The organism is Phycicoccus sp. (genome assembly GCF_035325325.1).
Taxonomy (GTDB): Bacteria; Actinomycetota; Actinomycetes; order Actinomycetales; family Dermatophilaceae; genus Phycicoccus.
The window spans coordinates 1-55,045 of record NZ_DAOLAC010000022.1 but is presented as its reverse complement, the minus strand read 5'-3'; the positions used below and the strand labels follow the sequence as shown (position 1 = coordinate 55,045).

At 74.0% G+C, this 55,045-nt stretch carries 61 protein-coding genes (1 of these 61 cut by a window edge); 32 read left to right on the top strand and 29 right to left on the bottom strand.

Translation table 11 applies throughout. The features are described from left to right. Window positions 1-570: the 3' portion of a TetR/AcrR family transcriptional regulator gene (locus tag PKA89_RS13350; RefSeq protein WP_324420233.1), read on the top strand. Its footprint begins 66 nt before the window's first position; the window shows 570 of its 636 coding nt (coding positions 67-636); its start codon lies off the left edge, out of view; its stop codon occupies window positions 568-570. 143 nt (window positions 571-713) lie between these two features. Further along, on the top strand, window positions 714-1,265 hold the full coding sequence (locus PKA89_RS13345) for a DUF2231 domain-containing protein (protein WP_324420231.1): 552 nt from the start codon (window positions 714-716) through the stop codon (window positions 1,263-1,265). 16 nt (window positions 1,266-1,281) lie between these two features. Here PKA89_RS13345 and PKA89_RS13340 read toward each other — a convergent pair whose 3' ends face one another. Together PKA89_RS13340 and PKA89_RS13335 are read right to left on the bottom strand one after the other, a co-directional pair. Next, window positions 1,282-2,091, bottom strand: coding sequence for an LLM class flavin-dependent oxidoreductase (locus PKA89_RS13340; RefSeq protein WP_324420229.1), 810 nt, complete (start codon window positions 2,089-2,091; stop codon window positions 1,282-1,284). Beyond that, window positions 2,088-2,705, bottom strand: a complete 618-nt coding sequence (locus tag PKA89_RS13335; RefSeq protein ID WP_324420227.1) for a dihydrofolate reductase family protein — start codon at window positions 2,703-2,705, stop codon at window positions 2,088-2,090. Before PKA89_RS13335 ends, PKA89_RS13340 begins: the two co-directional genes overlap by 4 nt. A gap of 90 nt (window positions 2,706-2,795) precedes the next feature. Here PKA89_RS13335 and PKA89_RS13330 point away from each other — a divergent pair, with 90 nt between their 5' ends. Next, window positions 2,796-3,185 carry an OsmC family protein gene (locus PKA89_RS13330; protein ID WP_324420225.1) on the top strand — a complete coding sequence of 130 codons (390 nt, stop codon included), beginning with the start codon at window positions 2,796-2,798 and terminating at the stop codon, window positions 3,183-3,185. Between the two features lie 76 nt (window positions 3,186-3,261). Here PKA89_RS13330 and PKA89_RS13325 read toward each other — a convergent pair whose 3' ends face one another. The 8 genes from PKA89_RS13325 to PKA89_RS13290 all read right to left on the bottom strand — a co-directional run bounded on the left by PKA89_RS13325 (window position 3,262) and on the right by PKA89_RS13290 (window position 11,626). Beyond that, window positions 3,262-3,891: an HAD family phosphatase gene (locus PKA89_RS13325; RefSeq protein ID WP_324420223.1), complete on the bottom strand. Its 630-nt coding sequence runs from the start codon at window positions 3,889-3,891 to the stop codon at window positions 3,262-3,264. Continuing rightward, entirely contained in the window at window positions 3,884-4,252 is a 369-nt protein-coding gene (locus tag PKA89_RS13320; RefSeq protein ID WP_324420221.1) for a hypothetical protein, read from the bottom strand. Before PKA89_RS13320 ends, PKA89_RS13325 begins: the two co-directional genes overlap by 8 nt. After that, window positions 4,249-5,592, bottom strand: a complete 1,344-nt coding sequence (locus tag PKA89_RS13315) for an aromatic ring-hydroxylating dioxygenase subunit alpha (RefSeq protein WP_324420219.1) — start codon at window positions 5,590-5,592, stop codon at window positions 4,249-4,251. The genes PKA89_RS13320 and PKA89_RS13315 overlap by 4 nt, the downstream gene beginning before the upstream one ends. A 43-nt stretch (window positions 5,593-5,635) precedes the next feature. Continuing rightward, window positions 5,636-7,447 carry a PEP-utilizing enzyme gene (locus PKA89_RS13310; RefSeq protein WP_324420217.1) on the bottom strand — a complete coding sequence of 604 codons (1,812 nt, stop codon included), beginning with the start codon at window positions 7,445-7,447 and terminating at the stop codon, window positions 5,636-5,638. Between the two features lie 69 nt (window positions 7,448-7,516). Then, complete coding sequence (locus PKA89_RS13305) at window positions 7,517-8,593, bottom strand: PEP/pyruvate-binding domain-containing protein (RefSeq protein ID WP_324420215.1); 1,077 nt, start codon at window positions 8,591-8,593, stop codon at window positions 7,517-7,519. A gap of 96 nt (window positions 8,594-8,689) precedes the next feature. Further along, entirely contained in the window at window positions 8,690-9,781 is a 1,092-nt protein-coding gene (locus PKA89_RS13300) for a histidine phosphatase family protein (protein WP_324420213.1), read from the bottom strand. Further along, window positions 9,778-10,689, bottom strand: coding sequence for a catechol 2,3-dioxygenase (locus tag PKA89_RS13295; RefSeq protein ID WP_324420211.1), 912 nt, complete (start codon window positions 10,687-10,689; stop codon window positions 9,778-9,780). Before PKA89_RS13295 ends, PKA89_RS13300 begins: the two co-directional genes overlap by 4 nt. Window positions 10,690-10,720: 31 nt before the next feature. Continuing rightward, complete coding sequence (locus tag PKA89_RS13290) at window positions 10,721-11,626, bottom strand: catechol 2,3-dioxygenase (RefSeq protein ID WP_324420210.1); 906 nt, start codon at window positions 11,624-11,626, stop codon at window positions 10,721-10,723. Window positions 11,627-11,800: 174 nt separating this feature from the next. Here PKA89_RS13290 and PKA89_RS13285 point away from each other — a divergent pair, with 174 nt between their 5' ends. The 14 genes from PKA89_RS13285 (at window position 11,801) to PKA89_RS13220 (ending at window position 24,195) form a co-directional block, all read left to right on the top strand. After that, window positions 11,801-12,547 (top strand): hypothetical protein, encoded by a 747-nt coding sequence (locus tag PKA89_RS13285; protein WP_324420208.1) that lies wholly within the window; start codon window positions 11,801-11,803, stop codon window positions 12,545-12,547. Then, entirely contained in the window at window positions 12,540-13,319 is a 780-nt protein-coding gene (locus tag PKA89_RS13280) for an IclR family transcriptional regulator (RefSeq protein ID WP_324420206.1), read from the top strand. The genes PKA89_RS13285 and PKA89_RS13280 overlap by 8 nt, the downstream gene beginning before the upstream one ends. Continuing rightward, entirely contained in the window at window positions 13,309-14,121 is an 813-nt protein-coding gene (locus PKA89_RS13275; RefSeq protein WP_324420204.1) for a fumarylacetoacetate hydrolase family protein, read from the top strand. The genes PKA89_RS13280 and PKA89_RS13275 overlap by 11 nt, the downstream gene beginning before the upstream one ends. An 11-nt stretch (window positions 14,122-14,132) precedes the next feature. Continuing rightward, a complete protein-coding gene (locus tag PKA89_RS13270) occupies window positions 14,133-15,035 on the top strand; it encodes an acetaldehyde dehydrogenase (acetylating) (protein ID WP_324420201.1) in 903 nt (300 codons plus the stop codon). After that, window positions 15,032-16,078, top strand: coding sequence for a 4-hydroxy-2-oxovalerate aldolase (gene dmpG, locus PKA89_RS13265; RefSeq protein ID WP_324420200.1), 1,047 nt, complete (start codon window positions 15,032-15,034; stop codon window positions 16,076-16,078). Before PKA89_RS13270 ends, dmpG begins: the two co-directional genes overlap by 4 nt. Then, window positions 16,075-16,833, top strand: coding sequence for a fumarylacetoacetate hydrolase family protein (locus tag PKA89_RS13260; protein WP_324420198.1), 759 nt, complete (start codon window positions 16,075-16,077; stop codon window positions 16,831-16,833). Before dmpG ends, PKA89_RS13260 begins: the two co-directional genes overlap by 4 nt. Continuing rightward, a complete protein-coding gene (locus PKA89_RS13255) occupies window positions 16,830-17,660 on the top strand; it encodes a fumarylacetoacetate hydrolase family protein (protein WP_324420196.1) in 831 nt (276 codons plus the stop codon). The genes PKA89_RS13260 and PKA89_RS13255 overlap by 4 nt, the downstream gene beginning before the upstream one ends. A gap of 11 nt (window positions 17,661-17,671) precedes the next feature. Next, window positions 17,672-17,863, top strand: coding sequence for a tautomerase family protein (locus tag PKA89_RS13250; RefSeq protein ID WP_324420194.1), 192 nt, complete (start codon window positions 17,672-17,674; stop codon window positions 17,861-17,863). Continuing rightward, complete coding sequence (locus PKA89_RS13245) at window positions 17,860-18,228, top strand: Rieske (2Fe-2S) protein (protein ID WP_324420192.1); 369 nt, start codon at window positions 17,860-17,862, stop codon at window positions 18,226-18,228. Before PKA89_RS13250 ends, PKA89_RS13245 begins: the two co-directional genes overlap by 4 nt. Continuing rightward, entirely contained in the window at window positions 18,225-18,869 is a 645-nt protein-coding gene (locus PKA89_RS13240) for an HAD-IA family hydrolase (RefSeq protein ID WP_324420190.1), read from the top strand. The genes PKA89_RS13245 and PKA89_RS13240 overlap by 4 nt, the downstream gene beginning before the upstream one ends. A gap of 28 nt (window positions 18,870-18,897) precedes the next feature. After that, window positions 18,898-20,055, top strand: a complete 1,158-nt coding sequence (locus tag PKA89_RS13235; protein WP_324420188.1) for a cobalamin-independent methionine synthase II family protein — start codon at window positions 18,898-18,900, stop codon at window positions 20,053-20,055. After that, a complete protein-coding gene (locus PKA89_RS13230; RefSeq protein WP_324420187.1) occupies window positions 20,052-20,834 on the top strand; it encodes an SDR family oxidoreductase in 783 nt (260 codons plus the stop codon). Before PKA89_RS13235 ends, PKA89_RS13230 begins: the two co-directional genes overlap by 4 nt. Window positions 20,835-20,900: 66 nt before the next feature. Next, the gene (locus tag PKA89_RS13225; protein WP_324420185.1) at window positions 20,901-21,554 is read left to right on the top strand and encodes a TetR/AcrR family transcriptional regulator; all 654 of its coding nucleotides are present in this window, start codon (window positions 20,901-20,903) and stop codon (window positions 21,552-21,554) included. Window positions 21,555-21,591: 37 nt separating this feature from the next. Further along, entirely contained in the window at window positions 21,592-24,195 is a 2,604-nt protein-coding gene (locus tag PKA89_RS13220) for an MMPL family transporter (protein WP_324420183.1), read from the top strand. Window positions 24,196-24,405: 210 nt separating this feature from the next. Here the strand turns inward: PKA89_RS13220 and PKA89_RS13215 are convergent, their stop codons facing one another. Next, window positions 24,406-24,642 carry a hypothetical protein gene (locus PKA89_RS13215; RefSeq protein ID WP_324420181.1) on the bottom strand — a complete coding sequence of 79 codons (237 nt, stop codon included), beginning with the start codon at window positions 24,640-24,642 and terminating at the stop codon, window positions 24,406-24,408. 4 nt (window positions 24,643-24,646) lie between these two features. On the opposite strand from PKA89_RS13215, the gene PKA89_RS13210 reads away from it, so the two are divergent. The 4 genes from PKA89_RS13210 to PKA89_RS13195 are packed head-to-tail and all read left to right on the top strand — an operon-like array spanning window position 24,647 to window position 27,483. Next, window positions 24,647-25,618, top strand: coding sequence for an FAD:protein FMN transferase (locus PKA89_RS13210; protein WP_324420179.1), 972 nt, complete (start codon window positions 24,647-24,649; stop codon window positions 25,616-25,618). Continuing rightward, entirely contained in the window at window positions 25,615-26,178 is a 564-nt protein-coding gene (locus PKA89_RS13205) for a ferric reductase-like transmembrane domain-containing protein (RefSeq protein ID WP_324420177.1), read from the top strand. The genes PKA89_RS13210 and PKA89_RS13205 overlap by 4 nt, the downstream gene beginning before the upstream one ends. Next, window positions 26,175-27,272 (top strand): formate dehydrogenase, encoded by a 1,098-nt coding sequence (locus PKA89_RS13200; protein ID WP_324420175.1) that lies wholly within the window; start codon window positions 26,175-26,177, stop codon window positions 27,270-27,272. The genes PKA89_RS13205 and PKA89_RS13200 overlap by 4 nt, the downstream gene beginning before the upstream one ends. Beyond that, entirely contained in the window at window positions 27,256-27,483 is a 228-nt protein-coding gene (locus tag PKA89_RS13195) for a ferredoxin (RefSeq protein ID WP_324420173.1), read from the top strand. Before PKA89_RS13200 ends, PKA89_RS13195 begins: the two co-directional genes overlap by 17 nt. A gap of 27 nt (window positions 27,484-27,510) precedes the next feature. Here the strand turns inward: PKA89_RS13195 and PKA89_RS13190 are convergent, their stop codons facing one another. Then, a complete protein-coding gene (locus tag PKA89_RS13190) occupies window positions 27,511-28,425 on the bottom strand; it encodes a LysR family transcriptional regulator (RefSeq protein WP_324420171.1) in 915 nt (304 codons plus the stop codon). An 80-nt stretch (window positions 28,426-28,505) separates the two neighbouring features. On the opposite strand from PKA89_RS13190, the gene PKA89_RS13185 reads away from it, so the two are divergent. Beyond that, window positions 28,506-28,673, top strand: coding sequence for a hypothetical protein (locus tag PKA89_RS13185; RefSeq protein WP_324420169.1), 168 nt, complete (start codon window positions 28,506-28,508; stop codon window positions 28,671-28,673). A gap of 37 nt (window positions 28,674-28,710) precedes the next feature. On the opposite strand, the gene PKA89_RS13180 is transcribed toward PKA89_RS13185, so the two are convergent. Together PKA89_RS13180 and PKA89_RS13175 are read right to left on the bottom strand one after the other, a co-directional pair. Beyond that, window positions 28,711-29,409 (bottom strand): exonuclease domain-containing protein, encoded by a 699-nt coding sequence (locus PKA89_RS13180; protein ID WP_324420167.1) that lies wholly within the window; start codon window positions 29,407-29,409, stop codon window positions 28,711-28,713. Continuing rightward, on the bottom strand, window positions 29,406-31,277 hold the full coding sequence (locus PKA89_RS13175; RefSeq protein WP_324420165.1) for a putative nucleotidyltransferase substrate binding domain-containing protein: 1,872 nt from the start codon (window positions 31,275-31,277) through the stop codon (window positions 29,406-29,408). The genes PKA89_RS13180 and PKA89_RS13175 overlap by 4 nt, the downstream gene beginning before the upstream one ends. A 105-nt stretch (window positions 31,278-31,382) precedes the next feature. Here PKA89_RS13175 and PKA89_RS13170 point away from each other — a divergent pair, with 105 nt between their 5' ends. Together PKA89_RS13170 and PKA89_RS13165 are read left to right on the top strand one after the other, a co-directional pair. Continuing rightward, the gene (locus PKA89_RS13170) at window positions 31,383-31,577 is read left to right on the top strand and encodes a hypothetical protein (RefSeq protein WP_324420163.1); all 195 of its coding nucleotides are present in this window, start codon (window positions 31,383-31,385) and stop codon (window positions 31,575-31,577) included. Continuing rightward, a complete protein-coding gene (locus PKA89_RS13165; RefSeq protein WP_324420161.1) occupies window positions 31,577-32,806 on the top strand; it encodes a cupin domain-containing protein in 1,230 nt (409 codons plus the stop codon). The genes PKA89_RS13170 and PKA89_RS13165 overlap by 1 nt, the downstream gene beginning before the upstream one ends. On the opposite strand, the gene PKA89_RS13160 is transcribed toward PKA89_RS13165, so the two are convergent. Next, window positions 32,790-33,797: a LacI family DNA-binding transcriptional regulator gene (locus tag PKA89_RS13160; protein WP_324420159.1), complete on the bottom strand. Its 1,008-nt coding sequence runs from the start codon at window positions 33,795-33,797 to the stop codon at window positions 32,790-32,792. The genes PKA89_RS13165 and PKA89_RS13160 overlap by 17 nt on opposite strands. Before the next feature lie 212 nt (window positions 33,798-34,009). Then, window positions 34,010-34,459, bottom strand: a complete 450-nt coding sequence (locus PKA89_RS13155) for a rhodanese-like domain-containing protein (protein ID WP_324420157.1) — start codon at window positions 34,457-34,459, stop codon at window positions 34,010-34,012. Window positions 34,460-34,675: 216 nt separating this feature from the next. Between PKA89_RS13155 and PKA89_RS13150 the strand changes: the two genes are divergently transcribed. Beyond that, window positions 34,676-35,446 (top strand): 3-hydroxybutyrate dehydrogenase, encoded by a 771-nt coding sequence (locus PKA89_RS13150; RefSeq protein WP_324420155.1) that lies wholly within the window; start codon window positions 34,676-34,678, stop codon window positions 35,444-35,446. 38 nt (window positions 35,447-35,484) lie between these two features. Beyond that, window positions 35,485-37,320 (top strand): helix-turn-helix domain-containing protein, encoded by a 1,836-nt coding sequence (locus PKA89_RS13145; protein WP_324420153.1) that lies wholly within the window; start codon window positions 35,485-35,487, stop codon window positions 37,318-37,320. Between the two features lie 106 nt (window positions 37,321-37,426). Here the strand turns inward: PKA89_RS13145 and PKA89_RS13140 are convergent, their stop codons facing one another. Genes PKA89_RS13140 through PKA89_RS13110 form a run of 7 tightly spaced genes read right to left on the bottom strand, consistent with a single transcriptional unit; the run spans window position 37,427 to window position 43,221 of the window. Next, on the bottom strand, window positions 37,427-37,663 hold the full coding sequence (locus tag PKA89_RS13140; RefSeq protein WP_324420151.1) for a hypothetical protein: 237 nt from the start codon (window positions 37,661-37,663) through the stop codon (window positions 37,427-37,429). Window positions 37,664-37,682: 19 nt separating this feature from the next. Beyond that, the gene (locus PKA89_RS13135) at window positions 37,683-38,630 is read right to left on the bottom strand and encodes an alpha/beta fold hydrolase (RefSeq protein ID WP_324420150.1); all 948 of its coding nucleotides are present in this window, start codon (window positions 38,628-38,630) and stop codon (window positions 37,683-37,685) included. Beyond that, window positions 38,627-39,685 carry a branched-chain amino acid ABC transporter permease gene (locus tag PKA89_RS13130; protein WP_324420148.1) on the bottom strand — a complete coding sequence of 353 codons (1,059 nt, stop codon included), beginning with the start codon at window positions 39,683-39,685 and terminating at the stop codon, window positions 38,627-38,629. Before PKA89_RS13130 ends, PKA89_RS13135 begins: the two co-directional genes overlap by 4 nt. 5 nt (window positions 39,686-39,690) lie before the next feature. Beyond that, entirely contained in the window at window positions 39,691-40,575 is an 885-nt protein-coding gene (locus PKA89_RS13125; RefSeq protein WP_324420146.1) for a branched-chain amino acid ABC transporter permease, read from the bottom strand. Beyond that, entirely contained in the window at window positions 40,572-41,285 is a 714-nt protein-coding gene (locus PKA89_RS13120; protein WP_324420144.1) for an ABC transporter ATP-binding protein, read from the bottom strand. The genes PKA89_RS13125 and PKA89_RS13120 overlap by 4 nt, the downstream gene beginning before the upstream one ends. Next, window positions 41,282-42,016 (bottom strand): ABC transporter ATP-binding protein, encoded by a 735-nt coding sequence (locus PKA89_RS13115; protein ID WP_324420142.1) that lies wholly within the window; start codon window positions 42,014-42,016, stop codon window positions 41,282-41,284. Before PKA89_RS13115 ends, PKA89_RS13120 begins: the two co-directional genes overlap by 4 nt. Then, window positions 42,013-43,221, bottom strand: a complete 1,209-nt coding sequence (locus PKA89_RS13110; protein ID WP_324420140.1) for a substrate-binding domain-containing protein — start codon at window positions 43,219-43,221, stop codon at window positions 42,013-42,015. The genes PKA89_RS13115 and PKA89_RS13110 overlap by 4 nt, the downstream gene beginning before the upstream one ends. Before the next feature lie 272 nt (window positions 43,222-43,493). Between PKA89_RS13110 and PKA89_RS13105 the strand changes: the two genes are divergently transcribed. Continuing rightward, a complete protein-coding gene (locus PKA89_RS13105) occupies window positions 43,494-44,870 on the top strand; it encodes a rhodanese-like domain-containing protein (protein ID WP_324420138.1) in 1,377 nt (458 codons plus the stop codon). 83 nt (window positions 44,871-44,953) lie between these two features. Further along, a complete protein-coding gene (locus PKA89_RS13100; protein ID WP_324420136.1) occupies window positions 44,954-45,409 on the top strand; it encodes a GyrI-like domain-containing protein in 456 nt (151 codons plus the stop codon). A gap of 69 nt (window positions 45,410-45,478) precedes the next feature. Here the strand turns inward: PKA89_RS13100 and PKA89_RS13095 are convergent, their stop codons facing one another. Then, window positions 45,479-46,198: an MgtC/SapB family protein gene (locus PKA89_RS13095; protein WP_324420134.1), complete on the bottom strand. Its 720-nt coding sequence runs from the start codon at window positions 46,196-46,198 to the stop codon at window positions 45,479-45,481. A 689-nt stretch (window positions 46,199-46,887) separates the two neighbouring features. Between PKA89_RS13095 and PKA89_RS13090 the strand changes: the two genes are divergently transcribed. After that, on the top strand, window positions 46,888-47,943 hold the full coding sequence (locus PKA89_RS13090) for an alcohol dehydrogenase catalytic domain-containing protein (RefSeq protein WP_324420132.1): 1,056 nt from the start codon (window positions 46,888-46,890) through the stop codon (window positions 47,941-47,943). On the opposite strand, the gene PKA89_RS13085 is transcribed toward PKA89_RS13090, so the two are convergent. From PKA89_RS13085 to PKA89_RS13065, 5 genes are all read right to left on the bottom strand, one after another. After that, the gene (locus PKA89_RS13085; protein WP_324420130.1) at window positions 47,935-48,567 is read right to left on the bottom strand and encodes a rhomboid family intramembrane serine protease; all 633 of its coding nucleotides are present in this window, start codon (window positions 48,565-48,567) and stop codon (window positions 47,935-47,937) included. The two genes, PKA89_RS13090 and PKA89_RS13085, sit on opposite strands and share 9 nt — an antisense overlap. 26 nt (window positions 48,568-48,593) lie before the next feature. After that, the gene (locus PKA89_RS13080; protein WP_324420128.1) at window positions 48,594-49,256 is read right to left on the bottom strand and encodes a PIG-L deacetylase family protein; all 663 of its coding nucleotides are present in this window, start codon (window positions 49,254-49,256) and stop codon (window positions 48,594-48,596) included. 11 nt (window positions 49,257-49,267) lie between these two features. After that, window positions 49,268-50,275: an SLAC1 anion channel family protein gene (locus PKA89_RS13075; RefSeq protein WP_324420126.1), complete on the bottom strand. Its 1,008-nt coding sequence runs from the start codon at window positions 50,273-50,275 to the stop codon at window positions 49,268-49,270. After that, window positions 50,272-51,006, bottom strand: a complete 735-nt coding sequence (locus PKA89_RS13070) for a peroxiredoxin (RefSeq protein WP_324420124.1) — start codon at window positions 51,004-51,006, stop codon at window positions 50,272-50,274. The genes PKA89_RS13075 and PKA89_RS13070 overlap by 4 nt, the downstream gene beginning before the upstream one ends. A 66-nt stretch (window positions 51,007-51,072) precedes the next feature. Next, window positions 51,073-52,392, bottom strand: a complete 1,320-nt coding sequence (locus tag PKA89_RS13065; RefSeq protein WP_324420122.1) for an NAD(P)-binding protein — start codon at window positions 52,390-52,392, stop codon at window positions 51,073-51,075. Between the two features lie 218 nt (window positions 52,393-52,610). On the opposite strand from PKA89_RS13065, the gene PKA89_RS13060 reads away from it, so the two are divergent. From PKA89_RS13060 to PKA89_RS13050, 3 genes are read left to right on the top strand one after another with little or no spacing between them, the layout of a single operon-like run. Further along, window positions 52,611-54,068, top strand: a complete 1,458-nt coding sequence (locus PKA89_RS13060; RefSeq protein ID WP_324420121.1) for an FAD-dependent oxidoreductase — start codon at window positions 52,611-52,613, stop codon at window positions 54,066-54,068. Next, window positions 54,065-54,235 (top strand): hypothetical protein, encoded by a 171-nt coding sequence (locus tag PKA89_RS13055; protein ID WP_324420119.1) that lies wholly within the window; start codon window positions 54,065-54,067, stop codon window positions 54,233-54,235. Before PKA89_RS13060 ends, PKA89_RS13055 begins: the two co-directional genes overlap by 4 nt. A 53-nt stretch (window positions 54,236-54,288) precedes the next feature. Further along, window positions 54,289-54,921 carry a class I SAM-dependent methyltransferase gene (locus PKA89_RS13050; protein ID WP_324420117.1) on the top strand — a complete coding sequence of 211 codons (633 nt, stop codon included), beginning with the start codon at window positions 54,289-54,291 and terminating at the stop codon, window positions 54,919-54,921. Window positions 54,922-55,045: the final 124 nt, after the last annotated feature.

Below are 55,045 nucleotides of genomic sequence, written 5' to 3'. Positions count from 1 at the left end.
GCCGGGCGGCTGGGTGGCGGTGTGGGCAGCATCTACTGGTACGTCTCGAGCAAGGACGAGCTGCTCGACCGCGCCTCGGACCACGTCCTGGCCGGGGTGCTCACGGCCGTGGCCGACGTCGGGGGCGGCGACCCGATCGAGGACCTGCGCACCATCGCGGTCACGCTCTTCGACGCCATCGCCGACCGGCCCTGGCTCGGCGCGTACTTCATGCGCGACACCGAGGTCCAGCCCAACGCGCTGCGGCTCTTCGAGAAGCTCGGGCAGCAGGTGCTGCGACTCGACCTCACCCGGCGCCAGCAGTTCCACGCCGTGTCGGCGGTCGTCGGGTTCGTCGTCGGCACCGCGGCCGACATGGGCCAGGAGCCCCCGCCCGAGGTGCTGTCCGGGGAGGTCGACCGGGCGGAGTACCTCGCCGCTGCCGTCGCGCAGTGGCGGGCCCTCGACCCGGCCGAGTTCCCCTTCGTCCACCGCATCGCGGACGAGTTCGAGGGCCACGACGACGCCGAGCAGTTCCGGGCCGGGCTCGACCTCCTGCTCGCCGGGCTCCGGCTCCAGGCCGGCGGCTGACCGAGCGCCCCTCGAGGACCGGCGACCGCCGCCCGGATCCGGGTCCGGTTGCCGGCGGTGGAGGTTGTGGGGAGGATCGAACGGGTAGCGCACCGGGGACCGACGACGCCCACGCCGGCGCCGCGGCGAGACCGAGGAGGACCATGAGCACGGTCGACACGACACCACCGCCGGTCAGCGCCGTCCTGCGCCTCGAGGAGCTCGACGCCCTCGACGGTGCGGTCGCGGCCCTCGAGCCGGTCGGGTCCTTCTTCTCCGGCGGGGGTCTCGGCCGCGTCCTGCGCGGCGACTGGCTCGGGCACGCCCTGCACCCGGTGCTCACCGACGTCGTCATCGGGACCTGGACCTCGGCCTCGTTGCTGGACGTCGTCGGCGGCGAGGAGTCGCGCGACGCGGCCCGCACGCTCGTCGGCGTCGGACTCGCCGCGGTCGGCCCGACGGCGTGGACCGGATGGGCGGAGTGGGCCGGCGCGGGCCGGCGCGAGCAGCGGGTCGGCGTCGTCCACGCCGTGAGCAACGGGCTGGCCATCGGGTTGTACGCGGCCTCGTACGTGTCCCGTCGCCGCGGGCGGCACTCGGCCGGAGCAAGGCTCGCACTCGCCGGCTTCGCCGTCTCCGGGGCGGCCGCCTACCTCGGCGGGCACCTGGCGGCGGCCCGGGACGTCGGCAGCCACCATCCCGCGTTCGACGACTGAGGGCGAGCGCCGCGTCTCAGGTGCCGGTGAGCTGGGCGACGACCGGCGCCATCCGGTCGGCCGCCCCGGCCCCGACGACGACGTAGGAGTAGCCGATCTCCTCGCGCCGGCGTCGGAGCTCCTCGACGGCCGCGACCGGGTCGGCCGGTAGGACGAGGAGGGAGTCCGCGTCGCGCAGGGCCTGCGGGTCGGTCTCGGTCGCCGAGGCCATGAACGGCGCGACGTCGTCACCGACGACCGGCACGTGCAGTGCGAGCTCGACGTCGCGGACGCGCAGCACCTCCCGGGCCCGGGCGGCCATGCCCTCGCGGGTGTCGCCGAGGCGGGCGGCGAAGGTCAGCGTGTCGGCGACCTCGAGCCCGACGGCGGTCGCCCTCGGGCCGCGGACGGCCATGACGACGGGGGTGTGCACGTCGGTGCCGTCCATCGCGCGCAGCTCGTCGACGGTGTCGCGCACCCGGTCGAGCCGCTCGGCCGGTGACGGCACCGCCATCCCCCGCTCGCGCAGCTCGTCCTCGATGCCCGGCCGTCCGGTGCCGATGCCCATCTCGAACCTCCCCTCGGTGAGCTCGGTGAGGGAGTGGGCCTCCCAGGCGGTGGCCCACGGCGGGCGGAAGGGGCTGGCGTAGACCCAGGTCCCGACGCGGAGGTCGGCGACGGCTGCGGCGTGCGCGAGCAGCGGCGCCGGGGCCGGCTGCCAGAGCGGGACGTCGGGGACGAGGAGGGTCGAGAACCCCTGGCCGGCCAGTCGGCGGGCCTGCTCGGTCCACGAGCGGACGTCGGTGAGCAGCGGGGCCACCACGCCGAACCGGAAGGGCCGCGTCATGAGGCGTCCCCGCCCGTGGCGCGCAGGACCGGGTAGCGCAGGTGGAGGACGCGGTCACCCTGGATGACCGTCGTCGGGTCGCCGAGCAGGTGCTGTGCGTCGACCGAGCCGAAGTACCGCTTCCCCGAGCCGAACACGACGGGAACGATGTCGATGGCCACCTCGTCGACGAGCCCGAGGCGCAGCGCCTCGCCGCCGACCTCGCCCGCGCACACGGCGACCACGCGGTCGCCGGCCCGGCGCTTCGCCTCCTCGACCGCCGCCGTCACGTCGTCGAAGAACGGGACGTCGGCCTCGGGGTGCCATCCCTCGGGCCTGGGCCGGTGCGAGACGACGAGGAGGTGCTCGCCGGCCGGCGGGTCGGCCTCCCACCCGTTGGTCAGGTCGAAGAGGTGCCGGCCCTGGATGGTCGCGCCGATGCGGTTCCAGAAGGAGCTGACGTACTCGTGGGACCGCTCGCTGACGCGGAACGGCCCGTGCGCCTCGCCCTCCCCCTCGGTCTCGATCGGCCGGTCGCCGTTGAAGTACCAGTCGAAGAGCGGCCCCAGCTCGTCGTGCTCGTCGGCGATGAAGCCGTCCAGCGATGCCACTGCGTGCATGATCACGGTTGCCATGCCACGACAGACTGGCACCGACCGCACGACTCATCGGTCGAGCGGACGATCGGTCTTCCGGACCTGCGTGGATCGCGGTTCAATGCGCGGATGGACCTCTCCGCCTTCGGCACCCGGGCGAGCGCCGGGTCACTGCGGGCCGACGACGGCGTCGTGCTCGAGCACACGTGGACCGAGGCCGGGGTCGTGGCCGGTCCCGCGACGAACGGCGCCCAGGTGCTGCACCTCTCGGTCGCGCTCTGCGTCCTCAACGACACCTACCGCGAGGCGGCGCGGCTGGGCATCGACGTGTCCGGCGTGGCCGTCGAGGTCGACGGCGCCTTCGACGACACGTGGCGCTCGACCGGCATCCACTACGAGGTCGAGCTGGACTCGGCTGCCCCGGACCAGGATCGGCAGCACCTGCTCGAGGTCGTCGACGAGGTCGCCGAAGTCCCACGAGCCATCCGCGCCGGCGCCGAGGTCACCCGCCGGGCGTGACCGCTCGGCCGGCACAGCACCGGAAGCCCGCAGGTCGCACCCGAAGGGTTCCGGTGTCATGGGAGGGTTTCCCGCCTCAGGCGGGAAACCCGGGGTCCGTGAGGCCGGCCTCGGCCAGGAGCCGCGACACCGAGCCCGGCACGTCGGTCGGGTCGAAGTGGACGCCGCGCATCCCGGCCGCCACGGCACCGGCGACGTTGCGCGGCTGGTCGTCGAGGAAGACGACCGACGACGCCTCCTCCCGGGCCAGCCCGAGCTCCTTGAGCGCGTGCTCGAAGGCCTCCGGCTGCGGCTTGAGGAACCCGACGTGCGAGAGGTCGATGACGGGGTCGAAGCGCCGGACCACGCTCATCCGCTCGATCCACTCCGGCGGGTGGAAGGCGGCGAGGTCGTTGGTCAGCACCGCCGTCCGCAGCCCGGCCGCCTGCAACGCGTCGAGCAGGGCCACCACCTCCGGCCGTACGACGACCGACTCGTCCTGCTCGTAGAGGGAGCGCATGAACTCGTGCGTCGGGTCGTCGGCGTCCGGGAAGTACCGCGACGCCTGCCGGTGCCAGTACTCGCGCTCGGTGATCTCGCCGGTCATCGACCGCGCCCACAGGGGGTCGGAGGCCACGTCGAACGGACCGCGCCAGTCGTACCCGTGCAGCTCGAACGGCGTCCGGATGACCACCCCACCGAAGTCGAACAGGACCACCTCAGTCATGCGGCGCCTCGTGGCCGATCATCCGCTCGACGCGGGTGATGTCGCCGGACCACCCACACCCGCCGCAGCGCGTGTGGAAGGTGCGCCGCTCGCCCTCCCAGTACTCGACGGCCATCGAGCCCGGGCCGTCGAGCCCTGAGCCGCACGACGGGCAGAAGGCCGGCGCGTCCGTCACGTGCGCGATCCGGTCGGGGTCCCACCAGTGCGTGCCGGTGAGGCGCCGGTCCGCGACCGGCGCCTCGACCTCGACGTGGTTGCTCCACTGCGGGTCGCGGCGGTACCGCGGCGCCGGGACGGTGCTCGCCGCCCGCGGGGCGCCGTCGTGCGAGCGACCCTCGCCGCTGCGGCCGCCACCGGTCACCGCTCGCCCGACGCCGCGAGCCGCTTGCGCCGGGCCACCTCGGCCGCCGAGTTCTCGATCATCTCGTCGGCGCGGGCCATCGACCAGGTCGTGTCGCCGCGCAGCGCCGCCGCCTCGAGGTAGAGCTTCTTCAGGGAGTCCATCGCCGGCGAGTACCGCGACGAGCCGCCGGAGATCCAGGACAGGGCGAACTCGGTGTAGTCGACGCCGAACTTGTCCTTCTCGCAGGGCAGCCCGACCCGATCGTGCTTCTCCCGGGTGAACCCGACCGTGGGGTCCCTGCCCTCGGCGACGAGCGCCATCTGCTCACGGAACATCTTGCGCAGCATGATGACGCCGATGTCGGACTTGCCGAGGTGCTCGGCCGTCCGGTCGTTGATGTCGCCCTGCGTCACCCACGCCATGATGTCCTGGCCCTCGATGTAGTCGACGATGTGCTCGCCGCGCTCGTCGAGCCACTCGAACTCGTAGTCGACCGGGTACACCTGCTCCGGGAAGGTCTCCATCCCCGGCGGCTGGTGGCTGGAGTAGAACGCGACCCAGGTGTGGGTGTCGTCGATCGGCACCCGGATCTGCATCTGCTCGATGCCCGCGCCGCCGACCCGCATGCAGTACGGGAAGACGAGCGGGTGGCCGACGGCCCAGTCGTCGTTGTCCTCCGAGTTGCCCTCCAGCACACGACGCTTGAGGATGCCCCACTCCATCTCGTCGAACGCGACCTTGAGGTGCTTCTTCTGGAACCCGGGCGGGGCGAGGAAACCCTGCTGCTCGCCGAGGAACTTGAAGTAGCGCCCGTGCAGCCACTCGACGTGGTGCGGGTCGACCGAGTTCTCCATGATCTGGAGCCAGTTGCACGGGAGCACCGTCCAGCCGCAGTCCTTGAACCCGGCGTCGACGTAGACGTCGAAGCGCGGCAGCTCGGGCGCCGGCTGGGGCCCGACGTACGCCCAGACCATCCCGCCCATCGCCTCGGCCCTCCCGGCGAAGGCCGTGACTCGTGAGGCGAAGGTGGACTCGGCCGGCTCGGCCGGCTGGTCGAGGCACCGCCCGCCCTCGTCGAAGAGCCAGCCGTGGTACCCGCACCGCAGGCCCTCCTCCTCGACGACGCCGTAGACCATCGAGGCGCGCCGGTGCGGGCAGTGCTCCTGCATGATCCCGTAGCGCCCGCTGGGCTGCTTCCACAGCGCGAAGTTCTCCCCGAGCAGCCGCACCTTCTTGATCGGCCACTCGTCGAGCTCGCGGACGAACGCCACGGGGTACCAGTACCTCCGCAGCAGCTCGCCCATCGGGGTGCCGGGGCCGACCTGGGTCAGCTGCTCGTTGAGCTCCTGCTTGAGCATCGGGGACTCTCCTCGGGTGGGGGTGGTGCGGTGGGCGCCGGCGTCAGAGCCGGGTGACCTTGCCGGTGTTGCCGTCGACGCGGATCAGGTCGCCGTTCGCGATGGCCGTCGTCGCCTGCCCGGTGCCGGTGACGGCGGGGACGCCGTACTCGCGGCAGACGATGGCGGCGTGCGACATGAGGCCGCCGATGTCGGTGACCGTCGCCTTGATCTTCGAGAAGACCGGCGCCCACGACGGCGCGGTGATCGGCGCGACGAGGATCTCGCCCTCCTGGACGTCGCCGATGTCCTCGGCACTGAACACGATGCGGGCCGGGCCCTCGGCGACCCCGGGCGAGGCGGCCATGCCGGTGATCGCACCGCTCTCGTCGTCCGGGCTGAGCCAGAGGTCGATCGAGTCGGTGGTGATGCCCCAGAGCATGATCGTGAACGGCTCGGTGACGACCTTCGGTGGCGGGCCGAGGGCCTTCGGCTGCTTGCTGGCCTCCAGGGCCTGGACGATGCGACGCCGGTCGGCCACCTTCGCCGGCCAGTAGTGCGGCCCGGCCGGCTCCGCGCCGACGGCCCACGCCGAGTAGAGGTCGAACAGGAGGGTGTCCATCTCCTCCCGGCGCACGAAGTAGACGTCGTCGGCCCGGCTGAAGAAGCCCTCCTTGACGAGCATCTCGCCGAGCTCGCGCGACTTCTTCCAGAACACCGACATCGACCAGTGCTCGATGTAGAAGTTGTGGTTCTCGACGTACGGGAACACCGTGCGGGCCAGGCCGAGCTTGCCGTTGAAGGCCTCGCGGTCCTCGTCGGAGGCCAGCAGCTCGGAGTACTCCTCGACGATGCGGTCGCGCTCGGCCCGGATCTCGTCGATGGGTCGCGAGATGTCCTGGCCGGCCTGCAGCTTCGAGACGTACTCGGCGATGAACCCGTACGGCACGGAGCGGTCCTGGCGCCACGTCTTGTCGTAGTAGTAGAAGCCGGTGCCGGAGCTGAAGTTGAACCACGGTTCCTCGACCTCGGTCCACGCGGCGAGCCACTGCCGGCCGGCGTCCGTGTCGAGGGCGGCGTGCACCGCGTCGACGTCGTCCGGGGTGGCGAAGGCATCGGCCACGCCGAGGTCGATCGCCTTCTGGGCGAGCTTCTTCAGCTCCTCGTTGGGCCGGAAGAGGTCGACCTCGATCCCGGCGACCATCTTGGCGATGGCGAGGTCCGGGATGGACGGGAAGGCCTGCTTGCAGAAGCCGAAGAAGTCGAGGTAGGCGGCGTAGCCGAGGTTGAGGAACTCGAAGTGGTACTGCCAGATCTTCTGGGCGAGGTCCTGGAAGCGGTGGTACTGCTCCTGGAGGTCCCAGCCGCTGCCGACGCCCCGGCCGGAGCGCACGACGGTCTCGAGGTCCTCGGTCTCCGGGAGCGGCGAGAAGTCGATGGCCTCGAGCGCCGCGATGTTCTCCTTGACCTTGCCGAGCCAGTTCGCGTAGAGGTCGTCCCAGTTCATGAAGTAGTGCCCGGCACGTTCCATGAACTGCGGTACCCGGGCGCCCACCGTCGCCTCGTCGTCGATCGTGTTCGGCGAGAAGTACGGGTAGCCGTTGTGGATCCGGAAGTCGATGCCGTTGGCCGGCGGCACGAGGTAGTGGCGCGAGTTGTACTGCGAGAGCGAGGCGATGGCGAACATCAGGTGGTCCGCGTCCCAGGGCGACATCGCCCAGCCCCAGTGCATCGAGTCCATGAACCAGAAGCGGCTGTCCTCGTAGTCCTTGCGCCCCTCGGAGAAGAGCACCGAGTAGGGGTACAGCTCCTCCCACCCCTCGGCCCCCGCGGGGGTCTCGAGCTCGAAGGGGCTCGGGAAGCGGTTCTCGGTCATCGGCTGGCTCCTTTGCCGTGCCTGGGTCGCCGTGGTGGCGTCCGGTCCTGCGGGGGTGGTGCGGTCCTGCTACTGCTTGTGGATCGGGGCGATGAGCGTCGAGACGATCGAGGCCATCGGGTCGTAGTGCCCGTGGGCGACGGACTCGCGCGGCTTCTTCGACCACACGGTCTCCGGGCGGGCCTGGAGGAGGATGATGTTCTCGCCGTCGGGCAGCTCGCGGTCGAGGGCCCACTCGACGTCCTGCGGCCTTCCGTAGTGCTTCTCGGCACGGCGGGCCATCATCGCCACCGCGCAGATCTCCTCGTCCGACAGGCACGGGACCTTCCGTCGCTCGTCCTCGACGGGGTAGGGCTCGACGCCGTTCTCGCCGCGCCGGTACTCGACGTGCTTGTCCGAGATGGTCCGCTCGACGACGCACCGGAGCACCTTGTCGACGACGAAGTTGTCCGGCGTGACCTCGCCGGAGACGACGGCCTCGCCGAGGCCCCACGACGCGTCGATGGCCACCTGCGAGCGGTCGCCCGTCGTCGGGTTGAGGGTGAAGGCGACACCCGAGGACCGCGGGTCGACCATCTTCTGCACCCCGACCGACATCGAGACGCCGTGGTCCTCGTACCCCATCGCGCGGCGGTAGGCGATCGCGCGGTCGGTGAAGACCGAGGACCAGCACCGGCGCACGTGCTCGAGGACCGAGTCGGCGCCGCGGACCCACAGGTAGGTGTCCTGCTGGCCGGCGAAGGAAGCGTCCGGCTGGTCCTCCGCGGTCGCGGACGAGCGGATGGCCACCCCCACCGCGTCGCTGCCGCAGCGGGCCGAGAACGCGGCGTACGCGGAGCGGATGGCCTCCTCGACCGGCGCGGGAATCGGGTGCGACTCCATCGCCGAGCGGATCTCGGCCGAGACCGCCCGCAGCTTGTGCGGGTCGTCGGCGTCGGTCGTGCTCAACGCCCCCCGGACGACGGCCGCCAGCTCGGGGTCCCCCCGCAGCAGCTCGTACGCGTCCGTCGTCACCGCGAACCCGGGAGGCACCGGCAGGCCCGCGGCGATCATCGAGCCGAGCGAGGAGTTCTTGCCGCCGAGCCGGGGCCGGTCCTCCTCCCGGAAGTCCTCGAACCACACGACGTAGGGGGATGCGTCAGCCACCCTGGCCTCCTTCGGTCGGTGCGGCACCTCGTCGTGCCGCACCCAGGCGTCCTCCGCGACGACGGGACAGCTCCGGCACATCGGCGGCCTCCACGCTCAGGCCCCGGCGCCGGGCGGGACCCAGCGCTCGTCGAGCTGCCAGGTGGGCAGCGAGGCGATCTGCGGGACGTGGATCTCCTGGACCCGGTTGCGGTACGAGACCATCGCCTCGGTCCCGCCCTCGAAGACCTTCACCCGGACGTGCTCGGTGTTGTACGGCTCGCCGGGGTCGTAGCCGAGGGCGGCGATGGCGAACGCCCGGATCGGGCCGGAGTGCGTCGCGACCATCATCCGCGCGCCGGGGTGCTCCTCGGCGAGCCGCTGGATGCCGGTCCAGAAGCGCCGGACGCACATGACCGGTGGCTCGAAGTGCATCATCGGGATCTGCAACCAGTGCTGGATGGGGTCGCCGCCGCCCTGCTGGGTCCGCCAGAACCGGTCGATCTCGACCAGCCACATCGGACGGTCCCCGAGCGCGGTCCGCTCGAACTCCTCGAGCGTCGTGTAGTACTTGCGGAAGGCGGCGGTGACGTCGCGCAGGCCGTCGGGCGTGGCGACCCCGAAGTTGCGGAACTCCTCCATCGGCTCGGGCTCGAAGACCTTGACGTCCTTCTCGAACATCGCCAGGCCGTCCTGCAGGCCGCGGTCGATGTTCTGCGCGGTCTCGCGGGCCCGGTTGGTGTCGGCGTGCCGGACGACGACGCTCTCGCCCGGGGAGACCCGCTTGGCGATGGTGTGGCCGTAGGTGTGCGCCTGCCAGTTGCCGAGCGGGGTGAGCCCCGACTCGGTCGAGTAGCCCTGGGTCTCGCCGTGCCGGATGAGGTAGACGTCGGCGACGACCCGCTTGCGGGCCTGCGGCGGCGCCGAGATCTCCTTGGTCCGGTTGTCCTCGGACATCGCCCGCTGGACGCCCATCCCCACGCGCTCGTGGAGCGGCGGGAGCGCCTGGGGGCCGCTCCTGGGTTCACCCTGTCGCTCACGGAACCGCCTGAGGTACAACGGGGTCGACTCGGCGTGGTCGTCGCGTTCGGTCGGGTCCGCCGGCCTCGGTGCGACCCTGGCCTGCCGGTCGAGGTAGGTCGCGAGGTACCGCGGCGGGTCGACCCGCTGGGTGTTGGGCAGCCCCGGGCGGGGCGTCTCGTCGCTCATGAGTGCACCGTGAGGAAGTCCTGGTCGACGACGCCCTCGTAGTAGAAGACGGCGCGACCCATCTGGGCCTCGGTCCACGTGACCGGCTCGCGGTCCGGGTCGGCCCAGTAGCCGCCCGTGTAGACCTCGTTGCGGTTGCCCGCCGGGTCGAAGAAGTACAGGCCCCAGCCGCGGGTGGCGCCGTGCCGCGTCGGGCCGGCGTCGATCCGGACCCCGTGGTAGGCGCAGAGGTCTGCCGCGCGGCGCAGGTCGTTCCAGTCGTCGACCCAGTAGGCGACGTGGTGGAACGCGCCGTCCGGGCCGGTGATGAACGCAATGTCGTGCGCCGTGTGCGTCCGCTCGAGGAAGGTCGCGAGCTGGTGGCCGTCGTCGGCGACGATCTGCTCGGTGAGCCGGAACCCGAGCACCTCCGTCCAGAACCGCGTCGTCTCGTCGACGTCCTCGCACATGAGGAAGACGTGGTCCAGCCGCGGCGGGTGCATCCCGGACAGGCCCTGCGGCTCGGGCGGCGGGTTGTGCAGCGGGAGCGCGTTGCCGATCTGCTCCATCGCGTGGACGAGCTCGGTCGTGTGGCCGCTCGGTGCCGTGAAGCGCACCGTCTCACCGGAGCCCGGCCCGAGCTCGCCGGCGGCGAACCGCTTCGTCGCGATGCCGTAGCCCTCGATCGCGGTCGTCAGCCCGTCGAGGTCGGCGGCCTCCTGGACCTTGAACCCGATGACCTCCACGCCGTAGGTCGGCGCGTAGCGGAGGATCAGCGAGTGGTGCTGCTGCTCGTCCCAGCCCTTGAGGTAGACGGCCTGGTCCTCGACGGCGGTCTCGATGAGCCCCATGACCTCGGTGTAGTAGGCCGTCGACAGCTCGAGGTCGGGGCAGCGCACCTCGACGTGGCTGAGTCGCAGGATCCCCATCGATCCGCCTCTCCGGGTTGGTGGTTCGGGCTCAGGTGTGGACGGAGACGAAGCGGTCGTTCACTTCGCCCTCGTAGTAGAAGACGGCCTGGCCGATGTTGTCCTCGGTCCAGGTGATGGTCGGGAAGTCGGGGTCCGGGCGGTAGCCGCCGGTGAAGACCTCGTTCCGGGTGCCCATCGGGTCGAAGAAGTAGATGGTGTTGCCGCGCGTCACGCCGTGCCGCGTCGGGCCGACGTCGATCTGGATCGCGTTGTAGGCGAGGATGTCCGCGCTGCGGCGCACGTGGTCCCAGTCGTCGAGCCAGAAGGCGAAGTGGTGCAGCGCGCCGTTGGTGCCGTTGACGACGGCGAGGTCGTGCGGGGAGTGGCTGCGCTCCATCCAGACGCCGATCTGGTGGCCGTCGCCGCCGACGAGCTGCTCGGTCATCCGGAAGCCGAGGACGTCCATGTAGAACTTCGCCGCCTCGCCGACCTCCTCGGCGTTGATGAGCAGGTGGTCCATCCGGGGCGGGGCGATGCCGAGCAGGTCGACCGGGATCTCCGGGTTGAGCTTGCCGGTGCGGCCGCCGACCTTCTCGACGTCGAAGACGAGCTCCATCTCGTGCCCGGACGGGGTCTCGAACCGGATCGACTCCCCCTGGCCGACCTCCTCGCCGTGGGAGATGCGCTGGACGTGGAAGCCGTAGGTCTCGACCTTGCGCTCCATCTCGGCGAGGTCGTCCTCGTGGTCGACCTTGAAGGCGAAGCGGTCCATCCCGACCCGCGGGTCGTAGCGGACGGCGAGGGAGTGGTGGTCCTCCTCGTCCCAGCACTTGAAGAAGGCCCGGTCGGGGGTCTCCTCGGTGAGGTCCATCCCCATGACGCCGGTGTAGTAGGCCTTGGCGAGGTCGAGGTCCGGCACCGTGATGTCGACGTGGCTGAGCCGGAGGATTCCCATGCCGGAAAGGTCGCACGGCCCGTGCACCGCTGGGAACGCCTGTCCCGCCCTGCGGGAAGGCTGCCCGGAGGCCGTGCGGGGGCCGTCCTCCGCACGTGGCATCCTCGCGGAAGGCTTCCCGCATGGCGGGATGATCCTGTCCCGTCGGGCGGCATGCTGCCTAGGGTCGAGCGCGTGATGACCGAGCCGGACGAGGACGTCCAGCCGCAGCCCGCGGACGGCGCCCGGCGCGCCGAGGGCATGCGCGCGGCGATGGCCGACTACGTCCGCAGCGTGCACCGGGCGTACGCCTCCGGGGCCGCCGGCCAGCCCCCCGCGGTCCGCGGCCGGCTGCGGCTCTACGACCCCGGCCTGACCGTCCTCGCGGCCGGTGCCCGCAACCTCCACGTCGTCGCGACGACCGACCGCCTCGCCCCGCCGAGCGGCCAGGAGGTGGCCCTCGAGGACGAGGTCGAGGGCATCCGCTGGACCCTGCGCTTCTTCGACCCCGTCGTCCTGCCCGAGCTGGGCCTCGTCGACGAGAGCGACGGCCCCGCGTACCTCCCGGTGCGGCGGGTGCTCGGCGTGAGCACCGCGATCTACCACCTCGTCGTCCAGCCGGGCGCCTCGCTGAGCGGGCACCAGGCCTCGCACGCCGGGGCCGGCCTCGCGATGGACCACCTCGCCGACGTCCGCGACTTCGAGTCGATCCGCTCCCGGGCCAGGGGCGCCGAGGCCCTGGTCGACGAGCTCGAGGGCGCCGCGGCGGGCGGCCTGGTCCGGGCCCAGGCGCTGCTCGCCGTCGAGGTCGCGCAGCAGGTGGCCCCGTGGGACGACCGCGTCGCGGTCCTCGCCGCGCAGGTGCGCCCCGACCCCGTCGAGCTGCGCCGCACCCTCCTCGACGTCGTCCGGGGGACCAGCCGGGGGGCCGGCCGTGGGTGAGTCGCTGTCGAGCGTGCGCAACGCGGTGCGGGTCCTCAAGGCCTTCAGCTCGCGCCGCCGCGACTACGGCGTCACCGAGCTGGCCCGCGCCCTCGGGATGACGACCAGCACCGTCCACCGGCTGCTGCGCACCCTCCAGTCCGAGCACCTCGTCGAGCAGGACCCGGAGACCGGGCGCTACCGGCTCGGGCTCGCCGTCTACGACCTCGTCGCAGCCTCCTCGCCCGGCTACGACCTCTCCGAGGCCGTGCTGCCCCCGATGACGATGCTGCGCAACCGCACCGGCGAGACGACGCAGCTCGCCGTCCTCGACGGCCGCGAGGTCGTCTACGTCGAGCGGCTCCAGAGCATGCACTCGCTGCGGATGTTCCTCGACGTCGGCCGGCGCAACTGGGCGCACTCGACGAGCACCGGCAAGGTGCTGCTGGCCCACCTCGAGCCGAGCGTCCTCGACCGCACCCTCGAGGGCTGGGAGCCGCCGTCGCGCACACCCTTCACGGTGACCGACCTCGCCGTCCTGCGCCGCCAGCTCGCGCAGATCCGCCACCAAGGCTGGGCGCACAACGTCGACGAGTCCGAGATCGGCGCGACCTCGATCGGCGCGCCGGTGCGTGACGTCTCCGGTCAGGTCGTCGCCGCGCTGTCGGTCGTCGGCCCGAGCCCGCGGATGGACCAGGACCTCGCCGCCATCCGGCAGGCCGTGGTCGAGGCGGCGGCCGTCGCGAGCCGCCGTCTCGGGCACCGCGGCCGGGGGGTCGACCATGCCTCCTGAGACGACCACCCCCGGGGAGCTCCACGAGCGGGTCGCCCAGCGGCTGCACGACGCCATGACCTCGGTGACCCCGGTGCGGCCGGTCGTCGAGGACCACCCGGAGCTCGACGTCGACGACGCCTACCGCATCCAGCAGGGCCTCGTCCGGCGCATCCTCGACGCCGACGGCGGCCACCCGGTCGGCTACAAGCTCGGGCTCACCTCGAGGCCGATGCAGGAGATGCTCGGCGTCGACCAGCCCGACTACGCGCCGGTGCTCTCCTCGATGGTGTACCCCGACGGCCAGGACATCGACCTCTCCCGGTACATCGCCCCGAAGGTCGAGGCCGAGATCGCCCTCGTGCTCGACGCGCCCCTGCGCGGGCCGGGGGTCACGCCGATGCAGGCCTGGCGGGCGCTGGGCGGGGCCGTCGCGGCCATCGAGATGGTCGACTCGCGCATCGCCGACTGGCGGATCGGGCTCGTCGACACCATCGCCGACCTCGCCTCCTCCGGCGCGACGGTGCTCGGCACCCGCGTCGTCCCGCTCGACGGCTGGGAGCCGCGGCTCACCGGGATGGTGGTCTCCCGCAACGGCGCAACCGCCGACACCGGCGCCGGCGCGGCTGCCCTCGGCGACCCGGTCGCCGCGGTCGCCTGGCTCGCCAACACCCTCGCCCCCTACGACGTGACGCTCGAGGCCGGCTGGTTCGTCATGACCGGCGCCCTCCACCGCGCGTTCGAGGTCGCCCCGGGCGACGTCGTCCGGGCCGACTTCGACCGGCTGGGCACGGTCACCGCCCGCTTCACCACGTCCGCCTGAGAGGAGACCGGATGCGTTGCGCCATCGTCGGGTCCGGCAACATCGGGACCGACCTCATGGTCAAGCTGATGCGCGCCCCGGGGCTCGAGCTCGGGGCGGTCGTCGGGATCGACCCCGACTCCGACGGCCTGCGCACCGCCCGCGAGGCCGGGCTCGAGACGAGCCACGAGGGCGCCGACTGGCTGATCGCCCACGCCGACGACTTCGACGTCGTCTTCGAGGCGACCTCGGCCTGGGTCATGCGCCGCAACGCCCCGCGCTACGAGGAGGCGGGGCTGCGCGTCGTCGACCTCACCCCGGCCAAGCTCGGCCCGCTCGTCGTGCCGCCGGTCAACGGGCACGAGCACCGGGGCGCGCAGAACGTCAACCTCATCACCTGCGGTGGGCAGGCGACGGTGCCGATGGTCGCCGCCGTCAACGCGGTCTGTCCGGTGCCGTACGCCGAGATCGTCTCGTCGGTGTCGTCGCGCTCGGCCGGCCCGGGCACCCGGCAGAACATCGACGAGTTCACGAAGACCACCTCGGACGCACTGGTCACGGTCGGCGGCGCAGCGCGCGGCAAGGCGATCATGGTGCTCAACCCGGCCGACCCGCCGATCCTCATGCGCAACACCGTGTTCTGCGCGCTCCCCGACGGCTACGACGAGGCGGCCGTCACCGCGTCGGTCACCGAGATGGTGGCCCGGGTCGCCGAGTACGTGCCCGGCTACCGGCTGAAGAACGAGCCGGTCTTCGAGCGCGAGCACTACCGCGCCCCCGGCGGCGACGTCGGCGCGCGGGTCGTCATCCTGCTCGAGGTCGAGGGCGCCGGCGACTGGTTCCCGCCCTACGCGGGCAACCTCGACATCATGACCGCCTCGGCCGTCCGGGTCGGCACGGCGATGGCCGAGCACAGGGCAGGAGCCCCCGCATGACCGACACCGCAGTCACCCCGGAGGCCCCGGAGCGGGCCTTCCGGCTCACCGACTCCACGCTGCGCGACGGCTCGCACGCCGTCTACCACCAGTTCACCGCCGACCACGTCCGCGCCGTCGTCGGCGCCCTCGACCGGGCCGGCGTCCCCGTCATCGAGGTGAGCCACGGCGACGGGCTCGGCGGCTCCTCCTTCAACTACGGCTTCTCGCACACGCCGGAGACCGACCTGGTACGGGTCGCCGTCGAGACCGCGCAACGGGCCCGGATCGCGTGCCTGTTCGTCCCGGGCATCGGGGTCAAGGACGACCTGCGCCGGGCCGCCGACATCGGCGCCAAGGTCGCCCGCATCGCCACGCACTGCACCGAGGCCGACATCGCCGAGCAGCACGTCGCCCTCGCCAAGGAGCTCGGGATGGAGGCGGTCGGCTTCCTCATGATGTCGCACATGATCCCGCCGGACGAGCTCGTCGAGCAGGCCAAGCGGATGGAGTCGTACGGCGCCGACTGCGTGTACATCGTCGACTCCGCCGGGGCCATGACGATGGACGGGTTCAAGGCCCGCGTGGGCGCCGTCAAGGCTGCCGTCGACGTCCAGGTCGGGGTGCACGCCCACAACAACCTCAGTCTCGCGGTGGCGAACTCGCTGGCCGCCTTCGGTGAGGGCGCCGACCAGATCGACGGCTGCACCACGGGGCTCGGCGCGGGCGCCGGCAACTGCCCGACCGAGGTGCTCGTCGCCACCTGCGAGAAGAGCGGCATCGAGACGGGCGTCGACACCTTCACGATGATGGACGCCGCCCAGGACGTCGTGCGACCGATCCACCCGGGGATGGGCGTCATCGACCGCGACGGGCTGACCCTCGGGTACGCCGGCGTCTACGGCTCCTTCCTCCTCCACGCCCGACGGGCGTCCGAGCGGTACGGCGTCGACGTGCGCGACATCCTCATCGAGCTCGGCCGGCGCGGGATGGTCGGCGGCCAGGAGGACATGATCATCGACGTCGCGCTCCAGCTGAAGCGCGAGGGCGCGGTCGCGCGATGAGCGACGACAGCGACCTGCCCCGCCGGCTCGCCGACGCCATCGCCACGCGCACGGCGATCAGCCCGGACGCCGACGACCTGCCGGTCGAGCGCGCCTACGAGCTCCAGGACGAGCTGATCGGGCTGCTCGGGAAGCGTCCGGTCGCCGCGAAGCTCGGGCTGACCAGCGTCGCCAAGCAGCAGCAGATGAACGTCGCCGAGCCGGCGTACGGGTGGCTGCTCGAGGGGTCCCAGGTCGAGGTCGGCACCGAGCTGCCGTGCGGCGAGCTGATCCAGCCACGGTGCGAGCCCGAGATCGCCTTCCTCGTCGGCCGCGACCTCGAGGGGCCGGACGTGTCCGCATCCGAAGTCCTCGCCGCCACGGACGCGGTGATGCCGGCGATCGACGTCCTCGACTCGCGCTACGCCGGCTACTCCTTCACCCTGCCGGCCGTCGTCGCGGACAACATCTCGTCGGCGCGCTACGCCCTCGGCCGCCCGACGCCGGTCACCGGCCTCGACCTGCGACTCCTCGGCTGCCTCCTCGAGGTCGACGGCCGGCTCGTCGCCACCGCCGCCGGGGCCGCCGTCCTCGACCACCCCGCCGCCGCCGTGGCGTGGTTCGTCCGGTCGCTCGCCCACCGCGGGCGGCGTCTCGAGGCCGGGACCGTCGTCCTCTCCGGCGCCCTCACCGCCGCCGTGCCGGTCCGGCCGGGCAGCGTCGTCCGGGTCACCGTCGACCGGCTCGGCTCCGTCGAGCTCCGGTGCGGGCCGTGACCGCCGACCGGGCGTCGGTCGAGGCGATGGCCGCCGAGCTGCACCGTGCCCGGCTCGAACGCACGACCGTGCCGACCTTCACCGCGCGCCCCGGCGGCCTCGACACGGCCACCGCCTACGCCGTCCAGGAGGCGGGAATCGCGTTGCGCGAGAGCGACGGCGAGCGGGTCGTCGGCGGCAAGCTCGGGTTCACGTCCGAGGCGATGCGCCGGGCCATGGGGGTCGACAGCCCCAACTACGGCTGGCTCACGGACGCGATGCTCGTCGACGGCGACGAGGTCGACCTCGACGGCCTCATCCACCCCAAGGTCGAGCCGGAGATCGCGTTCGTCCTGGGCCGCGACCTCGTCGGTCCCGGCCTCACCGCCGCCGACGTCCTCGCCGCGACGCGCGCCGTCGCCCCCTGCCTGGAGGTCGTCGACTCGCGGTACGAGGGCTTCCGCTTCCGGGCCGAGGACAACATCGCCGACGACTCCTCCGCGGGACGCGTCGTCCTCGGCGAGCCGGTCGACCTCGCCGACCTCGCAGGGGCCGACCTGCGGCTCGTCGGGTGCGTCGTCACCGTCGACGGGGCCATGGCGCACACCGCGGCCGGCGCCGCCGCCCACGACGACCCTGCCGCGGCCGTCGCGTGGATGGCCAACGCCTGCGGTCGCCGCCTGCCCGCCGGGGCGGTCGTCATCTCCGGGGGCCTCACCCCGCCCGTCGACCTCCTCGAGGGCACCACCGTCGTCGTCGAGCTCGACCGCCTCGGCACCACGCGCGCGCACGCCGTCCGTCCGTCCACCGTCCCCTCCGAGCACCGGGAGCAGCCGTGCCGATCGTGAGCATCTCGTTGATGAAGGGTCGTCCGCCCGAGGCCATCCAGGCGATGACCCGAGCCGTGTCGCACGCCATCGCCGACGCCATCGACGCCCCGATCGAGACCGTTCGCGTCATGGTCCACGAGATGGACGACCACCAGTACGCGGTCGGTGGCGTCCCCATCGCCGAGGTCAAGGCCGAACGCGCCCGCCGGGCGGACGGGTGAAGGTCTCCGCCGGACGTCTCGAGGACCTCCCCGCCGACCACGCCGTGGCCGTCGGCGACGGGAGCGTCGTCGTCGTGCGCTCCGGCGGCACGGCGTGCGCGTTCCGCAACCGGTGCCTGCACAAGGAGAACCCGCTGGCCGGTGGCCGGGTGCACGAGGGCACGGTGCTCTCGTGCCCGCACCACTTCTGGCAGTACGACCTGCCGAGCGGCCGCCACCTCGGGGGTCGTGGCGTGCTGCCCTCCTATCCCGTCGAGGTCACCGCCGACGGCGAGGTGCTGCTCGAGGTTCCCGACCCGCCGCCGGCGACGTCGATGCGCGAGCGCCTTCTGGCGCACGCCCGGAGCTGGGAGCGTGGCTCGTGAGCGAAGGCATCGACGCCGTCGTCTGGGACATGGGCGGCATCTTCCGCCGGTACTTCACCGAGGTGCTCGTCGACGTCGGCCGCGAGCGCGGCTGGCCGGTGGGCCGGATGGCGCTGGGCCCCACCGGTTCCGTGCCCGACCCGGACTACGACGCGATGGACGCCGGCGAGATCTCCGAGGGCGAGTACTACGCCCGGGTCGTCGACCGGCTGCACGACGAGGACATCGACTTCGACCCGAAGCGCGACCCCGACTGGGCCGACGAGGACCGGCGCGAGGTGTGGTCCCTCGTCCACGACATCGCGGACTCGCCACTGCGGCAGGCCGTCCTGACCAACGACGCGTCGAACTGGCTCGGTCCGGACTGGTGGGAGACCTGGCCGGAGCGCCACTTCTTCGACGCCGTCGTCGACGTCGCGACGATCGGGGTGCGCAAGCCGGCCGCAGGCGCGTTCGAGCACGTGCTGCGGCTGCTCGACGCCGATCCCGCGCGGACCGTCTTCGTCGACGACATGCGGGTCAACTGCCGTGGTGCGGAGGCGGTCGGGATCGCCGCGCACCACCTCGACATCCGCGACGCCGACGGTTCGGTGGTGGCGTTGCGGGCCCGGCTCGGGCTCGACGCCGTCCCGACGCCATGACCGAGCACCCCCACCCCGAGGAGATCCCGTGCAGCGCAGCACCGACCGCATCCTGACGACGCACTGCGGCAGCCTGGCCCGCCCGCGGCCACTGCTGGAGATCATGCGCGAGAAGGAGCACGGGCGGCCCTACGACCACGCCGCCTTCGCCGGGGCGGTGACGGATGCGGTGTGCGGCACCGTCGCCCACCAGGCCGAGGTCGGGCTCGACGTCGTCAACGACGGCGAGATGGGCAAGGCGAGCTTCTTCACGTACGTCGTCGAGCGGTTGACCGGCTACTCGGCCGACGACGGCGAGCCGGTCATGCCGCCCTCCTGGCTGCGCGAGACCGAGGCCTTCCCCGACTTCTACGAGCGCTACTTCACGAAGTACGAGGACACCGTCGTGCCGCTGCGGGCGATGGCCTGCACCGGCCCGGTCACCTACCGCGGCCACGCGCAGGTGGCGGCGGACGTCGCGAACATCAGGGCCGCGCTCGCCGAGGTCGAGGTGACCGAGGCGTTCCTGCCCTCGACGAGCCCGCGCGGCTTCGGGGTCAACCGCTACTACGACACCGACCGCGACTACCTCGAGGCCGTGGCCGAGGCCCTGCGCGAGGAGTACCTCGCGATCGTCGACTCCGGACTGCTCCTCCAGATCGACGACCCGTGGCTCATCGAGATCCTCACCGGTGGACCGGGGTCGGACCCCGAGCAGCGCCGCCGCGAGGCCGAGGAGCACATCGAGATCGTCAACCACTCGATCCGCGGCATCCCGGCCGACCGGATCCGGCTGCACACGTGCTTCGGCCTCAACGCCGGCCCGCGCGTGCACGACCTCGACCTCGCCGTCATCGCCCCGTACATGCTGCGGATCGACGCGGGGGCCTACTCGTTCGAGGCGGCCAACCCCCGGCACGCCCACGAGTGGCGGATCTGGGAGGAGCTGCCGCTGCCCGACGACAAGGTCCTCGTCCCCGGCCTCATCGGGCACGCGTCGCCGTACGTCGAGCACCCGCGGCTCGTCGCCGACCAGATCGGCCGCTACGCCTCGGTCGTCGGTCCCGAGCGGGTCATCGCCGGCACCGACTGCGGCTTCTCGTCACGTGCCTCGTTCGCGCCGGAGATCCCCGACTCCGTCGTCTGGGAGAAGTTCCGCGCCCTCGTCGCGGGCGCCCGCATCGCCGACGGGGAGGTCTACGGATGACCGAGCCGGGCGGGAGCGCCACCGAGGACGCGGTCGAGGACGCGGTCGTCGTCGGGGCCACCGGCACGGTCGGCTCGGCCCTCGTCCGGGCGCTGGCCGCGCGCGGGCTGCGGGTCGTGGCCGTGGCGCGCGACGCCGACGCCCTGGCCCGGCTCGCGGCGGACGTGGACGGGGACGTGGTCCCGTGCGCGGCCGACATCGCGACGAACGCGGCCACCGACGCCATCCGCTCGGCCCTGCGCGGGCGGGTCCGGATGGCCGTGCTCGCCGCCGGGCTGCCGGTCACCGGGTCGGTCGAGACCGTCGACCCCGACCTCCTCGCGGCCGGCGCCCAGGTGAAGATGGCGGGTGTCGTGCGGCTGCTCCACGCGGTGCGTGACGCGATGGGACCCGGGTCGCGGTTCGTCGCCGTCGCCGGGACGCTCGGGCTCGAGCCGGGGCGGGACGAGGCCGGTCCGGGCGGGGTGAACGCCGGCCTGGTCAACCTCATGAAGCAGGTCGCGCTCAACCACGGCGCCGACGGCGTCACCGTGCACACCCTCGTCCCCGGCCCGATGGACACCCCGCGGCTGCGACGCATCGCCGAGCGGATCGCCGGCGAGCGCGGCCTGACCGTCGAGGAGGTGTGGGCCGAGTACGAGGCCCGGGTGCCGCTCGGCCGGCTGCCACGGGTGGAGGAGCTCGTCTGGGCCACGACGCTGCTCCTCGCGCCCGAGGCCGACATCCTCCACGGGACGGTCCTCCACCTCGACGCCGGCGGCCTCCGCTCCCCCCACTGACCCTATGGGTCGGTGCAGTGAAGTGCAGATTTGCACTGTGGTGCAACACGGGCCTACCCTGACGAGGTGAACCGACCGAGCTGTGTCGTCCCCTCGCTGCGCGACCGCAAGCGCGAGCGGACCCGGCGCGACCTCGCGCTCGCGGCCTACACGATCGTCCGCGACGAGGGCGTCGACGCCGTGACGGCCGAGGCGGTCGCCGACCGCGCGGGGGTCTCGCGCCGCACCTTCTTCAACTACTTCCCGTCCGTCGAGTCGGTGCTCACCGCCAGCGTCGCCGAGTTCTTCGCCTCGCTGAGCCGGCGGCTCGAGGAGCGCCCGGCCGGTGAGCCCGTCCGCGCCTCGCTGCTCGCGGTCGTCGACGATCCCACCGACCTCGACCTCGTCGAGCGCATCGGCACCCTCGCCGCCGCCGGCGAGGCCTCCCCGCACGCGAAGGCGCTCATCCTCGGCGAGCTGCACTCGTGGCTCGACTGGTTCGAGGGATGGCTGCGTGCCCGACTCGGCCCGGGCCCGAGCGAGCTGCAGGTCGCCACGACCGCGAGCGCCGTCGTCGGCGCCGGCGAGGCCGCGCTGCGGGTCTGGGCCCGGCACGCCCTCGACGACACCGACACGAGTGCTCCGTCCTTCCACGGCGCCTTCGCCGAGGCGCTCACCTGCCTCGGCTCCCCCCTGCTGCCCGACACCGCCGGCGCCACCGTCGCCGCCGGCACCCGCTGACCCCCCGACGCCCGCACTCCCCCACCCGGAGGCCCCCATGTCCACCGCGCTCTACCGTCTCGGCCGCTGGTGCGCCGCGCACGCCTGGCGCGTCGTCGCCGCCTGGCTCGTCGTCCTCGCAGTCGCCGGCGCCCTCGCCGGCACGATCGGCCGGCCGCTCACCAACCAGGTCTCCATCCCCGGTACCGAGTTCGAGCGCGTCCTGAGCAACCTCGGCACCCAGATCCCCTCCGCCGCAGGAGGGTTCGGCCGCGTGGTGTTGAAGAGCGACACCGGGTCGTTCACCACCGAGCAGAAGGCCGCCGTCGCGCAGGCGATGAGGCAGTGGGAGGGCCTGCCGCACGTCGAGCGCGTCGTCGACCCGTTCGCCGCCCAGCAGCAGATCGACGAGTCGGCCGCGAAGCTCGCCGCCTCGAAGCAGCAGCTCGCCGAGGGCCAGGCCCAGCTCGACGCGGGCACCAAGCAGCTGGCCGACGCCAAGGCGCAGCTCGCCGGCGGCGAGGCGTTCCTCGCCCAGGCCGAGAAGGCGAACCCGGCCGACCCGAGCCTGCCCGCCCTGCGCGCGCAGGTCGAGGACGGGCGCGCCCAGGTCGCGGCCGGCGAGAAGAAGCTCGACGCCGCACGGTCCGAGCTCGCCTCCGGCAAGGCCCGGTACGCCGATGGCGCCGCCGTCTCCGCGGCCTCGTCCGGCACCCGGCTGGTCAGCGCGGACGGCCGCTACGCCGTGGTCCAGGTGCAGTTCGACGACAACGCGCAGTCGGTGCCGCCGGAGGACCGCGCCCTCATCCCCGAGAAGGGCGACCCCGTCCTCGCGGCCGCAGGGGTCACCGCGAGCTACAGCGTCGAGATCACCCAGGCGCTCGAGTTCATCGGGCCCGGCGAGATCCTCGGCCTGGCCGTCGCGCTCCTCGTCCTCGTGCTCGTCCTCGGCAGCCTCGTCGCGGCCGGGCTCCCGCTCCTCGTCGCGCTGCTCGGCGTCGGCGTCGGCCTCGGCGGCGCCGTCGCCTTCACCTCCGTCGTCGAGCTCAACACGACGACCCCGGCGCTCGCCCTCATGCTCGGCCTCGCCGTCGGGATCGACTACGCGCTGTTCATCGTCAACCGGCACCGGGCGAACATCCTCCACGGGATGCCGGTGCGCGAGTCGGTCGCCCGCGCCGTCGCGACGGCCGGCTCCGCGGTGACCTTCGCCGGCTCGACCGTCGTCATCGCCCTCGCCGCGCTCGTCCTCTCGGGCATCCCGATCCTCGCCGAGATGGGCGTCGTCGCCGCCGCCACCGTCGCCGTCTCCGTGGTCGTCGCCGTCACCGTGAGCCCGGCCGTCCTGCGGCTCATGGGGACCCGTGTCGTCTCGCGGCGCGCCTGGCGCCGTGCCGGGTTCGCGACACCGGGTGACGCCGCCACCCGCGCCGCCGGTTCCGACGACCGCCCCGAGGAGCACGGCGGCTGGTACGTCGGCGCCGTGACCCGGCACCCGTGGCTCACGCTGCTCGGCGTCGTCGGGCTCGTCGCAGTCCTCGCCGTGCCCGCCCTCGACATGCGCCTCGGGCTCCCGGACGGCGGCAGCGAGCCGAGCGGGTCGAGCGCCTACACCGCCTACACGACCGTGGCCGACGAGTTCGGCCCCGGGATGAACGGCCCGGTCGTCGCCGTCGCCGACCTCCCGCGGCACGACGGTGCCCGCACCGAGGCCGAGGTGCTCGACGCCCAGGCCGGCATCGCCACCGCACTCGCCGACGTCGACGGCGTCGTCAGCGTCGTCCCCTTCGGGGTCAGCAAGGACACGAACACCCTTGCCTTCCAGGTGGTCCCGAGCACCGGCCCGGCCGCGGAACAGACTTCGGCGACGATCGACGGCATCCGTCGCACGGCCTCGCTGCTCGAGCGGCACGACGGTGTCGACATCGGCCTCACCGGGCAGACGGTCGCGAACATCGAGATCTCCGACCGCCTCTCCAACGCGCTCCCGGCCTACCTCGCCGTCGTCGTCGGCCTCTCGCTCCTCATCCTCATGGTCGTGTTCCGCTCGGTCGTCGTGCCGCTCATCGCGACCGGCGGGTTCCTCCTGTCGGTGGCGGCCGCCTTCGGCGCCACCGTCGCGGTGCACCAGTGGGGCTGGCTCGGCGACTGGTTCGGCGTCACCCAGCCGGGACCGCTGCTCAGCTTCATGCCGATCATCCTCATCGGGGTGCTCTTCGGCCTCGCGATGGACTACCAGATGTTCCTCGTCTCCGGGATGCACGAGTCGCGGGCCCACGGCGAGGACGCCCGCGCCGCCGTGCGCAGCGGGTTCGTGCACGGCGTCAAGGTCGTCACCGCCGCCGCGGTGATCATGACCTCGGTCTTCCTCGGCTTCGCGTTCAGCCACCTCGTGATGGTCCGGCCGATCGGCTTCGGGCTCGCGGTCGGCGTCCTCATCGACGCGTTCCTCGTCCGGATGACGCTCACGCCGGCCGTCATGCACCTCCTCGGCGAGCGCGCCTGGTGGATGCCGCGGTGGCTCGACCGCCTGCTGCCCGACCTGGACGTCGAGGGACTGCGGCTGGCCGAGCACCTGGCCGCCCAGGACGCCGCCGGAACCCCCCGGGCACCCGAGGACGAGCCCTCCCTCGCGGAACCGGTGGGTCCGCCGGCCCGCTGACCTGCGGGGACGCGGTCGCCGTCGATCGCACAGAGGCGTCACCCGGGTGGCACAGGTGCGGCACAGGGGAGGACCGCATCGTTGCGGGGTCAACCAATCCCGATCCCCGAAGGTGACGACGATGCGCACCACCCCCCGAGCCCTGGAGCGGGCCAAGGTCTGGACGGCCGGCGCCGTCGCGGCTGCCGCCCTGACGACCGGCGTGGCGGGCTACCACCTCGCGACCTCGCAGACCACGACGGCCGCGTCCGGCGCGAGCACGGGCTCGAGCACCACCACGGGCACGACGAGCGGGACGACGTCCTCCGCGGGCGGTTCGTCGACCGGCTCGGCGCGCACCTCCCGCTCGTCGAGCTCGGCGAGCAGCGGCTCGTCCTCCTCGACCCCCGGCACGGTCCCCTCAGCCTTGCGGCCGTCGCAGACGACGACCCACGGCTCCTGAGGCACCGCCGTGACCACCACCGCCACCGCCCCGCTCGGCAGCACGGTCTTCGGCGCCCTCGGCACGACGGTCCGCCTGCTGACGACCGAGCCGCTCGCCCTCGCCGAGGCCGAGGCGATCGTCCGCGACCACCTCGTCGCGCTCGACCTGGCGGCCTCCCGCTTCCGCGACGACTCCGAGGTGAGCCGGCTCGCCGCGGCCGCCCGGTTCGGCCCGGCCTCGGCCACGACGTCCCCTGTCCTCGCGAGCAGCCTTCGGGCGGCCCTGCGCGCCGCCCGGCTCACCGACGGCCTCGTCGACCCGACGGTCGGCCGCGCGGTCGCCGCGAGCGGCTACGACGCCGACCTCTCCGTGGTCCGCGGCCGGGTGGCGGGCACGGGGGCGCCCGCCGAGGTCCCCGGTTGGCGCGCGGTGGAGCTCGACCCGGTGACCGACCGGGTGACCGTCCCGGCCGGATGCCTCCTCGACCTCGGGGCGACGGCCAAGGCGCACGCAGCCGACGTCCTCGCCGACCGGCTCGCGACCCGCCTCCCGGGCGGCTTCCTCGTCGACCTCGGCGGTGACATCGCCGTCGGCGGCCCACCCCCGGAGGGCGGCTGGCGGGTCGGCGTCGAGGACGCCGACGAGCACGTCGTCCAGGTCCTCGCCCTGCACCCCGGCCAGGCCGTCGCGACCAGCTCGACCCGGCTGCGCACGTGGACCGCCGCCGACGGCACGACCCGCCACCACGTCGTCGACCCGCGCACCGGTGCGACCGCCGCCGCCACTTGGGCCCAGGTGACCGTCGTCGCAGCGACCGCCCTCGAGGCCAACGCGGCCTCGACGGCCGCGGTCGTCCTCGGCCCCGATGCGCCGGCCTGGCTCGGGATGACCGGCCTGCCGGCGCGCCTCGACACCGGCACCGACGTCGTGACGACGCCCGCCTGGCCGGCCCCGGTCGCTCCCGACCCCACCCGGCCCGACCCGGAGGTGGCCCCGTGAACGCGGCCCTGTGGTTCCTCTCCCGCGCGACCGGTGTCGCGAGCATCGTCCTGCTCACCGCCGTCGTCGTCCTCGGCGTCGTCACCTCCGGCCGGCGCCGGCCGCACGGGGAGTCCGCGACGGTCGTCATGGCCGTGCACCGGTGGCTCTCCCTCGGGATGCTCTCCTTCCTCACCGTGCACATCGCGACCGCCGTCGTCGAGACCTACGTGAGCATCGACTGGATCTCGGTCCTCGTGCCCTTCACGAGCGGCTACGAGGCGTTCTGGGTCGGGCTCGGCACGCTCGCGGTCGACCTCCTCGTGGCGGTCTCCGTCACCTCCTGGCTCCGCCACCGGATCTCCGAACGGGCGTGGCGCGCAGTGCACTACGCGACCTACGCGCTGTGGCCGATGGCCCTCGTGCACGGGTTCGTCCTCGGCACGGCCAGCCAGGCCGGCCTGCGCGCGGTGACGGCGGCCTGCGGTGTGGTCGGCGTCGGCGCCGTCCTCTGGCGGCTGCTGTCGACCCACGCCGACCGCACCCGGCGGGACGCCGTCCTCGGGGGTGAGTGGTCGTGAACCTCGTCGAGCAGCTGCACGCCGCCGGGCTGACCGGCCGGGGCGGCGCCGCCTTCAGCACCGGCGTCAAGGTGCGGGCCGCGCACGACCACGGCGCCCACCTCGTCGTCAACGCCTGCGACGGCGAGATCGGGGCGGCCAAGGACGCCCACGTCGTCGAGCACCACCTCGAGGAGCTGCTCCGCGGCGCCTCCCTCGTCGCGCACGGCCGGCGGCGCAGCATCCTCTTCGCGGCCCACCGGGGCTCGCGCACCGCGGCCCTGCTCGCCGCCACCGGGGCCGACGTCCTCGAGGTGCCGGACCGGTACGTCTCGTCCGAGGAGACCTCGCTCGTCTCGGCGGCCTACGGCGGCCTGGCCCGCCCGATGACCAAGCGGCGGCCGTTCGTCATGGGCGGCCGTGACGCCGACGGGCGCAAGGTCCCCGCGACGGTCGTCCTCAACGCCGAGACGGTCTGGCGGATCGCCCAGGTCGAGGCGTACGGCCCGACGTGGTTCCGCTCCTTCGGGACCGAGGCCGAGCCCGGGCCCCGGCTCGTGACGCTGACCGGCGCCGTCGCCTGGCCCGGCGTGCTCGAGACCCAGGCCGGGGTCCCCGTCGCCGACCTCCTCGCCGCCGCCGAACCGGCTGCGGGGGCGGAGTACCTCGTCGTCGGCGGGCTCGGGGGCGTCGTCGCGCCCGCGGCCGAGACCCGGCGCCTGCGCTGGACGAGCGAGGACCTCTCCCGCGTCGGCGGCTCGCTCGGCCCCGGCATCATCGACGTCCTCGACCCCGGCCGCTGCCCGGTGCACGTCGTCACGAGCTACCTGCGCCACGCCGCCGGCGAGACCGCCGGCCAGTGCGGGCCGTGCATGTTCGGCGTCCCCGCGGTCTCGGCCGCGTGGGACCGGCTCGTCGAGACCCCGACCCGGCAGGCCGTGCACGACCTGCCCACCCACCCCGGGCTGCTGCCGAAACGCGGCCCCTGCCGCTTCCCGGACGGCGGCGGGCGCTTCCCCGCCCCCGCCCCGCGGGTCCTCGAGCCGCACCTCGCCGCGCACGTGGCGGGGACCTGCCCCACGGAGGGAGCGATGTCCCGTGCCCACCACGTCTGAGCGCCGCCGCGCGCCGGCGGCCCCGGAGCTGCGGGTCGACCGCGTCGCCTGCACCGGCCACGGCATCTGCGCCACGCTCCTCGAGGGTGCGTTCCGGCTCGACGAGTGGGGCTACCCCGTCGTCGAGGACGGCCGGGTCGGCCGGGCCGACGGCGACCGCGCGGTCACCTTCTGCCCCGCCCGTGCCCTCTACTGGTCCGACCGCGCCTGACGTCGGAGCCGAGCCGGGGCCCGGGCGTCAGCGGGCCGAGCGGCGGCGGGGCGACCAGCTCGGGTGCGAGATGAGCTCCTCGAGCAGCTGGACCGCCCGCTCGGCCGGCGCGGTCGACCCGCCGAGCTGACGGACGACGGCGGACAGGTGGCGCACCGGGGCCGGCGGTGCGAGGTCGACCCGGACCACCGACGGCGGCAGCCCCCGCGCGGCGAGGCCGGGCATCACCGAGACCCCGACGCCCGCCGCCACGAACCCGATGGCCGTGTGGTGGTCCTGGGCCTGCACGGTGAAGCGGGGACGCAGGCCGACCGCCGCGCAGGCGGCCACGAGCAGCCGGTGGCCGACCGAGCTCGGGTGGTCGTTGCTCACCCAGGTCTCGCCGCGCAGGTCGGTCAGCGCGATCTGCGACTCACCGGCCAGGGCGTGCTCGCGGGGCAGCACCGCGACGAACGGGTCGTCGGTGAGGTCGACCCGTCGCAGGCCCGGTGGCAGCGGAGTGTCCGGGGGCTCGATGACGAGGTCGAGGTCGGGGCGCGGGCCGCGGTGCTCGAGCTCGTTGAGCCGGAGCTCGAGGACGAGGTCGGGGTACTCGGCGGTCAGCCGGCGGACGAGGCTCGGCATCCACGCCGACCCGGCGCTCGCGAAGTAGCCGATGGACAACCGCCCGGAGCGCCCCTCGCGCAGGTCCGAGACGACCTGCTCGAGCCGCCCCCACTGGCTCATCGGCTCGTCGCTCTGGGCGTCGAGGACGAGCGCGGCCTCGGTCGGGACGATGCCGCGGCCGGAGCGCTGGAAGAGGGTGAGGCCGGTCTCGCGCTGGAGCGCCGCGAGGTGCTGGCTGACCGCGGACGACGTGAGGCCGAGGTTGTCGGCGGCGGCCTGCACCGAGCCGCTCGCGACGACCGAGCGGAAGACCGTGAGACGGTGGGGGTCGAGCATGACCCAACCTTAAGTCACACTGCGGGATAGTGAAGCAAAGTCGCGTTGTGCTGCATGGTTGCGAGGCGCATCATGGAGTCATGAACGCCGCATCGCTCTCCGTCCAGAAGGCTCGCGCCCTCGCGAGCAACCTCCGCACCTCCCGCACCTCCGGGCGTGGCTGGGACGGCCGGGTCGACCGTGACCTCGTCCGCGAGGCCCAGGAGATCTACGTCCTCGCCCAGACCGTCACCCCGCGTCACATCTGAGCACCCTCCGGGGGGCCAGCAGCACGCAGAACGACCCTCACGCCACGACGTGGCGGAGGGTCGTCGTCGTCTCGGGGGGTGCAGCCGCCTCCAGCTCGGCCCGCTGGGCGAGGTAGAGCTCCGCGCAGGCGAGGGCATCGGTCAGGGCCTCGTGGGCGCGGTAGACCGGCAGGCCGCGGCGGGCCCGGGCCGCCCACAGCCGCAACGCTCCCGGGTCGGACGCGGCGTCCCACCCGCCGCCGAGTGCGCGGCGCTCCAGCTCGAAGGTGTCGACGACCTCGACCGGCAGGCCCGCACCCCACAGCCGGGTGCAGGCCGCCCCGAGGAAGCCGGTCTCGACCCGGGCGAAGTGGGCGAGCAGCGCGCGGCCGGCGAGCGCCCCGAGCAGCGCCCCGAGCACCTCCTCCAGCGGGCGGCCCCCGGCGACGGCGTCGTCGGTGATGCCGTGCACGGTCGCGCTGCGGCCCACCTCGCCCCCGTCGCCGACGAGGAGGTGGCCGGCACCGGCGAGCACCACCCGGTCGCCGTCCAGCGGCACCCACCCGACCGAGAGGACCCGGTCGGTCGCCGGGTCCAGGCCGGTGGTCTCGATGTCGACCGCCAGCAGCGGCAGGTCGTGGACGGGCGTCGCGCGGTCCGGCCCCGGCACGGCGAGGAAGTCGGCGAGCGGCCCCGGTCGGGCCCGGCGCGCGGCCCGCTGCCGGCGCGCGTCGACCGAGCGGCGCAGCAGCGTCACGAGACGACGTGGGTGAGGTAGCGCCGGCCGAGCGAGTGCTGCGCGGAGCGCACGATGGCGAAGGCCTCCCGCAGGTGGTGCTTCTCGAAGCTCGACAGGTCGTCCGGGGCGACGAAGTTGTCCGTCGGCCGGCCGGCGCGCACCTGCTCGCTCTGGTGACGCAGCCGGACGTAGCCGATGAACTCGAACGCGTCGCGCAGGTCGTCGGCGAGCTCGTCGCCGAGCACGCCCGCGAGCCGGGCGGCCTCGATCCGGGCGCGGGTGTTGACCGCGGGCGAGCCGATGGCCAGGGCGTGCACGCGGGCCAGCTCGACCACCGGCAGCACCCCGCCGCGCTTGATGTCCAGGGTGTCCCGGTGCTCGCCGGCCTTCTCGAGGACGAAGCCACGGAAGAAGCCGAGCGGCGGCTCGTGGGCCCCCGCCTGCCGGGCGAGGTGGGTGAGGAAGGTGCGCGCCTCCGGGGCGGCCCGCAGGACGTGGCGCTGCAGGCGCGCGTGGAGCGACTCGTCGCCGTGGACCGGCCGCATGTCGAAGAAGATCGAGGAGTGCAGGACCGCCTCGGGGGTCGGGGCCGTGAGCCACGTGGTCAGCTCGGTGCGCCACCGGGCGAGCGGCCGTCGCCAGCGCGGGTTCGAGGCCATCATGTCGCCCTTGCACCGCGGGTAGCCGCAGCGGACAAGGCCGTCGGTCACCCGTTCGGCGAGTGCCTCGAACCACGCGAGCCCGGCCGCGTCGACGGCGTCGTCGATGATGACCGCGGTGTCCTGGTCGGTGGCGAGCGCCTGCTCGAGCCGGGCCCGCGAGCCGAGCGCCACCCAGCAGTACGGGACCGGGGGCGGGCCGAGCTCGGCCTCCGCGAGGGCGATGACCCGGCGCTCGACCGCGTCGCCGACGGCCGTGACGACCCGGCCGATGTCGTCGGCCGACGCGTCCTGGCCGACGAGCGCCTCGACGACCCGGGGCAGGCGGGAGGCCGCCCGCGCGACGCCCTCGACGTCCGGCTGCTTGGCGACGTCGCCGGCGAGGTAGACCGGGTTGGCCTCCTCGAGCCGGAGCAGGTCGGTCGTCGTGACGATGCCCGCGGGACGGCCGGTGGCGTCGACGACGGGCAGGTGGTGGATGCGCCGGCTCGTCATCTCCAGCAGCGCCTCGAAGGCGAGCGACTCGACGGACGCGGTGACGGGGTCGCCGGTCATCACCGCGCTGACCGGCCCCGCGGGGTCGGTTCCGGTCGCGAGGACGCGGGTGCGCAGGTCGCGGTCGGTGAGGATGCCGGCCAGCCGGTCGCCGTCCATGACGAGCAGCGACGAGACCCGCTGCTCGGCCATCGCGACGGCGGCCTCCCGGATGCTCGCGGTCGTCGGGACGGCGACGAGCTCGCGCGTGACGAGCTCGCGCACGGGGGTGGTGAGGATGGCGCTGCCGGTCGCGGAGACCCGCAGCTCGGCCACGGCTCCGCGCATCCGGCTGCGGCGCTGGGCGTCGTAGAACGCGTCGAACGCCGGATGGGCCCGGCACAGTGCGTGGAAGTCCTCCTCGGGCAGCAGGAGGGCGAGCGAGTCCTCGATGGTGGTGACCGAGAAGGTGGAGGGGTTGCCGCGGGTCAGGGTGATCGAGCCGAAGGAGCTGCCCGCCGCACCCCGGTCGACGAGCGTGCCCTGCTCGTCGTGCACGTCGGCGGCCCCGGAGCGCAGGACGTAGAGGTGGTGGTTGTCCTGGCCGCGCGCGATGATCTCGGTGCCCCGGCGGAAGTACTCGACCGACATCCGTGCCGGCAGGGACTCGAGCGCGGCGGCGGGCAGCCCCGCGAACGGCTCGTGGCGGGCCAGGAAGTCGCGGACCTCGGCCAGCTCGACTTCGAGGGGCATGCCCCCATCGTCCCAGCGTGCGCACGAGGCCCACAACAGCAGTCTGACCTGCTGGAATGGCAGGACACGGGTGCCGGCTCGGCACCCCGGAGAAGGGTGGGCACGATGAGCGAGAACCCGACGCAGACCCCGGACGAGGGTCCGGCCGACAGCGGCGCCGAGCCCGGCGTCCCCGGCGAGCACGACGGCGGCGCCGACGGCGGCGCGGGTCCCGAGGGTCGCGCCGACAGCGGCGCGGACGAGTCCGGCACCCCGGGCGAGCACGACGGCGGCGCCGACGGCGGGGCCGACGGGGCCTGATGGCCGACCCCGGACGCGCCGAGCCCTCGACCCCCTCCCTTCGGGAGGGCGGCCGGGGGCTCGGCGCGTTCGTCGCCGACCCGACGCGGTTCGCCGACGCGGTGTGGGGCCGGGCGCCACTGCTGACCCGCGCGGCCGACCTGCCACCGGCGCGGCACGGGTTCGACGCCGCGGCGGTCGACGAGCTCCTCTCCCGGCGCGGGCTGCGCACCCCGTTCCTGCGGATGGCCCGCGACGGCGCGACGGTCCCGGCGCACGACCTGACGCTGGGCGGCGGCGTCGGCGCCTCGATCGGCGACCAGGTGAGCGAGGACCGCGTGCTGCGGCTCTTCGCCGAGGGTGCCACGATCGTCCTCCAGGCGCTGCACCGCACCTGGGCCCCGGTGTCCGAGAGCGCTCGTCGCCTCGCCGCCGACCTCGGCCACCCCGTGCAGGCCAACGCCTACGTCACCCCGCCGCAGAACCGCGGGTTCGACGACCACTACGACGTCCACGACGTCTTCGTCGTCCAGGTGCAGGGCGAGAAGCACTGGCGGGTGCGTCCGCCCGTGCTGGAGGCGCCGCTGCGCACCGAGCCGTGGACCGACCGGCGCGAGGCCGTCCGGGTCGCCGCGGAGCAGGAGCCGGTCGTCGACGCCGTGCTCCGGCCCGGGGACTGCCTCTACCTGCCGCGCGGGTGGCTGCACTCCGCGACCGCCCTCGGCGGCACGAGCATCCACCTGACCTTCGGCGTCCACGTGTGGACCCGGCGCACGCTCGTCGACGACCTGCTCGCCGCTGCCGGGCCCCACCTCGACGAGGTGCCGACGCTGCGCGAGGCGCTGCCCGTCGGGGTCGACGTGCTGGATGCCGAGACGGTCGCCACTGCTCGGGAAGAACTGCGCGAGAACCTCATCCGGGCGATCGACGCCGTCACCGACGAGGAGCTGGCGGCCGCGCTGGCCGGGCGGGCCCGGGCGGCCGAGCGCGCCGAGCCCCTCGACGTCCTCGCCCAGCGCGACGCCGCGGAGGCCGAGGTCGGCCCTCGGTGGCGGCTGCGCCGTGGCCTCGCGGCCCGCTGGGAGGGCGACGTGCTCGTCACCCGTGTCGGCCGCGTCGAGGCGGGCGCGGACCGCGAGGCGGTGGCCGGGCTGCTCGCGGGGACGCGTGGGCCCGACGACCTCGCGCCGGCCCTGCGGCGCCGGCTGGCCCTCGCCGGCGTCCTCGTCCCGGCTACGCCGACCCCCTGACGACGAGCCGGGTCGGGAGGACGGTGTCGGCGGGCACCTCGCGTCCGGCGATGCGCTCGAGCAGCACCTCGGCCATCACCCGGCCCATCCGGCTCACCGGCTGGCGCACGGTGGTCAGCTCGGGGTCGGTGTGCCGGCAGACCGGGGCGTCGTCGAAACCGACGAGGGCGACGTCGCGCGGCACGGCGAGCCCGGCGTCACGCAGCGCGCGCAGGGCACCGACGGCCATCAGGTCGGACGCGGCGAAGACGCCGTCCGGCGGCGGTCCGCCGGCGAGCAGCTCGGCCATCGCCCGGCGCCCGCTCTCCTCGGAGTAGTCGCCCCAGGCGACCTCGGGCCGCGCCAGCCCGGCGGCCTCCGCGGCGTCGAGCGCCCCGACGAGGCGGTCCCGCCCGGAGGACATGTCCTGCGGGCCGGCGAGGACGGCCAGGCGCCGCCGCCCGCCCGCGACGAGGTGGTCGACGGCCGCCCGCCCGCCCGCGAGGTTGTCGGCGTCGACGACGTACGCCGGCCGCCGCGTCGCCGGGCTGCCCCCGCAGACGGTCGGGACCCCCCGCGCCTCGAGGAGGTCGGGCAGTGGGTCCTCGGCGTGCAGGGAGAGGAGGAGGACGCCGTCGACGTGCCGGTCGGTGAGGTAGGTCGCGGCCCGGCCCGCGGCCGGCTGCTCACCGGCCATGGTCAGGACGAGCTGCACCCCGCTGGCCGCGAGGGCCTCGCCGATCCCCCGGACGATCGCCGCGAAGTACGGCTCGTTGAAGACCCGCTCCCCCGGCTCGGAGACGACGAGGGCGACCGTGCCGGTGCGCCGGGTCACGAGCGAGCGCGCCGCGTGGTTCGGGACGTAGCCGAGGGCCTCGACGGCGGCCTGCACCGCCGTGCGAGCGGCCGGGCTGACGTGCGGGGAGTCGTTGAGCACCCGCGACGCGGTGCCGCGGCCGACACCGGCGAGGGCCGCGACGTCGGCGAGGGTGGGGGGCCGCCCGGCTCCCATGCCGTGGCCGGGTTCCCTGATGGCGGCCACGGCACGGGTGCCGGACGGGTGCGGAGGGGCCGCGGGCACGGTCGGGGGACCCGCCGTGGGAGCGCTCCCATCCGTCACGGCACCAGTATTGCCACGCGCGGGCCGGCGGCGCAGGAGGTCGTCGTCAGTCGTGTCCGAACCGTGACCCCGGTGGCTCGTCGGGCCCGCGGCCGGGCGCGTCCTCAGCCGGTGACGACCTCGCCACCGGCCTGCTGCCAGGCGCCGATCCCACCGGCCAGGTCGTAGGCACCGGTGAAGCCGGCCTGCGCCATCGCGTCGAGGGCGGCCGCGCTGCGGCTGCCCGAGCGGCAGTACACCGCGTACGCACCGGCGGGGTCGAGGGCCGCGAGCTGGGTGCCGAAGGCCGCGCCCTCGATGTCGACGTTCACCGCACCCGGCAGGTGGCCCGCGGCGAACTCGGCCGGGGTGCGCACGTCGAGCACCGTCGTGCCAGGGCGGCGCAGGGCGGCCGCGAAGCCGGCGGCGTCGAGGTGGGAGCCGGCGGCGGGCGCGGCGGTGGCCGCGGCGCCGGCCGTGGCGCTGACGTCGGCGCCGCCGTCGCCGCACGCGGCGAGCGAGCCGGTGGCGAGGAGGGAGAGGGCGAGCGCCGCGAGGAGTCGGCGGAGAGGCATGGGTGCTCCCGAGGGGGTCGAGGTCGTGGCCGCGCGGGCGGTGCGGCGCAGCCATCGTATACCCCCCTAGGTATAGGTTCGTCCGGGCTGTCATCCTCCCCGTGAACCGCACCGGTCCTTCGTGGGACCGGCTGGCGACAGCGCACACCACATCCGCGACTTTGTGGATGTCGGCCACACCGGTGCGCGACCACACCGTCCCTAGGGTCCACGACCATGACCGACGCCAGCGCCCCGTCCACCCCGGTCGACCTCGACGGTCGCACCGCCCTCGTCACCGGCGCCGCGAGCGGCATCGGCGCTGCGGTGGCGCGGGCCCTCGCCGGCGCCGGCGCACGGGTCCACGCCGTCGACCGCGACGCCGAGGGCCTGGCCCGCGTGGCGGCCGACGGCATCGAGCCCCTCGTCGCCGACCTCACCGACCTCGACGCCCTCGCGTCGCTGCCGACCGCCGTCGACGTCCTCGTCAACAACGCCGGGATCCAGCACGTCAGCCCGGTCGAGGACTTCCCGCTCGAGCGGTTCGACCTGATCCTCGACCTGATGCTCGCGGCGCCCTTCCGGCTGGTGCGCCAGTCGCTGCCGCACATGTACGCGCGTGGCTGGGGCCGGGTGGTCAACGTCTCGAGCGTGCACGGGCTGCGGGCGAGCGCCTACAAGGCGGCGTACGTGTCGGCCAAGCACGGGCTCGAGGGGCTCTCCAAGGTGGTCGCGCTCGAGGGCGGGCCGAGGGGCGTCACGTCGAACTGCGTCAACCCGGCGTACGTGCGCACGCCGCTCGTCGAGAAGCAGGTCGCCGACCAGGCCCGCTCGCACGGCATCCCCGAGGACGAGGTCCTCGAGACGGTGATGCTCGAGCCGGTCGCCGTCAAGCGCCTCGTCGAGCCGGAGGAGGTCGCCGCCCTCGCGCTCTTCCTCTGCGGGCCGGCGTCGGCGTCGGTCAACGGCACCTCGTTCGTCATGGACGGCGGGTGGACGGCGCACTGAGCGCCGGCGGCCCGGCCATGGTCCCTAGGATCGGCGGGATGGTGGACGAGGCGCAGCGGGAGGGCACCGGCGACGGCGCCCTCGGCCTGCTCGCGCTGCTGGCCGACGACGCGTCCGTCGCCGAGGTCGCGGCCGCACCAGCCCCACCCGAGGCGCGCGAGCTGGCCGTCCGGGTGGCGGCCGCCCGCGAGGTGCACCAGCGCCGGGAGGCCGGGCTCTCCGCGCTGCTCGAGACCGCCCGCGCGCTGGCCAGCGAGAGCGACACCGGCCAGGTGCTCGACGCCATCGTCCGGCGGGCCCGGGCGCTCATCGGCACAGACCTCACCTACCTGACCCTCTACGACCCCGAGGCCGGCGACACCTACATGCGGGCCACCGACGGCTCGATCTCGGCGGCCTTCCAGTCGGTGCGCCTCGAGCTCGGGGCCGGGCTCGGCGGGCTCGTCGCCTCGACCCGGAAGCCCTACTGGACGGCCGACTACTGGAACGACGACCGCTTCCGGCACACGACCGACATCGACGGCGCGGTGTCCGAGGAGGGCATCATCGCCATCTGCGGCACGCCGCTGCTCGTCGAGAACGACTTCGTCGGAGTCCTGTTCGCCGCCAACCGCACCCCGCGGCCGTTCACCCGCGAGGAGGTGGGCCTGCTCGGCAACCTCGCGACGCTCGCCGCCGTGACGCTCGTCCAGACGCGGGCGCTCGCCGACGCCGAGTCGGCGCTGGCCGCCCTCTCCGAGGCCCACGAGACGGTGCGCCAGTACGCCGACGGCATCGAGAAGGCGGCGGCCGCCCACGACCGGTTCGCCTCCCTCGTGCTCGGCGGTGGCGGGGTCGACGACCTCACGCACGCGCTGGCCGACCTGCTCGGCGGCTGGGCGGCCCTCGTCGACGAGGACGGCTCGGTGCGCAGCGCGTCCCCGGGAGCCGTCGTGCCCCAGTCCTTCCCCGACCTCGGCGCCGGCCGGCTGGTCACCGCCGGCGGCGTGCACGGCCTCGCCGTCGCCACCGCGGACGAGCACCTCGCGACGCTCTTCGTCGGCGGCACGGGTGACCTCGCGGACGCCGACCGGCGCACCGTCGAGCGGGCCGGTGTCGTCACCGCCCTCGTCCTCCTCTTCGAGCGCCAGGCCGCCGACACCCGGCAGGCGGCCCGCAACCGGGTGGTCTCCGAGCTCGTCGCCGCCCGGGGACCGGAGGAGGACCGGGTGCAGCTGGTCCGCTCGGCCGGCACCGACACCGACGCGCCGTTCTGCCTCCTCGTCCTGCGCGGCGACGCCTCGACCTCCACCCGCGCGCTGGCCCTCTCGGCGTCCGCCGCGACCGGGGACGGGGCGCTCGTCGGCGTGCACGAGGGCGACGTCGTCGCGCTGGTCCCCGGCGACGACCCGGGCGCCCTCGCGGCGTCCGTCGCCGCGCGGGTCGGGCGCCGCGGCGAGGTGACGGTGTCGGGCGTCGGTCCGCTGCGCGGGGTCGCCGGCATCCCGGAGGCGCACGTCGAGGCGGCCCGCACCGTCGCGGCCCTCGTCGCCCTCGGCCGGCGCGGGGAGGGCGCCGCCGCCACCCAGCTCGGGTTCGCCGGCCTCATCGTCGGCTCGGACCCGGACGTCGCCTCGTACGTCACCCGCGAGCTCGGGCCGCTGCTCGGCTACGACGCCCGCCGCGGCACCGACCTCGTCGGAACGCTCGCCGCCTGGTTCGACGCCGGTCGCTCGCCGCGGCACGCCGCCGGCCGGCTGCACGTCCACGTCAACACCGTCGCCCAGCGGCTCGAGCGCATCGGGGCGCTGCTCGGCGACGGCTGGCAGGAGCCCGAGCGCTCGCTCGAGCTGCAGCTCGCCCTCCGGATGCGCGCCCTCCTCCCCACCGACTGACCCTTCGCGCCGCCCCCCTCCCTGCCCCCGCTCCTTTCGCGAACGTGTGTGAAGAACGTCGGCATGCCGGCGTTCTTCACACACGTTCGGGGCAGGAGGCGGGCGGTCAGGGGGCCGACGACCCGCGGGCGACGAGGTAGAGCGGCAGCCCGAGGACGACGACGAGGAGGCAGAGGCCGGCCCAGACCTCCGGGCGCTCGATGCTCAGGCCGCCGACTCTCGCGACGACCGGATGGCCGCCGGCCTCGTGCTCACGGGCGTCGCGCAGCACCCAGGCGCCGATCGCCGCGAGCAGCGCGGCGACGGCGAGCGCCGTGAGGGCCGGGGCCGTCGACGAGGGCACGCCCCCAGTATCCGCCGCGTCAGCGGGCGGCGGGGAGCATCCGCTCGACGGCGTCGACGACGGCGCCGACCCCCGGCTCCTCGAGGACCACCGAGTAGTGGTTCGCGTCGACCTCGGTCGTCCGCAGGGCCGCCGGCAGGTCGAGCGCGGCGATCCGTTGCGGGTCGTAGAGACCCTGCGGCTCGTCCATCAGCCCGCGGTGCGCCCACACGAGCTCGACCGGCAACCCGTGCTCGAGGACCGCCCGTCGCGCGCCCGCGTGCGTCTCGGGGTCGGCGAGGACGTCCGCGCCGTCGGCCCGCACCGCGTCGAGGACGCACGAGCTGCGCCAGCCGCCCCCGTCGCCGGCTCCGCCGTCCGCCGGCACCAGGTCGTGCAGGACGTACCGGCGGGCGGCATCCCCGGCGGGACCCCGCAGCACCGGACCGAGCGCCGGGTGCGCGTCCCAGAAGGCGAGGTACTCCTCCGGCGAGCCGAAGCGCATCGAGAGCCGCTGCATCGCCGGCCCGATGGTCGCCGTCAGCGCCGCGTCGATGTCGAGCTCGGGCGGCGGCGGGAAGGCCAGGCCGCCGTCGACGAGGACGACGCCGGAGAACCGCTCCGGATGCCGGGCCGCCGCGAGCGCCGCGACGAAGCCACCCATCGAGTGGCCGACGAGGACGGGCGTCACCGCGAACGCGGACGCGATGCCGACGAGGTCCTCGGCGTGGGCGGCGAGGCCGTACGGGGCCCCGGCTCCGGCGCTGCTCGCCCGGCCCCGCAGGTCGGGTGCGAGCACCCGCAGCGACCCCGGTCCGTGCCGCCGCACGAGCTCGTCGGCGACCCGGGTCCAGGACAACCCGTTCGCCGTGATGCCGTGGACGAGCAGCACGGTCGGGGCGTCGTCGGCGACCGGCCCGCCGGAGAGGTCGTGCACGCCGATCTCCCCCTCGGGGACCTCGAGGGAGAACGTGGGTTCGGTGCTCACGGACGGACCGCCTTCCGGACGACTCGTCCTCCGATCCCGGCGAGGCCCGCCGGGGCGAAGTAGACGACGAGGACGAAGAAGATACCGAGGACGAACAGCGGTTGGCCGAGAACCGACCGGAGGCCGTCGGGCAGCGACTCGAACAGGCCGGAGCCGCTCGCCTCGGTGAGCCGGGCGTCGGCGTAGTGGTAGAGGAACCCGCCGAGCAGCGCGCCCCACGTGCTCCCGGCACCGCCGAGCACGACCATGACGAGCAGCGACAGCGTGAACTCCGAGGTCGTGAGGTGCGGCCCCGACCCCCCGAGCACGAGCGCGTGCACCACGCCCCCGAGGGCGCCGAGGAAGCTCCCCACGACGATGGCCAGCAGCTTGACCCGGTAGGTGCCGATGCCGAGGACCGCTGCGCGCGACTCGTTCTCGCGCACCGCGGCCATCGCGTGGCCGGCCCGCGAGGCGACGAGCAGCCGCACGACGACGACCGCGACGACGACGAAGCCGAGGGCGAGCCAGTACCGGTACGGAGCGTTCTGCACCCCGACCAGGGCGTCCGGCACGGCGGCCCGCGGCAGCGCCTTCCCCTCCTCGCCGCCGGTGATGCCGCCCGGGTCGCGCAGGACGACGATCGAGGCGGCCTGCGCGAAGGCGAGCGTGACCATCGCGAAGGCGATGCCGCCCACCCGCAGCGCGACCGCCCCGACGACGAGGGCCAGCAGCGTGCTCCCGCCGAGCGCCACGACCACGGAGACCCCGAGCGGGAGCGACCACGCCGACAGGGAGACGGTCAGCAGGTAGGACCCCGCCGCGACGAAGAGCGCGTGCCCGAAGCTGAGCAGCCCGGTGCGGCCGAACAGCACGTCGTAGGAGAGGGCGAACCCGGCGAAGACGAGGCAGGTGGCGAGCAGCTGCATCGACCCGGGCCCGTTGACCCGCCCGGGCAGCACGCCGGGCAGCTCCACCGGCAGGTACGGCAGGTAGGCGAGCACGGCGAGGAGGACGAACGGCGGCACGACCCGCAGCAGCGACCGGCGGCCCGGGCTCGACGTCATGCGGCTCATGCGGCTCATGCGGTGGCTCCCTTCAGCGACGAGGGCCGCAGGAGGAGGACGAGGGCGAGGAGGAGGACGACCGACAGGTCGCCGATGCCGCTCGCCGCGTAGTAGTTGGCGAGCTGCTGGACCAGCCCGACGGCGAGCGCGGCGACGGCGGTGCCGGTCAGCGACCCCATCCCGCCGATGACGACGACGATGAACGCGTAGATGAGCAGCGAGCCGCCCTGCCCGGGTGAGACGGTGCCGGCGTACTGCGAGTACAGGACCCCGGCGAGCGCCGCGACCGCCCCGCCGAGCGCGAACACGACGGTGAAGGTCCGCTGCACGTCGATTCCGAGCGCCTCGACCATCGTGCGGTTCTCGACGCCGGCCCGGATGACGAGCCCGAGGCGCGTGTACCGCAGCAGTGCGACGAGGCCGGCGAACAGGGCCAGCGCCACCGCGACGTAGACGAACCGGTCGACCGGCAGCCGTGCCCCGAGCAGCTCGACCGTGCCGGCCATCCACGCGGGCTTCTCGACGGGGTGCGGGTCGGCGCCCCAGATGCCCTGGGTCGCAGCGACGGCGGCGAGCGAGAGACCGACGGTGACGAGCACCTGCTGGATGTGGTGCCGGTACAGCGGTCGGATGAGGACGACCTCGACGACGACACCGACGACGGCACCGACGAGGACGGCCACGACCGCGGCGACGAGCAGCCGCACCCCGACCCCGAGCGAGTTCGGGAGCGCGTCCATCGTCAGCCACGCCGCGTAGCCGCCGGCCGTCACGAAGGCGCCGTGGGCGAAGTTGAGCACGCCCATCAGTCCGTAGACGAGCGACAGCCCGCTCGCGGCGAGGAAGTAGAGGGCCCCGAGGCCGAGCCCGGTGACGAGGATGAGGACGAGGTCGCTCACGCGGCGCCCTCCCGTCGCATCGAGACGCCGAGCAGCTCGGTGGTCAGGGCCGGGTCGTCGACGAGCGCCCGCGCCTCGCCGCGGTGCACGACCCGACCGGCGTCGAGGACGACGACGGTGTCGGCGATCCGCCGGACGAGCGGAAGGTTCTGCTCGACGAGGAGCACCGGCGTCGTCGTGGCCACCCGCGCGAGGACGTCGGCCACCTCGGTGACGAGCTTCGGCGCCAGCCCCTTGGTCGGCTCGTCGACGAGCAGGAGGTCGTTCTCGCGCAGCAGGACCCGCGCGAGGGCGACCATCTGCTGCTGCCCGCCCGAGAGCGTGCCGGCGCGCTGGGCCCGGCGGTCGACGAGGTCGGGGAAGAGCTCGCGGACGATGGGGGCGTCGGCGCCGGCGTCCGGGTCGACCAGCCGGAGGTTCTCCTCGACGGTGAGGCCGCCGAACACCTCGCGGTCCTCGGGCACGTAGCCGACGCCACCCGCCACGATGCGGTGCGCCCGCTCGCCGCCGATGTCCCTTCCCCGCACCGTGATCCGGCCGGTGCGCGGCGCGAGCCCGAGGACCGCCTTGAGCGTCGTCGTCTTGCCGACGCCGTTGCGGCCGAGCAGCGCGGTGACCCCGGTGTCCGGCACCTCGAACGAGACGCCCTGGAGGACGTGTGAGCCGCCGTAGCGGACGTGCACGTCGTCGAGGACGAGGACGCTGCTCACAGCGCCTCCCCGAGGTAGGCCTGCTGGACCCGCTCGTCGGCGGTCACCTCGTCCGGGGCACCGACGGCGAGCAGCGAGCCGTGGTGCAGGACGGCGACGCGGTCGGCCAGCCCGAGGACGACGTGCATGTGGTGCTCGACCATCGCGACGGCCACGCCGGAGTCGCGGACCTCGCCGATGATCGTCGTCAGGCCGTCGACGTCCTCGGCGGAGACGCCGGCCATCGGCTCGTCGAGGAGCAGCGCCCGCGGCTCGGACGCCAGGGCCATCGCGAGCTCGAGCTTGCGGCGGCCACCGTGCGACAGGTCGCGGGCCGGCGTGCCCGCGGTCCCGCCCATCCGGACGCGCTCGAGGAGCGCCTCGACCCGCTCCCGGGCGACCGTGCCGGCGCGGCGGAACGGCGAGCCGGGCGCCGGTCCGGCCCCCTGGACGGCCAGCCGCACGTTCTCGCCGGCGCTCAGCCCGTCGAACAGGGCCGAGGTCTGGAACGAGCGGGCGAGTCCCATCCGCGAGCGCCGGGTGGCCGACGCCCGCGAGACGTCGGCGCCCCCGAGGGTGACCCGCCCGCTGCTCGGGCGGGTCACCCCGGAGAGGATGTTGACGAGCGAGGACTTGCCGGCGCCGTTCGGCCCGATGATGCCGACGAGCTCGCCGGCGCCGACGGTCAGGGAGACGTCCTCGAGGATGCGGGCGCCACCGACCCGCCAGCCGACGCCCTCGGCACCGATCACTTGAAGGGCGTGACCGGCGGCGCGACGGCGGCCGGGTCGAGCGTCTTGTCCAGCTTCGCGACGTAGCCGTCGCCCTCCTTGACGAGGGAGGCGGTGAACATCGGCTGGAGCAGCGCGTGGTCCTCGGCGCGGATCTCCATCGAGCCCTTGGGCCCCTCGAAGCTCCAGCCCTCGAGGGCCTTGACCATCGCGCCGGTGTCGTCGGCGCTCGCCTCGAGGGCGTGGACGATCATCTGCGCGGCGACGAAGCCGTCGTTGGTGAACAGGTCGACGGTGCCGCCCTGCTTCTTCATCCCGGCGTCGAGGGCCTGGTAGGCGGCGTTGTCGGCCGCGCCGTCGAAGAAGTGCGAGAGGAAGTCGATCTTCGTCGCCGACGCCCCGAACAGGGCGTGGGTCGGCTTGATGTCGAGGCCGGTGACGACGGTCGTCACGTCGAAGACGCCCTGCTGGGAGAGCGAGGTCCACATCTGGGTGGCGTTGGCGCCGGCCCACGCGACGAAGAGCAGGTCGGGCTTGGCGGCCTTGACCTTCGAGGCGAACGGGGTGAACTCGGTGGCGGCGGCCGGCACCTCGACCGGCGAGACGGTGGCGCCCTTGCCCCCGAGCACCGCGGTGACGGCGGCGACGTTGGCCTTGCCGAACGCGCTGTCCTGGGCGAGGACGGTGACCTTCTTGCCCTGGACGTCGCCGATCATCGTGCCGGCGGTCGCGACGTCCTGGTAGGTCTGCCGGCCGGACCGGAACGTGTACTTGTTGGCGCCGGTGACCGCGTCGACGGCGGCCGGGCCCGAGATGAAGAGGACCTTGTTGTCCTGGGCGAGCGGGGCGACCTGGAGCGCGACGCCCGACGACGTCGAGCCGGCGAGCACCTTGACGCCCTGGCCGATGAGGTCGGTCGCGGCGGAGACTGCCTTCGCCGGGTCGCCGGCGTCGTCCTGTTCGGCGATCTCGACGGTCCGACCCTTGACGGCGTTCGTGCCCTTGGTCGCGTAGTCGAGGCCGGCGGTGAAGCCCTGGCGGTACTGCTCGCCGTACGTCGCGAGCGGGCCGGTCTTGCTGTAGACGAGGCCCACCTTCAGCGGGGAGCCGGACGCGGAGGCGTCCGAGCCGCCGCCGGCCGAGCCCGGCTGGCCCGGGGACCCGCAGGCCGCGAGGGCGAGGGACAGGACGGCGCTGGCCGCCGCGAGCACGAGACGTCGGGACACGGTTCCTCCTCCGGGGGGCGCTCGCGCCATTGCCCACACGATTCCGGTGACGCCCCGTCCGCTGCGGCGACGCTAGGGCGAGAGCCCACGGCGAACCGTGGGCGCTGTCCCCACATCGGGCGCTGCGGGATGTGTCTCGGCACCACCGGGCGGCCCGGGGAACATCCGCGGACCCGGGCGCTGTTGCATGGTGGACAGATACCCCCTAGGGTATGTGCCAGTGACCGGGGAACCACACCCCGCCGACCCCAGACCCCGCCGGAGGACCCGCCGTGATCTTCACCCAGTACTACCTCGACTGCCTGTCGCAGGCTTCATACCTCGTCGCCGACGAGGGCACCGGCCAGGCTGTCGTCGTCGACCCCCGCCGCGACGTCGCCGAGTACGTCGCCGACGCCGCCGCCCGCGGCCTGACCATCGTCGGTGTCGTCAACACCCACTTCCACGCCGACTTCGTCTCCGGCCACCTCGAGCTGGCCCGCGAGACCGGCGCCTGGATCGGCTACGGCGAGGCCGCGCAGGCCGACTTCGACATCCGCCACCTCACCGACGGCGAGCGCATCTCCCTCGGCGACGTGACCCTCGAGATCATGGCCACGCCCGGGCACACCCCCGAGTCGATCTCGGTCCTCGTGTACGAGCACGCCGACGACGAGGTCGCGTACGGCGTGCTGACCGGCGACGCCCTGTTCATCGGCGACGTCGGGCGCCCCGACCTGCTCGCCTCGATCGGCGTGACCGCCGACGAGCTCGGCCGGATGCTCTACGACTCGATCCAGCACCGGCTGATGGGTCTCGACGACGCCGTCCGCGTCTTCCCGGCGCACGGCGCCGGCTCGGCCTGCGGCAAGAACCTCTCGACCGAGAAGCAGTCGACGATCGGCGAGCAGCGCCGCCTCAACTACGCCTGCCAGCCGATGACGGAGGCCGAGTTCCTCGCCGTCGTCACCGCCGGCCAGCCGAGCGCCCCCGAGTACTTCGTCTACAACGCGGTCCTCAACCGCCAGGAGCGTGGCGTCCGCGAGCTCGGGGCGAGTGTTCCGGCGCTCTCGGCCGACGAGGTCGACGCGGCGCTCGCGTCCGGCGCGGTGGTGCACGACGCCCGCGACCCGCAGGAGTTCGCGGCCGCGCACCTGACCGGCTCGGTCAACGTGCCGGTCGACGGCCGGATGGCCGAGACGGTCGGGATGGTCTTCGCGCCCGAGCAGCGGATCGTCGTCGTCGCCCCCGAGGGGGCCGAGCAGGAGGTCGCGACCCGCTTCTCCCGCATCGGCTACGACCACGTCGTCGGGTACGTCGCCGACGTCGAGGGCTACTTCCTCGCACACGCCGACCACGTGGCGCGGGCCAGCCGGCTCACCGTCACCGAGGTCGCGGAGGCCGCCGAGCGGCCCGAGGTCCAGCTCGTCGACATCCGCAACGCCGGCGAGGTCGAGGCCGGGATGGTCCCGGGTGCCCGGCACATCCCGCTCGCCGAGCTGGCACGGCGCAGTGGTGAGCTGGACGCCGACCGGCCGGTGGTCGTCTACTGCGCCGGCGGCTGGCGCAGCTCGGTCGGCACGAGCCTGCTGCGCGCCAAGGGTTTCGACGACGTCTCCGACCTGCTCGGTGGCTACGCGGCCTGGGACCAGGCGCACGCCCCGGCCTGACCTCGGCGCGTCCGCCTGACCGCTTGCTCACATCCCCGCGGCGGGACGTCCGGGCGGGAGGACGCTGGAGGCGAGGAGGCATCATGACCGACTTCGACCTCGAGACCGTTCCTGCCACCACCGTGGCCACCCTTCGCCGGACGGTGCCCGTCGGCGAGCTCCCCGAGTTCTTCGGCACCGCGTTGACCCTGGTCGCCGAGGCGGTGGCGGACGCCGGGGGACGGGTCACCGTCCCTCCGTTCGCCTGGTACCACTCGATGCCCACCGACACGGTCGACGTGTCCGCCGGGTTCGCCGTGGTCGGCGACGTGCACACGCTCGACGGTGCGGCCGGGCTCCACGAGCGGCCGGGCGGGCGGGCGGTCGTCGGGGTCCACGTGGGTCCCTACGACACGCTCTCCGTCTCCTGGCAGGCGCTCACGGCATGGACCGCCGGGCGGGGCCTGGCCCCTCGGGGCGAGTTCTGGGAGGAGTACCTCACCGAGCCCGAGGGTGACCCCGCCGGGTGGCGGACGCGCCTGGTCGCCCTGGTGGACTGAGCCCGGGGCCGGGGCCGGGCGCGGCGCGGCGCGGGGCGCGGGACGCCTCGGGCCGTGGTGCCTGTGCGCTCACTCCTCGAGGGCGTCGCCGGTCGTCACGCCCCGGACGCCCGCCATCTCGTCGAGCCGCGCGGTGAGCCGGGCGAGGTCGGTCGAGCCGGCGAGGACGAGGGTGACGTCGACGAGCGCGGCGGCGCCGTCGTCGTCGCGCCGGCGGCTGCGCAGCTCCTCGACGGAGAGCCCGGCCGTCGTCACGGCGTCGATGATGTCGCGCAGCAGCCCACGGCCGTCCTCGTAGGTGATGCGCAGGCCGAACACGTGCGGGCGGAAGCGGGCGGCGAGGCGACCGAGCGGGTGGATGCCGTACATGAGGAGGAAGTAGGCGAGCGTCGTCGCCGTCGCGAGAAGGAGGAGGCCGGTTCCGGCAGCGGCCCCGACGGCGGAGGTCATCCAGATGCTCGCGGCGGTGGTCAGGCCGCGCACGGTGTCGCGGCGCATGAAGATGACGCCGGCACCGATGAAGCCGAGCCCGCTGACGATGCCCGCCGCGACGCGCGAGGGGTCGTACGAGACCTGGCTGCCGAGCACGTCGGCGAAGCCGTACTTGCTGACGAGGACCCAGAGGGCGGAGCCGGTGCCGACGAGCGTGTAGGTGCGCAGACCGGCGGACTTCTGCTGCACCTGGCGCTCGAAGCCGATGGCGAGCGAGAGCAGCATGGCCACGGCGAGCTCGGTGACCTGAACCCAGCCCTGCCCGCTGAGGTCGAGCAGTCGGTCCGCGGTGGCCATCCCGCCAACCTAACCCGGCCGGGGTCGTGCCCGGGCCGCGCGAGGCGGCGGGGTCGGCGACCGGGACGCGGCAGGTGTCGGCGCCGCGACCATCGGGTGCCCCTCCCCAGGAAGCAACCCCGACGAGCGGTCCGGCGGCCCACCATCCGGGGGGTGCGGTTCCCGCGACTATCGGATGCCCCTCCCCAGGAAGCAACCCCGACGAGCGGTCCGGTGCGCCGGTAGCCGGTGCACCTGAGACGAGCGGCGGGTTGCCCCGGCGACTGGCGCAACCAGCCGCTCATTCCGGGTGCATCACGCTGCGGTGCAATCGGCCGCTCGTCGTGGTTGCCCCGCGAGGAGGGGCAACCGATAGCGGCACAACAGGTCCTCCTCCGAGAGCCGTGACCAGCCGCCCGTCGTGGTTGCCCCCCGAGGAGGGGCACCCGATAGCGGGCACAACAGGTCCTCCCCCGAGAGCCGAAACCAACCGCCCGTCGTGGTTGCCCCCCGAGGAGGGGCACCCGACAGCGGCACGACAGGTCCTCCCCGAGAGCCGTGACCAGCCGCCCGTCGTGGTTGCCCCCCGAGGAGGGGCACCCGATAGCGGCCCGACGACTACTCCCGCGGGACACCGCCCCTCAGCCCGGGAGGACCTCCCGCGAGATGCCGCACCCCGCGCCCAGCGCTCCGCTGGCAGGCTGGGCACCGTGCGCGCCCTCGTCTACGACGCCTTCCGCGAATCGCCGCGGGTCACCGCGCTGCCCGACCCGCAAGCGCCCCCCGGCGCCGCCGTCGTCCGGGTCACGAGCGCCGGCCTCTGCCGCAGCGACTGGCACGGCTGGATGGGCCACGACGGCGACATCGCGTCCTTCCCGCACGTCCCCGGACACGAGCTGGCCGGCGTCGTCGAGTCCGTCGGCGACGGCGTCGACCCCGGATGGCTCGGGCGCGCCGTCACCGCCCCGTTCGTCCAGGCCTGCGGCGCCTGCGACACCTGCCGCGCCGGCGACGGCCAGGTGTGCCCGCACCAGCGCCAGCCCGGCTTCACCGACCCCGGATGCTTCGCCGAGCGCGTCCTCGTCCACGCCGCACCGACCAACCTCGTCGAGCTCCCCGAGGCCGTCCCACCCACGACCGCAGCCGGACTCGGATGCCGCGTCGCCACCGCCCACCGCGCCGTCGTCGCCCGCGGACGCGTCGCCGAGGGCGACACCGTCCTCGTCATCGGCTGCGGCGGCGTCGGGCTGGCCGCCACCAGCATCGCCGTCGCTCGCGGCGCCCGGGTCTGCGCCGTCGACCCCGATCCCGCCTCCCGCGACCGCGCCACCGCCCTCGGCGCCGAGCTCACCCTCGACGCAACGCTCTCCGAGGCCGACCTCGTCGACGCCGTCGCCACCTGGTCCGGCGGCGGCGCGCGCGTCGGCATCGAGGCCGTCGGCTCCCCCGCCGCGTGCCGCACCGGCCTCCTCGCCCTCGGCCGACGCGGCCGCCACGTCCAGGTCGGGTTGCTGCCGCCGGCGGCCGGCCCGACCGACGTCCCGATGGAGCGCGTCATCGGCTGGGAGCTCGACGTCCTCGGCAGCCACGGGATGGCCGCCCGCGACTACGCAACGCTGCTCGCCGACGTCGCCGCCGGCCGCCTCGACCTCACCGCGCTCCTCGCCCCCGGCGACCCGGTCGGCCTCGCCGAGGCAGGTGACCTCCTCACCCGGATGGGCGCAGCCGGCTCGCGCGGGATGGTCCTCGTCGACCCGTCACGCTGACGAGTCGGTCCGCGGGCCCCTCGGCGGCACCAGCCCGAGCAGCAGCCCCAGGGCGCACGCGACAGCGTGGTAGTTCCCTGCCGCCACGATCACACCGACCGCCACGAGGACGCCGACCGCGGGCGGCCAGGCCCAGCGCCGCGAGGGCGACGCAAGTGCGTTCGACGCCACCGCGCACGCGAGGGCGAGGGTCGCCATCGAGTTGCCGCCGCCGACCGGTTCGACGCCCAGGACCAGGAGGTCTGCGCCGACCACAGCGACCCAGAAGGTGACCCACGTCCGTCGCCCACCCCAGTACCGCTCGGCGGCGACGACGGCGATGGCGAGGATGACGAGGTTCGAGACGGTGCCGACGAGCCCACCGTCCTGGACGACCGCGCTGGTCACGAGCCGCCACACCTGCCCGGCCCGGATCAGCCCGGCGTCACGCTCCAGAGCGGGGAGCAGCTCCGGGACGGCGAGCTGCACCAGCGACGGCACCGCGACGACGAGCCAGAGCCCCACCGCCGCCGCCGACGGTCGAGGAGGGGATGGTTCCCGTCCCGCGGCGACGGCGCGCAGTGCGGTGAGCATCGCCAGGACGACGACGGCGTAGAACGCGATCCCCACCACGGTGTCGACCATGGGCACCAGCGTGCCTCACGCTCGCCTCACACCAGGGCGCGCCCGAACTCCCGGTCACCGAGCAGCTCGAGGCGCCGCCAGAGCACGCTGCCCGGCACCGCCTGCGTCGCGTGGCAACGCACCGCCTCGAGCTGGCGGGTGCGGTTGAAGACCACCGCGGTGATCACCCCCGCCGGGTTCCCCCCGCAACCGGCCCCGGTCCCCTCCCCCAAGTTGGCCGCGACCACCTCCGGCAGGGCCCAGCCGAGCACCGGCACCCCGAGCGACTCCCCCACCGCCACCGCGGCCACCGAGGCCGCCGCGTGGTCGGCGTGCCCGGTGACCCCGGCGACGGGGTCGAACACGACGAGCCCGTCCGGCTGCACCCGCTCCACCTCGCCCGCGACGTCGGCCCGCACGACGGAGTCGGGCACCTCGGCCAGGCCGCCGTCCGGGTGCCCGCACAGCGACGCGTGCGTGATGCCGAGGGCCGCTGCGGCGGAACGCAGCTCGGCGTCACGCACCGCGGCCAGGTCGCCCGGGACGTCGCCGAGCGTCGACGCCTCGCCACGCGTCAGGCACAGCACGTGCACCTCGGCGCCGGCTCGGCCGAACGCATCCAGTAGTGCGCCGAGCCCGAAGGACTCGTCGTCCGGGTGCGCCACGACGGCGAGCACCCGCTTCCACGGGGGCAGGGTCCCGACAGGCACGGCCGACTCCCTCACTCCGGTAGGCAGATCCGCCGCTGGGCGGCGGCCCGCAGGGTCAGGGCACTGACGACCAGCACGAGCACCGTCGTCCCGCCGAGCAGCAGCCACGCGACGACGTCGTACGCCACCTGCGGGCGGGCGCCGGCCATCGCGACCGCCGCCGCCGCGGCCGCGGCCAGCGGGAAGGTGTAGGCCCAGTACGGCAGGGCGAAGGGGATGCGCCGCAGCCGGCCGACCTGCCCGATGAGGATGGCGACGAAGGCCATCGAGGAGGCGTACAGCACCCGACCCACCGGGTCCCCGACCCCGCCGGCCAGCGCGCCCCAGGACAGCATGGCCACGGCCGGCGGCGCGACGAAGATGGCCACCGTCGGCAGCAGCTTCTCGGGCAGCCCCGCATCGTGCAGCAGCACGCGCTGCAGCAGCAGCGGCAGCAGCCCGACCCAGAAGACCATCCCGACACCGAAGGCGAACCACGCGAGCTCGACCGAGCCGATCTCGCGGGCGGCCAGCGGCGTGACGACGTTGCCGACCACGGGGATGAACCACGCCGGCGTCACGGACCCGTGGAGGATGTCCGCCCGCCCGAACCAGGCGCTGATGACGGCCACCGTCGCGAGCAGGTGCCCGACCGCCCCCACCCACCACAGGACCGACGCCACCGCCGGCGCGACCGACTGCCCGGCCGTCGCGAGGACGAGCAGGGAGATGGTCACGGTGGGGGCGAAGGTCATCCGGACGGGATGGCGCAGCTCGGCCCGGGCCGCCTCCGGGAAGCGCACCCACTTGACGACATAGGCGACGCCGACGACGACGAACGCCGCCGCCGCCAGCGCGAGGAAGGTGAGCGCCGGCCACGAGGGCAGGTCCCAGACCGAGGCCGCCCGCCGCCAGGCGAGCGAGACCCCGCCGAGGCCCATCACCGAGGAGAAGAGGGTGACCGGCAGGTGCGCCAGCGACCGCTGCGAGGCGACCGCCGGCGCTGCACCGGAAACCGCCGTCGCGACCCCCGCGCTCATGACCCGGTGCGGATGGTCGACTCGACGACGTCGGCGGGCAGCTCCTTGGTGCAGAAGAACCAGTCGACGCACTCGACGCCCTCCTCGGCGCCCTCCATCCGCTCCTTGGCCGTGCCGCAGGACCCGGCCGGCGGGACGATGACGCGGTCGCCGGGGCGCCAGTCGGCCGGCGTGGCGACGTCGAACGCGTCGGCGGTCTGCAACGCCTTGACCACCCGGAGCAGCTCGTCGAAGTTCCGGCCGAGGCTCAGCGGGTAGTAGACGATCGTCCGCACGACCCCGCGCGGGTCGACGACGAAGACCGCGCGCACGGCCTTGGTCGAGTCCTCGCCGGGCATGATCATCCCGTACTTCGTCGCGACCTCCATCGACACGTCGTCGATGAGCGGGAAGGTCACCTCGACGTCCTTCATGTCGCGGAACTCGATGCGGTCCTTGATGGTTCGCAGCCAGGCGATGTGGCTGTAGAGGCCGTCGACGGACAGCCCGACGAGCGCCGTGTTGTACGCCGCGAACTCGGCCTCCAGCGAGGCGAAGGTCATGAACTCCGTCGTGCAGACGGGCGTGAAGTCCGCCGGGTGCGAGAAGAGGATGACCCACCGGCCGGCGTAGTCGCCGGGGAAGTGGATCTCGCCCTGCGTGGTCTGCGCGGTGAAGACCGGGGCGGGGTCCCCGATCCGCGGCATGGAGGTGGTGGTGGGCGTGGCGGTGGACTCGACGGTGGCGGTCACGGGTCGTGCTCCTCGTGAGGTGGTTGCTGACGCCTCGATTCTATACCCCCTGGGGTATGATGCAGGTCACACCGCGGACCCGTCGCACACGCACCGGAGGGGCGCATCCCGGCGGGAGTCGCCGGAGTCGTCGAGCACCCCCACCTGGTGGTCGCTGACCCAGACGACCCGCGGCGTCCGGCCGCGCACCGACGCACACACCCACGCGGCCGTCATCACCGCGACGTCGCTCACCTGACCGATGCGGAACAGCGACGTCGTCTCGGTCACGGCCGCTCCCTCGCCGGCCCGCAGCACGACCCGCACGTCCGGGGCGACGGCGAGCGCGTTGATGGCGACGGCGACGTTGTCGAGGTCCTCGGAGCCCATCGCCGCGACCGCGCGGGCCCGCCCGACGCCCACCCGCGCGAGCACCGCCCGGGAGCCGGCGTCCCCGACGACGACCGGGATGCGCGCGGCCCGGGCGGCCGCGAGGTTCGGCGCGCCCTCCGTCCGCTCGACGACGACCACCGGCACGCGCAGCTCGCGCAGCAGCTCGGCCACCCGCAGCCCGACCTGGCCGAGGCCGGCGACGACGACGTGGTCGCGGGCCGGCACCCGCCGGGGGCCGACGAGCGCGGCCGAGCGCGACCCGACGATCCACTCGACCAGCCCGGCGACCAGCGCGCCGGTGAAGGCGATGCCGACGAGCATGAGCAGCCCGGAGACGACGAGGTACCAGCCCGGTGCCCCGTGCGCCTCGGCCGCCGCCGGCCCGACGGTCGCGACCAACCGGGCCGACCCGTAGAAACCCGCGACGAGCCCCTCGTGGAGGACGCTGACCCCGAGCACCCACTCGAGCGCGATCGTCGCGAGCAACCCCCCGAGCCCGAGCACGAGGATGCCCTCGGAGCCGCCGTACCGCCGCGGCACCCAGCGCCCGAGCCGCGTGGCCCATCCCTCCGGCTCCGGACCACCGGGGCGCAGCTCGGCACCGTCCGGTCCCTCGACGAGCTCGTGTTCGCCATTCGGGCCGGTCACCACGGCCAGCGCCCCCGGCCGGACGCACGCCGCCGCGACCGCGGGAGCGGCGACGTCGGCCGGCGAGGTGACCGTGCACGACGGCAGGGTCTGGGCCAGGTGCCGGCCGAGCGTGCGGTCGAAGATGGTCACGACGATGCGCACCCCGGGCCGCAGGTGCTCGACGAGCAGGGCGTAGCGCAGCGCGAGGAGGTCGCCCCGGACGACGACCGCCACCCCGTCGACCGGTTCGGCGAGGGCCGCGCGCAGGGCCGCCTCGTCGGGGTCGAGCAGGTGGACCACGGCGGCCCCCTCGTCCGCGAGCAGCGAGCAGAGGAGGCGGGTCGGCTCGAGGTCGCCGACGACGAGGATGCGCGGGTGGCTCACGGTCACCTCCGGAGGCGGGCGGGCGTCTCGTGCGAGGAGGAGCAGTCCGGGCGCGGCGCCGGGCAGACCACCCGACCCGGCGCCGCAGGTCCGGCCGGACTGAGCCCGAGTGTATACCCCGCTGGGTATCGGTGACGGGTGATCCGAAACACATGGAACCCATACCCCTGCGGGTATACCGTCGAGGTGACCACCCACTCGTCGAAGGAGACGAAGCCATGGCCGATGTCGTCGTCCTCGGCGCGGGCGTCGCGGGGCACACCGCGGCCCTGCACCTGAGCCGCCTGCTGCCGAAGGGCCACACGGTGACCGTCGTGTCGCCCAACTCCCGCTGGAACTGGATCCCCAGCAACATCTGGGTCGGGGTCGGGAAGATGGGGAAGCAGGACGTCGTCTTCCCGCTCGAGCCCGTGTACCGCAAGAAGGGGATCCGGTTCGTCCAGGCCAAGGCGGTCGCCATCCGCCCGGAGGGTGACGCCGAGGGCGCCCGCGGCGCCGTCGACGTCGTGCACACCTCCCCCGCGCGCGACGGTGAGGAGGAGCGGCTGCGCTACGACTACCTGATCAACGCCACCGGCCCGCAGCTGAAGTTCGGGATGACCGAGGGCCTCGGCCCGGACGCCGGCCACACCGTCTCGGTCTGCACCGCCGACCACGCCGTGCACGCCGCCGCCGAGCTGCAGGCGGCCATCGAGCGGATGAAGGCCGGCGAGCACCAGACCCTCGTCGTCGGCATGGGCCACGGCACGTGCACCTGCGAGGGCGCGGCGTTCGAGTATGTCTTCAACGTCGACCACGAGCTGCGCGAGGCCGGCGTCCGCGACCGCGCCCGCGTCGTCTACCTGAGCAACGAGGCCGCGCTCGGCGACTTCGGCGTCGACGGGATGACGTTCGCGGAGAGGGGTTTCGAGACGACCTCCGAGCTGTGGACGGCCAGCCTGTTCCGCGAGCGCGGCGTCGAGGCCATCCTCGGCGCGCACGTGCACCGCATCGAGCCGGGCGTCATCCACTACGAGACCCTCGACGGCGAGATGCACGAGCTGGCGTTCGACTTCGGGATGCTCCTGCCGCCGTTCGGTGGTGTGCCGCTCAAGGCGTACGACCGCGACGGCGAGGACATCACGGACCGGATGTTCGCCCCGAGCGGCTTCATGAAGGTCGACGCCGACTACACGGCCAAGCCGTACGAGGAGTGGCGGGGCGACGACTGGCCGCGCACGTACCTCGCTCCGGGCTACGACAACGTCTTCGCCGTCGGCATCGCCTTCGCTCCGCCGCACCAGATCTCGCGTCCGCGCAAGAGCCCGAACGGCACGGTCATCGCGCCGTCGCCGCCGCGCACCGGCATGCCGTCCGGCGTCATGGGCAAGACGGCGGCGATGACCATCGTCGACCGGATCAAGCACGGGTCCGAGCGGCCCGCGCACGAGGCGTCGATGGCCCGGATGGGTGCGGCGTGCGTCGCGTCCGCCGGGGCCGGGATGCGCCGGGGCTCGGCGGCGGCGATGACGATGATGCCCGTCGTGCCGGACTACTCGCGCTACCCCACCCGCCGCGACACCCCCGACACCCGCGGCCAGCTCCGCCTCGCGGGGCACTGGGTGAAGCTCATGCTCCACCACCTCTTCCTCCACAAGGCCAAGGGCCGCTTCGGCTGGCACCTCATCCCGGAATGAGCACCATGGACCACACCCAGACCCCCGACCCCGTCGCCGACCTCTCGAAGGCGCCGCTGCCCACCGAGAGCACCCTGCGCAAGCGGCGCAGCCTGCCCCTCCAGGCGGTCCGGTTCGCGGCGTTCAACCTGCGGATCATGCGGATGGTCCTCAAGGGCCACCACTGACGCGGGGCTCCGGCGCCTCGTCGGGCCGCGGCCCCGTGAGACACACTGGTCCCATGGGACCGCGGCGCTGGTGGGACGAGAGGGTGCTCCCTCGGCTGACCCACCGCGCCTGCCAGGGCTCGGACGTCGACCGCTGGCGCCGGCCGGTGTGCTCGCGGGCGACCGGGGTGGTCCTCGACATCGGGTTCGGCTCGGGTCCGAACCTCGAGCACTACCCGGAGGCCGTGACGCGGGTGCTCACGGCGGAGCCGTCGGACCTCGCGTGGGAGCTGGCGGGCCCTCGGGTCTCGGCGTTCGGGCGGCCGGTGGAGCGCACGAGCCTCGACGCGGCCGACCTCTCGGGCTTGCCCGACGGCTCGGTGGACACGGTCGTCACGGCGTGGGCGCTGTGCACGGTTCCTCGGCTGGAGCAGGCGCTGGTGGAGGCGCGGCGGGTGCTGCGACCCGGTGGGGCGCTGCACTTCGTCGAGCACTCACTGGCTCCGGATGCCGGCACGGTGCGGGTGCAGCGGTTCGTCCAGCCGGTATGGGGCCGGATGGCCGGCGGCTGCCACGTCGACCGCGACCTGCCCCGCGTCATCGAGTCGGCGGGGTTCGCGGTGACGCTCGACGAGGCGCGGTACATCGCACCCGGCCCGATGCGCGCCTGGGGCTGGTTCGTCACCGGCACCGCCCGCCCGCAATAGCCGAGGACCTCCATCACGCGCTCGCCGCGGCGTACGAACGTGGCACTGCAGTGGGCGTCAGAAGTGCCCCACACCGGCTCCCTTCTGTTGTCAACCGGCGGTTTTGAGTGGTGTCTTCACAGTG

Bases quoted from the DNA above. Each gene is read 5' to 3' on its own strand.
- PKA89_RS13310 (WP_324420217.1), bottom strand. From the start codon at position 7,447: ATGACCGAGAACCGCTTCCCGAGCCCCTTCGAGCTCGAGACCCCCGCG.
- PKA89_RS13175 (WP_324420165.1), bottom strand. From the start codon at position 31,277: ATGCCCCTCGAAGTCGAGCTGGCCGAGGTCCGCGACTTCCTGGCCCGC.
- PKA89_RS13340 (WP_324420229.1), bottom strand. From the start codon at position 2,091: ATGACGCGGCCCTTCCGGTTCGGCGTGGTGGCCCCGCTGCTCACCGAC.
- PKA89_RS13170 (WP_324420163.1), top strand. From the start codon at position 31,383: ATGAGCGAGAACCCGACGCAGACCCCGGACGAGGGTCCGGCCGACAGC.
- PKA89_RS13335 (WP_324420227.1), bottom strand. From the start codon at position 2,705: ATGGCAACCGTGATCATGCACGCAGTGGCATCGCTGGACGGCTTCATC.
- PKA89_RS13095 (WP_324420134.1), bottom strand. From the start codon at position 46,198: ATGGCCACCGCGGACCGACTGCTCGACCTCAGCGGGCAGGGCTGGGTT.
- PKA89_RS13220 (WP_324420183.1), top strand. From the start codon at position 21,592: ATGTCCACCGCGCTCTACCGTCTCGGCCGCTGGTGCGCCGCGCACGCC.
- PKA89_RS13100 (WP_324420136.1), top strand. From the start codon at position 44,954: ATGACCGACTTCGACCTCGAGACCGTTCCTGCCACCACCGTGGCCACC.
- PKA89_RS13330 (WP_324420225.1), top strand. From the start codon at position 2,796: ATGGACCTCTCCGCCTTCGGCACCCGGGCGAGCGCCGGGTCACTGCGG.
- PKA89_RS13275 (WP_324420204.1), top strand. From the start codon at position 13,309: ATGCCTCCTGAGACGACCACCCCCGGGGAGCTCCACGAGCGGGTCGCC.
- PKA89_RS13075 (WP_324420126.1), bottom strand. From the start codon at position 50,275: ATGAGCGCGGGGGTCGCGACGGCGGTTTCCGGTGCAGCGCCGGCGGTC.
- PKA89_RS13085 (WP_324420130.1), bottom strand. From the start codon at position 48,567: ATGGTCGACACCGTGGTGGGGATCGCGTTCTACGCCGTCGTCGTCCTG.
- PKA89_RS13050 (WP_324420117.1), top strand. From the start codon at position 54,289: ATGGGACCGCGGCGCTGGTGGGACGAGAGGGTGCTCCCTCGGCTGACC.
- dmpG (WP_324420200.1), top strand. From the start codon at position 15,032: ATGACCGACACCGCAGTCACCCCGGAGGCCCCGGAGCGGGCCTTCCGG.
- PKA89_RS13300 (WP_324420213.1), bottom strand. From the start codon at position 9,781: ATGAGCGACGAGACGCCCCGCCCGGGGCTGCCCAACACCCAGCGGGTC.
- PKA89_RS13130 (WP_324420148.1), bottom strand. From the start codon at position 39,685: ATGAGCCGCATGACGTCGAGCCCGGGCCGCCGGTCGCTGCTGCGGGTC.
- PKA89_RS13295 (WP_324420211.1), bottom strand. From the start codon at position 10,689: ATGGGGATCCTGCGACTCAGCCACGTCGAGGTGCGCTGCCCCGACCTC.
- PKA89_RS13230 (WP_324420187.1), top strand. From the start codon at position 20,052: ATGACCGAGCCGGGCGGGAGCGCCACCGAGGACGCGGTCGAGGACGCG.
- PKA89_RS13150 (WP_324420155.1), top strand. From the start codon at position 34,676: ATGACCGACGCCAGCGCCCCGTCCACCCCGGTCGACCTCGACGGTCGC.
- PKA89_RS13325 (WP_324420223.1), bottom strand. From the start codon at position 3,891: ATGACTGAGGTGGTCCTGTTCGACTTCGGTGGGGTGGTCATCCGGACG.
- PKA89_RS13190 (WP_324420171.1), bottom strand. From the start codon at position 28,425: ATGCTCGACCCCCACCGTCTCACGGTCTTCCGCTCGGTCGTCGCGAGC.
- PKA89_RS13160 (WP_324420159.1), bottom strand. From the start codon at position 33,797: ATGGGAGCCGGGCGGCCCCCCACCCTCGCCGACGTCGCGGCCCTCGCC.
- PKA89_RS13060 (WP_324420121.1), top strand. From the start codon at position 52,611: ATGGCCGATGTCGTCGTCCTCGGCGCGGGCGTCGCGGGGCACACCGCG.
- PKA89_RS13165 (WP_324420161.1), top strand. From the start codon at position 31,577: ATGGCCGACCCCGGACGCGCCGAGCCCTCGACCCCCTCCCTTCGGGAG.
- PKA89_RS13145 (WP_324420153.1), top strand. From the start codon at position 35,485: ATGGTGGACGAGGCGCAGCGGGAGGGCACCGGCGACGGCGCCCTCGGC.
- PKA89_RS13260 (WP_324420198.1), top strand. From the start codon at position 16,075: ATGAGCGACGACAGCGACCTGCCCCGCCGGCTCGCCGACGCCATCGCC.
- PKA89_RS13290 (WP_324420210.1), bottom strand. From the start codon at position 11,626: ATGGGAATCCTCCGGCTCAGCCACGTCGACATCACGGTGCCGGACCTC.
- PKA89_RS13315 (WP_324420219.1), bottom strand. From the start codon at position 5,592: ATGCTCAAGCAGGAGCTCAACGAGCAGCTGACCCAGGTCGGCCCCGGC.
- PKA89_RS13250 (WP_324420194.1), top strand. From the start codon at position 17,672: ATGAAGGGTCGTCCGCCCGAGGCCATCCAGGCGATGACCCGAGCCGTG.
- PKA89_RS13345 (WP_324420231.1), top strand. From the start codon at position 714: ATGAGCACGGTCGACACGACACCACCGCCGGTCAGCGCCGTCCTGCGC.
- PKA89_RS13270 (WP_324420201.1), top strand. From the start codon at position 14,133: ATGCGTTGCGCCATCGTCGGGTCCGGCAACATCGGGACCGACCTCATG.
- PKA89_RS13055 (WP_324420119.1), top strand. From the start codon at position 54,065: ATGAGCACCATGGACCACACCCAGACCCCCGACCCCGTCGCCGACCTC.
- PKA89_RS13155 (WP_324420157.1), bottom strand. From the start codon at position 34,459: ATGCCTCTCCGCCGACTCCTCGCGGCGCTCGCCCTCTCCCTCCTCGCC.
- PKA89_RS13185 (WP_324420169.1), top strand. From the start codon at position 28,506: ATGAACGCCGCATCGCTCTCCGTCCAGAAGGCTCGCGCCCTCGCGAGC.